The sequence below is a fragment of the Thermobacillus xylanilyticus genome (genome assembly GCF_907165215.1).
Taxonomy (GTDB): domain Bacteria; phylum Bacillota; class Bacilli; order Paenibacillales; family Paenibacillaceae; genus Thermobacillus; species Thermobacillus xylanilyticus.
This window is the reverse complement of the sequence record NZ_CAJRAY010000038.1, coordinates 75,796-121,496: the sequence shown is the minus strand read 5'-3', so window position 1 is coordinate 121,496 and position 45,701 is coordinate 75,796. Positions and strand designations below refer to the sequence as shown.

At 64.5% G+C, this 45,701-nt stretch carries 44 protein-coding genes and 1 riboswitch (1 of these 45 running past the window's edge); of the genes, 42 read left to right on the top strand and 2 right to left on the bottom strand.

The window, feature by feature from the left end:
* From KJQ12_RS08260 to KJQ12_RS08230, 7 genes are all read left to right on the top strand, one after another.
* Window positions 1–1,788: alpha/beta hydrolase family protein (locus tag KJQ12_RS08260; protein ID WP_213484238.1), on the top strand; the 1,788-nt coding region annotated here is incomplete at its 5' end.
* A 52-nt stretch (window positions 1,789–1,840) separates the two neighbouring features.
* A complete protein-coding gene (locus KJQ12_RS08255; RefSeq protein ID WP_408646073.1) occupies window positions 1,841–2,095 on the top strand; it encodes a DUF7667 family protein in 255 nt (84 codons plus the stop codon).
* Between the two features lie 134 nt (window positions 2,096–2,229).
* On the top strand, window positions 2,230–2,862 hold the full coding sequence (locus tag KJQ12_RS08250; protein WP_015254446.1) for a spore coat protein: 633 nt from the start codon (window positions 2,230–2,232) through the stop codon (window positions 2,860–2,862).
* Window positions 2,863–2,946: 84 nt separating this feature from the next.
* Window positions 2,947–3,321 carry a hypothetical protein gene (locus tag KJQ12_RS08245; RefSeq protein WP_015254447.1) on the top strand — a complete coding sequence of 125 codons (375 nt, stop codon included), beginning with the start codon at window positions 2,947–2,949 and terminating at the stop codon, window positions 3,319–3,321.
* A 62-nt stretch (window positions 3,322–3,383) separates the two neighbouring features.
* Window positions 3,384–4,136 carry an oxygen-insensitive NADPH nitroreductase gene (gene nfsA, locus KJQ12_RS08240; protein ID WP_213484237.1) on the top strand — a complete coding sequence of 251 codons (753 nt, stop codon included), beginning with the start codon at window positions 3,384–3,386 and terminating at the stop codon, window positions 4,134–4,136.
* 206 nt (window positions 4,137–4,342) lie between these two features.
* Window positions 4,343–6,703, top strand: coding sequence for an RNA polymerase recycling motor HelD (gene helD, locus KJQ12_RS08235; RefSeq protein ID WP_213484235.1), 2,361 nt, complete (start codon window positions 4,343–4,345; stop codon window positions 6,701–6,703).
* Complete coding sequence (locus KJQ12_RS08230; protein WP_213484233.1) at window positions 6,700–6,981, top strand: DUF1294 domain-containing protein; 282 nt, start codon at window positions 6,700–6,702, stop codon at window positions 6,979–6,981. Before helD ends, KJQ12_RS08230 begins: the two co-directional genes overlap by 4 nt.
* A gap of 19 nt (window positions 6,982–7,000) precedes the next feature.
* On the opposite strand, the gene KJQ12_RS08225 is transcribed toward KJQ12_RS08230, so the two are convergent.
* Window positions 7,001–8,212, bottom strand: coding sequence for an MFS transporter (locus KJQ12_RS08225; protein WP_213484232.1), 1,212 nt, complete (start codon window positions 8,210–8,212; stop codon window positions 7,001–7,003).
* Window positions 8,213–8,353: 141 nt separating this feature from the next.
* On the opposite strand from KJQ12_RS08225, the gene KJQ12_RS08220 reads away from it, so the two are divergent.
* The 34 genes from KJQ12_RS08220 to KJQ12_RS08055 all read left to right on the top strand — a co-directional run bounded on the left by KJQ12_RS08220 (window position 8,354) and on the right by KJQ12_RS08055 (window position 44,276).
* A complete protein-coding gene (locus KJQ12_RS08220) occupies window positions 8,354–9,355 on the top strand; it encodes a DUF4184 family protein (RefSeq protein WP_015254452.1) in 1,002 nt (333 codons plus the stop codon).
* A gap of 85 nt (window positions 9,356–9,440) precedes the next feature.
* A complete protein-coding gene (locus KJQ12_RS08215) occupies window positions 9,441–10,244 on the top strand; it encodes an undecaprenyl-diphosphate phosphatase (RefSeq protein ID WP_213484231.1) in 804 nt (267 codons plus the stop codon).
* Window positions 10,245–10,310: 66 nt separating this feature from the next.
* Entirely contained in the window at window positions 10,311–10,622 is a 312-nt protein-coding gene (locus tag KJQ12_RS08210) for a YbjQ family protein (RefSeq protein WP_015254454.1), read from the top strand.
* Between the two features lie 133 nt (window positions 10,623–10,755).
* Window positions 10,756–13,158 carry an acyltransferase gene (locus tag KJQ12_RS08205; RefSeq protein ID WP_213484230.1) on the top strand — a complete coding sequence of 801 codons (2,403 nt, stop codon included), beginning with the start codon at window positions 10,756–10,758 and terminating at the stop codon, window positions 13,156–13,158.
* A gap of 77 nt (window positions 13,159–13,235) precedes the next feature.
* A complete protein-coding gene (locus KJQ12_RS08200) occupies window positions 13,236–14,168 on the top strand; it encodes an ABC transporter ATP-binding protein (protein ID WP_213484265.1) in 933 nt (310 codons plus the stop codon).
* Complete coding sequence (locus tag KJQ12_RS08195; RefSeq protein ID WP_213484229.1) at window positions 14,165–15,106, top strand: ABC transporter permease; 942 nt, start codon at window positions 14,165–14,167, stop codon at window positions 15,104–15,106. The genes KJQ12_RS08200 and KJQ12_RS08195 overlap by 4 nt, the downstream gene beginning before the upstream one ends.
* A 117-nt stretch (window positions 15,107–15,223) precedes the next feature.
* Window positions 15,224–16,984, top strand: coding sequence for a hypothetical protein (locus tag KJQ12_RS08190; protein ID WP_213484227.1), 1,761 nt, complete (start codon window positions 15,224–15,226; stop codon window positions 16,982–16,984).
* Window positions 16,985–17,007: 23 nt separating this feature from the next.
* On the top strand, window positions 17,008–18,000 hold the full coding sequence (locus KJQ12_RS08185) for an AAA family ATPase (protein ID WP_213484226.1): 993 nt from the start codon (window positions 17,008–17,010) through the stop codon (window positions 17,998–18,000).
* The gene (locus tag KJQ12_RS08180; protein ID WP_213484225.1) at window positions 17,997–18,983 is read left to right on the top strand and encodes a DUF58 domain-containing protein; all 987 of its coding nucleotides are present in this window, start codon (window positions 17,997–17,999) and stop codon (window positions 18,981–18,983) included. Before KJQ12_RS08185 ends, KJQ12_RS08180 begins: the two co-directional genes overlap by 4 nt.
* A gap of 39 nt (window positions 18,984–19,022) precedes the next feature.
* Window positions 19,023–20,990: a vWA domain-containing protein gene (locus KJQ12_RS08175; protein WP_213484224.1), complete on the top strand. Its 1,968-nt coding sequence runs from the start codon at window positions 19,023–19,025 to the stop codon at window positions 20,988–20,990.
* Window positions 20,974–23,871 (top strand): VWA domain-containing protein, encoded by a 2,898-nt coding sequence (locus KJQ12_RS08170; protein ID WP_213484223.1) that lies wholly within the window; start codon window positions 20,974–20,976, stop codon window positions 23,869–23,871. Before KJQ12_RS08175 ends, KJQ12_RS08170 begins: the two co-directional genes overlap by 17 nt.
* A 106-nt stretch (window positions 23,872–23,977) precedes the next feature.
* A complete protein-coding gene (locus tag KJQ12_RS08165; protein WP_213484222.1) occupies window positions 23,978–24,361 on the top strand; it encodes a DnaJ family domain-containing protein in 384 nt (127 codons plus the stop codon).
* Window positions 24,358–24,675 (top strand): rhodanese-like domain-containing protein, encoded by a 318-nt coding sequence (locus KJQ12_RS08160; RefSeq protein ID WP_015254464.1) that lies wholly within the window; start codon window positions 24,358–24,360, stop codon window positions 24,673–24,675. Before KJQ12_RS08165 ends, KJQ12_RS08160 begins: the two co-directional genes overlap by 4 nt.
* 52 nt (window positions 24,676–24,727) lie before the next feature.
* Window positions 24,728–24,945, top strand: a riboswitch (cobalamin riboswitch).
* Window positions 24,946–25,143: 198 nt separating this feature from the next.
* A complete protein-coding gene (locus KJQ12_RS08155; protein ID WP_213484221.1) occupies window positions 25,144–26,199 on the top strand; it encodes an ABC transporter substrate-binding protein in 1,056 nt (351 codons plus the stop codon).
* A 7-nt stretch (window positions 26,200–26,206) separates the two neighbouring features.
* Window positions 26,207–27,253, top strand: coding sequence for a FecCD family ABC transporter permease (locus tag KJQ12_RS08150; protein WP_041853850.1), 1,047 nt, complete (start codon window positions 26,207–26,209; stop codon window positions 27,251–27,253).
* Entirely contained in the window at window positions 27,250–28,119 is an 870-nt protein-coding gene (locus KJQ12_RS08145; protein WP_244860511.1) for a heme ABC transporter ATP-binding protein, read from the top strand. The genes KJQ12_RS08150 and KJQ12_RS08145 overlap by 4 nt, the downstream gene beginning before the upstream one ends.
* Window positions 28,109–29,176: a nicotinate-nucleotide--dimethylbenzimidazole phosphoribosyltransferase gene (gene cobT / locus KJQ12_RS08140; RefSeq protein ID WP_213484219.1), complete on the top strand. Its 1,068-nt coding sequence runs from the start codon at window positions 28,109–28,111 to the stop codon at window positions 29,174–29,176. Before KJQ12_RS08145 ends, cobT begins: the two co-directional genes overlap by 11 nt.
* A 3-nt stretch (window positions 29,177–29,179) precedes the next feature.
* Window positions 29,180–29,770, top strand: a complete 591-nt coding sequence (gene cobU / locus KJQ12_RS08135) for a bifunctional adenosylcobinamide kinase/adenosylcobinamide-phosphate guanylyltransferase (RefSeq protein ID WP_015254469.1) — start codon at window positions 29,180–29,182, stop codon at window positions 29,768–29,770.
* A gap of 185 nt (window positions 29,771–29,955) precedes the next feature.
* A complete protein-coding gene (gene cobS, locus KJQ12_RS08130; protein WP_213484217.1) occupies window positions 29,956–30,783 on the top strand; it encodes an adenosylcobinamide-GDP ribazoletransferase in 828 nt (275 codons plus the stop codon).
* A 142-nt stretch (window positions 30,784–30,925) separates the two neighbouring features.
* Entirely contained in the window at window positions 30,926–33,436 is a 2,511-nt protein-coding gene (hrpB, locus tag KJQ12_RS08125; protein WP_213484215.1) for an ATP-dependent helicase HrpB, read from the top strand.
* Window positions 33,437–33,438: 2 nt separating this feature from the next.
* Window positions 33,439–33,738: a hypothetical protein gene (locus KJQ12_RS08120; protein ID WP_015254472.1), complete on the top strand. Its 300-nt coding sequence runs from the start codon at window positions 33,439–33,441 to the stop codon at window positions 33,736–33,738.
* 60 nt (window positions 33,739–33,798) lie between these two features.
* Window positions 33,799–34,158 carry a Lin0512 family protein gene (locus tag KJQ12_RS08115; protein WP_213484213.1) on the top strand — a complete coding sequence of 120 codons (360 nt, stop codon included), beginning with the start codon at window positions 33,799–33,801 and terminating at the stop codon, window positions 34,156–34,158.
* Window positions 34,159–34,233: 75 nt separating this feature from the next.
* Window positions 34,234–34,803 carry a hypothetical protein gene (locus KJQ12_RS08110; protein WP_213484212.1) on the top strand — a complete coding sequence of 190 codons (570 nt, stop codon included), beginning with the start codon at window positions 34,234–34,236 and terminating at the stop codon, window positions 34,801–34,803.
* The gene (locus KJQ12_RS08105; protein WP_213484211.1) at window positions 34,803–35,384 is read left to right on the top strand and encodes a hypothetical protein; all 582 of its coding nucleotides are present in this window, start codon (window positions 34,803–34,805) and stop codon (window positions 35,382–35,384) included. The genes KJQ12_RS08110 and KJQ12_RS08105 overlap by 1 nt, the downstream gene beginning before the upstream one ends.
* Window positions 35,384–35,950, top strand: coding sequence for a hypothetical protein (locus KJQ12_RS08100; protein ID WP_213484210.1), 567 nt, complete (start codon window positions 35,384–35,386; stop codon window positions 35,948–35,950). Before KJQ12_RS08105 ends, KJQ12_RS08100 begins: the two co-directional genes overlap by 1 nt.
* 24 nt (window positions 35,951–35,974) lie before the next feature.
* The gene (locus KJQ12_RS08095; RefSeq protein WP_015254477.1) at window positions 35,975–36,712 is read left to right on the top strand and encodes a metallophosphoesterase family protein; all 738 of its coding nucleotides are present in this window, start codon (window positions 35,975–35,977) and stop codon (window positions 36,710–36,712) included.
* A complete protein-coding gene (locus KJQ12_RS08090) occupies window positions 36,709–36,957 on the top strand; it encodes a hypothetical protein (RefSeq protein ID WP_213484209.1) in 249 nt (82 codons plus the stop codon). The genes KJQ12_RS08095 and KJQ12_RS08090 overlap by 4 nt, the downstream gene beginning before the upstream one ends.
* Before the next feature lie 154 nt (window positions 36,958–37,111).
* Window positions 37,112–38,101 (top strand): Gfo/Idh/MocA family protein, encoded by a 990-nt coding sequence (locus KJQ12_RS08085; RefSeq protein WP_213484208.1) that lies wholly within the window; start codon window positions 37,112–37,114, stop codon window positions 38,099–38,101.
* A gap of 224 nt (window positions 38,102–38,325) precedes the next feature.
* Window positions 38,326–39,252 (top strand): AraC family transcriptional regulator, encoded by a 927-nt coding sequence (locus KJQ12_RS08080; protein ID WP_015254480.1) that lies wholly within the window; start codon window positions 38,326–38,328, stop codon window positions 39,250–39,252.
* Between the two features lie 45 nt (window positions 39,253–39,297).
* On the top strand, window positions 39,298–40,353 hold the full coding sequence (locus KJQ12_RS08075) for an oxidoreductase (RefSeq protein WP_015254481.1): 1,056 nt from the start codon (window positions 39,298–39,300) through the stop codon (window positions 40,351–40,353).
* 36 nt (window positions 40,354–40,389) lie between these two features.
* A complete protein-coding gene (locus KJQ12_RS08070) occupies window positions 40,390–41,253 on the top strand; it encodes a sugar phosphate isomerase/epimerase family protein (RefSeq protein WP_213484207.1) in 864 nt (287 codons plus the stop codon).
* Complete coding sequence (locus tag KJQ12_RS08065; RefSeq protein WP_015254483.1) at window positions 41,250–42,638, top strand: MATE family efflux transporter; 1,389 nt, start codon at window positions 41,250–41,252, stop codon at window positions 42,636–42,638. The genes KJQ12_RS08070 and KJQ12_RS08065 overlap by 4 nt, the downstream gene beginning before the upstream one ends.
* Window positions 42,639–42,785: 147 nt before the next feature.
* Window positions 42,786–43,691 carry a DMT family transporter gene (locus tag KJQ12_RS08060; RefSeq protein ID WP_213484264.1) on the top strand — a complete coding sequence of 302 codons (906 nt, stop codon included), beginning with the start codon at window positions 42,786–42,788 and terminating at the stop codon, window positions 43,689–43,691.
* A 42-nt stretch (window positions 43,692–43,733) separates the two neighbouring features.
* On the top strand, window positions 43,734–44,276 hold the full coding sequence (locus KJQ12_RS08055; protein ID WP_213484206.1) for a GNAT family N-acetyltransferase: 543 nt from the start codon (window positions 43,734–43,736) through the stop codon (window positions 44,274–44,276).
* A 34-nt stretch (window positions 44,277–44,310) separates the two neighbouring features.
* On the opposite strand, the gene gluQRS is transcribed toward KJQ12_RS08055, so the two are convergent.
* Window positions 44,311–45,291: a tRNA glutamyl-Q(34) synthetase GluQRS gene (gene gluQRS, locus KJQ12_RS08050; RefSeq protein WP_213484204.1), complete on the bottom strand. Its 981-nt coding sequence runs from the start codon at window positions 45,289–45,291 to the stop codon at window positions 44,311–44,313.
* A 170-nt stretch (window positions 45,292–45,461) separates the two neighbouring features.
* On the opposite strand from gluQRS, the gene KJQ12_RS08045 reads away from it, so the two are divergent.
* On the top strand, window positions 45,462–45,701 hold the start of the coding sequence (locus KJQ12_RS08045) for a DinB family protein (RefSeq protein ID WP_213484202.1). It continues 255 nt past the right edge of the window; 240 of the gene's 495 nt are visible here — the first part of the coding sequence; its start codon is at window positions 45,462–45,464; its stop codon lies beyond the right edge, outside the window.

The window sequence follows — 45,701 nt, the reverse complement described above, 5'->3', positions numbered from 1 at the left end:
TGTTCCGCGGCAGCGGCCGCCGCCGCCGTCGCGGCCGCCGTCGTGCTCACGGCCGGCATGCCGTTGGCGCCGGCCGGCGAACCGGTTCTGCTGACGGCGGATGACCGGATCGTCGAGATCGACGACGCAGCTTCCGTACGCGATCTTGAAGCCGGACCCGGGCCTTACGGGTTCACGCATTTCACCTATGGCAGCGGCACGGACCGGCACCGTGCCGAATATGGCGATGAAGCCGGCGTCATCACCCGGACGGTCAACGCCGCGTCCATCCACCCGAAATGGTCGCCGATCCGCTCCCGGTTCTGGGGATTCGGCACGGACCGGCTTCCGCTCAACGGCCGGGTGTGGATGCCGGAAGGGGACGGACCGTTTCCGCTGGTGCTGATCGTGCACGGCAACCATCTGATGGAGGATTTCTCGGACGAAGGTTACCGCTATCTTGGCGAACGGCTCGCGAGCCGCGGCTTCATCGCCGTGTCGGTGGATGAAAATTTTCTGAACTATTCCGTCTGGAGCGGTATTCCGAAGCCGGACATGAAGCTCAGAAGCTGGCTGCTCCTTCAGCATCTGCGCGAGATCGCCGAACTGAGCCGGACGCCGGGCAATCCGTTCGAAGGCCGCGTCGATCTCGGAAAGGTCGGCCTGATCGGCCATTCGCGGGGCGGGCAGGCGGCGGCCATGGCGGCTGACCATGCCCGCTGGTTCGCGGACGATCCGTCGCTGGAAGGCATCGGCGAGGAGATCCGGATCGTCTCGGTAGCCGCCATCGCGCCGACGGACATGCTGGTCGACCGGAAACAGGCGCAGCTGCGAAATGTCAACTACTTGACGATCCACGGCTCCCGGGACGCCGATCTGCAAAATTTCTACGGCGATCAGCAATATGTGCGGACGGCGCTGGACGGACGGGAAGATCTGTTCAAGGCGGAAATCTACCTCGAAGGCGCGAATCACGGTCAATTCAACACGACATGGGGGCGATTCGACCTCTCCATGCCCGGCGGCATGCTGCTCAACACCCGCGGCCTGATGGACGGCGAGGCGCAGCGCGAAGCGGCGGCAAGCTACATCGCGGCTTTCATGGAAGCGACGCTTGCCGGCCGAAGCGAGTACCGGCGCGTCTTCTCCGATCCGGACATCCGGCAGTCCTATGCTTCCGGTTCCGTCGTCTTCGTCCGGTACGAAGGCGGCGGCTACCAGGCGGTCAGCCGGTTCGAGCAATCGGGTGTCCGTTCGCTCCAGATCGGTGTCACGGCCGATGCGGAAGGCGTGAAGGAGTGGAAGCATGCGGCGGCGCTGAACCGCGACGGAAGGAGCAGGGGGTACAAAGGTCTCGTGCTGGCGTGGGATGACGAAGCGCGGTACAGGCTCTCTTTTGACAAGCGGTACTGGCTCATGGTCGGGCAGGAGGGGGCGGCCGCGATCGCGTTTTCCCTGGCGGATCTGTCCCATGAATTGCCCGAAAGCGGCGCCTATTCGGTCGAGATCGAGGTCGAGGGGGCAAGCGGCCTGTCCGCGCGGCTGCCGCTGGAGCGGTTCGGCACGCTGAAATCGCCGCCCCGCGTCACCTATACGATCCACCGGTTTTTGGAAAGGCGGTTCGAGAACGGGAAATTCAAAGCGGATGTCGAGCCGGTGTTCGAGACGTTCATCGTGTCGCTGGATGCGTTTGAGGAGGAGCGGCCGGGCCTCGCGAAAGACGGCATCCGTTCGGTCACGCTGCATATATCGGGCGGACCCGGAAAGCTCATGATGGATGATTTCGGTTTCTATCCGGACAGGCGTTGACTGCCTGTCCTTTTTTCGTGCGCAGGTTTCGCGGCAGGAGGGAACGGCCATAATGTTGACATGGAAAGGAGGGGGACGGATGCCGATCCTGCCCGTACATGAGCGCCTGGCCGAGCTGTGGGTGATCCGGAGCCGGCGTCCGCTGACGGAAGCCGAGGAGAAGGATCTGGAGCATTGCCTGGCGTTGAACGCTTCCTACTGCCGGCAGCTTGCCCACCTGAAAAATCTTTCGCTCCTGGCGGCCATGACGAACGATACGGAATGGCAGCACGAGATTTGCCGGCAGATCGAGAAGATGACGCGCTGATCGGCGGATCTCCGCGCGGACGTTTTCAGCCCGGAGGGAAATTTTGCGCGCATATCCGGAAAAGGGCCGGACATACTACATCTGGCCGGCCAAAACCGGCGACAAAAATTGATTCATCAAGGAGGCAGTACATAATGGCTGCGAATCTTGGCGCACACGAAGTGATGGAAATTCACGAAGTGCTGAACGGCACGGTCGATGCGATCAACCAGCTGCAGTTGCTGCGTCCGCGCGTGCGGGATCAGCGCCTGGCCCAAATTCTCGATCATCAACTGCAGTTCACCGTGACCGGCTACAACGCGATGGTGGACCTGCTGCATCGCCAGGGTGCGGGTCATGCGGCGCCTTACCGCGCGGTCAACAACGCGTTCCAGCCGACCTACGGCCTTGACCATCCGGGCACGGTCAGCCCGAACACGTCGCCCGACCAGCTCGACGACCGGGACATCGCCAGCATCGTGCTCGGACTGCACAAAGCGTCCGCGTCGAAGAAGATGCTCGCCGCGCTCGAATGCGCAAATCCGGACATCCGCCGCGCCATGCAGCAGGGTGCGATCAATTGCGCGGAGCAAGCGTATGAAATCTGGCAATACATGAACGAACAGGGTTATTACCAAGTGCCGACGATGAAAGATGTGACGACGCAGACGATGTCGAACATCTATCAGCCCGCCGGCACGCCGCAGAATGTGCCGACGAGCCCGAGCGGCGTGCAATGGCAACAGCAGCAGTCGCAGCCGCAGCAAATCCTGAACACGCTGCAATAAGAACGATTGTGGGAGAACGACCCGCTTGCCGGGTCGTTTTCGCGCATCGGCGGAATGGACACCGACAGAAAGGAGTTTCGGGCAATGGCGGAACGAAATGTGCTGGCCTATTTCAAGAGCGAGTCGGAAGCGGAAGCGGCGCTGGACCGGATGGCCCATCTGCGCATCAGCGACAGATCGATCCGGCGAATCGACCGGTATCCGGGCGGCGGGATGCACGACATCATGAATCCGATCAACGGGGATTTTCCCGGTCTCGGCTTCATGGTGCTCGGCAGCGACTTTACGAACAGCAGCGCGGGCATTCTCGCCGCCGCCGATGTCAGCGCCAGCGGCCTCAGCACGGGCGGACCGGACAACCGGGTAACCGGCCGGGACGTGCTGCTGACAGTCGTCGTTGACGAGCAGGATTATGAAGAGGCGGTTCGTATCGCCAAGGAAGGCGGCGCCATGGTCTAGGACGAAGCGGCGCTTTCGCCGGACCGCGGGATGGGATATGATGGTTCATGAGGTGAATTTTCATGCATGATGCCCGGTACGAATCAGCAGTGCTGGATCTGCTCATGAGCCATCGGTCGATCCGCGCGTTTCGGGACGAGCCCGTGCCGGCCGGGGCGCTGCGCGAAATTCTGCGGGCGGCACAGCAGGCTTCGACTTCGTCCAACATGCAGGCGTACAGCGTCATCCGCGTAACGGATCGGAATCTGAGGTCCGAACTGGCGGCCGTTGCCGGTCAGCAGCAATATGTGGTGACCTGTCCCGAATTTCTCGTCTGGTGCGCCGACATGGAGCGTCTCCGGATCGCGGCGGGACTTGAACCGTCCGACATGTCGTGCAATGCCGAAGCGTTTACGATCGCCGCGATCGATGCGGCGCTTGCCGCGCAGAACGCGGCGGTCGCCGCGGAATCGCTCGGCTTCGGCATCTGCTACATCGGCGCCATCCGGAACGACATTGCGAAGACTGCCGCATTGCTCGGCTTGCCGCCGCGCGTCGCGCCGCTCTTCGGCATGTGCATCGGGCGGCCGGACCAGGCGCCGCTCATGCGTCCGCGGCTGCCGGTCCAAGCGGTTCTGCACGAGAACCGGTACGACGCATCCGCATACGCCGACGCGGTCGCGGACTACGATAACGCGCATGCCGCTTATTTGAAGGAGCGCAGCGGCGGCCGCCAGTCCGCCGGATGGTCGGAGCAGATGCGGGAGAGGCTGACCCGGCCGCCCCGCAGAATCGGCCGATTTCTGAAGGAGCAGGGGTTCGAATTGACGGATTGAATGCGACGAAGGCCGGAAACAACAAAACCTCCCGTCCGCAAGGACGGGAGGTTGAATGTTTCGGGGTGATCTGATAAAATAAAAAAATGGAACTCTTGCTGAAATTGAGCAAAGTAGTTCTCATTATAATTATAACGGGTTAAACCGTTTGTGTCAACACTTTTTTATTTTCTCAAATTCGCAAGCGAGAGGAGTGTCGGATCAGGATGGACCAAGCGGATCCGCAGTGGAAGGAAGAGCAGGCTCGCGCAGACCGCGTCACCGAAAGCATCAAACGGACCATCGGCCGGCTGGAGAACGAGATCGGCGCCGTTCGGTCCGAGGCCCACGAAATCCGCAAACATTTCTGGGACGAGGTCACGGTCAACTTCAGCACGTTCGATGACATCCAGGAAACGTACTTCAGCATGAAGCAGCAGGCGGACCTGCTGGCGGAACGCGAACGGACCGAGCGGCACTCGGCCGAATATGTCGACAAGCTGAAGCGTCTCGCAGACTCGCCCTACTTCGGCCGCATCGATTTCCGCGAGCAGGGCGAGCGCAAGGCCGAATCGATTTATCTGGGGATCGCCTCCTACCGAGAAGAGGGAAGCGACGAGTTTCTCGTCTACGACTGGCGCGCGCCCGTCTCCAGCCTGTATTACGACTATCCGCCCGGGCCGGCCGAATACGAGACGCCTTCCGGCGTCGTCTCCGGCGAACTGGAACTGAAGCGACAATTCATCATCAAGGGCGGCCGGATCCGCTACATGTTCGACACCGGCGTGACGATCGGCGACGAATTGCTGCAGCAGGTGCTCAGCCGCACGTCGGATTCGGCGATGCGGAGCATCGTGGCGACGATCCAGCGCGAACAGAACCGGATCATCCGCAATGACCGGAGCCGCATGCTCATCGTCCAGGGAGCGGCCGGCAGCGGCAAGACGTCCGCCGCCCTGCAGCGGGTCGCGTATCTCCTCTACCGGTATCGCGGCACGCTCAGCTCAGACCAGATGGTGCTGTTCTCCCCGAACCCGATGTTCAACAGCTACGTCTCGTCCGTGCTGCCGGAACTCGGCGAAGCGAACATGATCCAGACGACGTTCCAGGACTATCTGGAGCTGCGCCTCGGCAAGCAGTTTCGGGTCGAGGATGCGTACGACCAGCTCGAATACGTCCTGACGCGCGAGGGCGACGCCTGCTACAAGACGCGGCTGGCCGCCATCCGCTTCAAGTCTTCTTCCGGTTATCTCGCCCTGATTCAGGCGTACCTCCGCAGTCTGGAAACGTCCGGCATGATGTTCCGCCCGGTCAAATTCAGGGGCCGGACGATCGTGTCCGCTTCCGCCATCGCCGAGAAATTTTACGGCCTGGACCGCTCGATCCGGCTGGCCAACCGGATCGAGCTCGTCAAGGAATGGCTGCTCGAGCAGGTGAAGGCGTTCGAACAGGCGCAGAAGTCCGAAGCCTGGGTGGAAGAAGAAATGCAGTACATGAACCGGACGGACTATCAGCGCGCCTATGCGAAACTGCGGGCGAAGCGGAGGCACCTGACGCGCGCCACCTTCGACGATGCCGAAGCAGAGCGGGATCTGCTGGCGGAGGCGATCGTAAACACCGAGCTGAAGCCGGTCCGCGCGCGCATCCGGGTGCTCCGGTTCGTCGACGCGAAGGGACTCTACCGCCGGCTTCACGCGGATCCGGATCTGGCGGCTTCGCTCGCGCAGGATGCGCCGCTGCCGGAGGAATGGCCGGCGATCGCCGAACTGACGGTGCGCATGATCGACGAGGGCCGGCTGCTGTACGAAGACGCGACGCCTTTTCTTTATTTGAACGAACGGTTGAAAGGGTTCCGTGTGAATACGAATGTCCGCCATGTCTTGATCGACGAAGTGCAGGATTACACGCCGTTCCAGCTCGAGTTTCTGAAATGGCTGTTCCCGCGCGCCCGCATGACGGCGCTCGGCGACATGAACCAGTCGATCCACGCGCAGGATTCGGTGCTGGAGGAAGGGGACCCGCTCACCCGTCTGTACGGTCCCGAGCAGACGGAATGGATCCGGCTCACCCGCAGCTACCGCTCGACGCGGGAAATCGTCGAGTTCACCCGCGCCATGATTGAAGGCGGAAGCGAGATCGAGCCGTTCAATCGGAGCGGCGAGAAGCCGTCCGTCCTGATCGTCCACGACAAGGAGACGCTGCACCGGCGCATCGGGGAATCGCTGGAGCGGTTCATGCGGGAAGGGTACGAATCCGCGGCCGTCATCTGCCGCACCGCCGCCGAGAGCGAAGAAGCGTACGCGGCACTGGCGGACAAACTGCCGGTCCGCCTTGTGACGAAACATACGCCGCAGTTCGAGAAAGGCATCTGCGTCATTCCGGCGTATCTGGCCAAAGGCGTCGAATTCGACGCGGTGCTGATCTACAACGCCTCCGAGGATGTGTATGCGCGGGAGAGCGAGCGGCGGTTGTTCTACACGGCGTGCACGCGGGCGATGCACGCGCTGCATGTCTTCGCCGTCGGCCGGCCGTGCCGGTTCCTTGCGGAAGTGCCGGCGGAGACGTACCGGCTGGAGCAGTTCGTATGACGGAAGCCGCCGTCTGGCTGTCCGCGTACGTCGCGGTAATGAGCATCGCGCTCATGGGGATGATGGGTGCGGACAAACGCCGCGCCCGGCTGGGCCGCCGTCGGATTTCCGAACGGCGGCTGCTTTTGTGGGCGCTGCTCGGCGGCGCCGCGGGAGGATGGATCGGGATGCGCCTGTTCCGCCACAAGACGAAGCACCGGATGTTCGCGGTCGGCCTGCCGGTCATGACCGTGCTGCATGCCGTCTTGCTTGCCGCGGCCTTTCGGATGGCGGGCTGAAGAAGACCGGTCTGCGGCATCAGTCCGTCCGTTTCCGCCACAGGAAGGACAGGACCGCGGCGATGAAGGCGAACGCGGCGCCGCAGTAAAACCCGCTGTCGATGCCGTACCAGTCGTTCAGGAAGCCCGCGAGATAGGGGCCTCCGAACATGCCTGCCGAGTACACGGCCTGATAGAAGCCCATCGCGGTCGCGCGCTTCGGTCCCGGCACGTCCTGGATGGCCGCCCCGAGCAGGAGGGGCAGGTACAGCCCCTGGGCCAGTCCGTTCAGCGCCTGCGTCGCCATCAGCACCGGCAGCGACGGCGTCCATGCGATGGCCGCGGTGCATGCGCCGCTCAGCACGAATCCGAGGATCAGCGTATTCCAGACGCCGATGTTCGGCGCGACCCATTTCCCGCTGTACAGCGACGCGAAGGCGTGCGGGATCATGAACGCGAAGACGATCCAGGTCAGTTCGGCGTTCGAGGCGTTCAGATCGTTCACGGCCTTGAGCGGCGTGAAACCGAACATCGTGATGAACAGCACGCAGTGGCCGAGTATGGAAAGCAGCGACACCTTGATCAGCATCGGTTCGCGCACGACGGCGCCGACATCGGCGAACGTCATCGGCGTGCGGGCGACGCCGCCTTTCGGCTCCCGAATGAAGCAGGCGGCGATAAGTCCGATGGCGGCGATGGCCGCGCCTGCGATGAAGGGCGCGTTCCAGTCGGCAACATCCGCCAGCCATCCGCTGAAGCCCATGCCGATGAGCTGACCGGCCACGATCATGAAGCTGATGTTGCTCATCGCCCGGACGGCGCGGTCCTCGGCGTAGTAGCCGGCGTAGAGCACCGTGAACGCCACCCATGTCGAGGCGCAGATGCCGGACACCGCCCGCCCGGCCAGCGTCCACAGCCACGAATCCGGAAGCAGGAACAGCAGGCAGCTGAGGGCGCCGCTCGCCATCCCGAGCAGGATGAACGGCTTGCGCCGCCGAAGCCGGTCGGACCAGATGCCGAGCGGGAACCGGCACAGGAGCTGAACGAAGCCGTAGCTGCCCAGCACCAGTCCGATTGCCTGCAGGCTCAGGCCCCGATACTCGAGGTACGGGGTCAGAATCGGGACATAGATGTACATGGTCGTCCAGTATAATAAGGTGACGGCGACGAACAGGACATGATCCGCCTGCCGGGCCGCAATCAGCGGTTGTCCCGCTTGAATGGTTTCCGTTTTTGCGATTTGAGGCTGCATATTTCACGTCTCCCGGAGATGTCCTGTGGTATGATGCGTTCCCTATCCACTCTACTCCCGTTTGCTTCCATTGTCACTAGAAAAAAATGATCGGACGCGCTATGATGAAACGGTACGCTGAAACGGAAAGGACGAATCGCCATGCCGCATACGTTCGCCCATCCGTTCTTCGCGGCGCCGCTCAAGCGGCTGATGCCGCACACATTGCGCACATCGGGGCTGGTGCTCGGCAGCATGGCGCCGGACTTCGAATATTTCGCCGCGATGGAGCCGTACCGGACGATCGGCCATACGTTTGCGGGATTCTTCTTCATCCATCTGCCGTTGTGCTCGGCCGCCGCGCTCGTCATGGGGCGGCTGCTGCTGCCGACCTTGCCGCTTTTGCTGCCGTCCTGCGGCGGGCTTGACCGGTTCGCCGAACGGCTGTCGATGCGGCCGCTGCGGACGGCAGGCGATTGGCTGGCGTTCATCGCGTCGCTATTCATCGGGTTTCTGACCCATCTGTTCATGGACGGCTGGACGCATGGCCATACGGTCTTCACCAACCGGTTCGCGTGGCTGCATGCGCCGGGCATCGGCCGGTTCGTCGTCTATGAGTCGCTGCAATTCGTCCTCTCCGCCCTTGGTGCCGCCGCGATCGCGCTGTATGTGTTCTTGCGCTGGCGCGCTTTCCGGTCGGCGGAATCCGGCGGAAGCCGATCGCCCGCGCATCCGCCGGCCGACAAGCGCCGTTTCCGTCTGATCGCCGCCGTGGTCATGGCCGTCGTGCTGGCGGCGAAGGTCGTGATCGATCCGCCCGTTAATCTGCCCGGCGCAATCAATGTGGCCCCGTTCACGGCGCTCGTCACGGGCTGGATGATTGCGGCGCTGACGCGCCATCGCCCGGGAGCGGCATGGACGGCGCTGGCGGCTCTGCTGATCGTCATGGCCGGATACAACCTGGCCGAGGCGGTATTGCCGAAGCTGCTCGATATGGCATCCGCCGGGCGGATGCGCGAGCCGGCGCTGACGGCCTGCTGGATTGCTTCATTGTGGTGCGTCAGTCTGATCGCCGCGGGATGCGCGGCCGCCGCACGCTCCTCGCCGCCGGGCAGTGGCGGCGTGAAGCCGGGCGTTCCGCGGGACTGGACCTCGGCCGGTTGACCGGCGCATGCGGGCGGTATAGAGTGGACAAGGCGGGGTGCGTTTTCGCAGATAAGATTGGAACAACGTCAGGAGTGTGTGAAGATTGGAAGATCTGTTCAAAGTCATCATTCTCGGAATCGTCGAAGGCCTGACGGAATTTCTGCCCGTATCGTCGACCGGACACATGATTCTGGCGGGGAATCTGCTCGGGTATGAAGGCGGGTCGGCGGACACGTTCAAGATTGTCGTCCAGCTCGGCGCCGTATTGGCGGTATTCGTGCTCTATTTTCGCCGTTATATGGATATTCTAAAGGATATGGTCCGCCTGAAGCTGAACGTGCCGAACAAACTGAACGTCATCCACATGATTCTGGCCATGCTGCCCGCACTCATCGTGTATCTGCTGTTCAAGGATCTTATCAAGAACGTTCTGTTCGGCCCCGGTCCGGTGCTGATCAGCCTTGTCGCGGGCGGGATCCTGATGATCGCGGCGGAGCTGGCAAAGCGCAGGGTGACGAGCGAAAATACCGACGACATTACATACAAGCAAGCGCTCGGCATCGGCATCTTCCAATGTCTCGCGCTCTGGCCGGGCTTCTCCCGCTCGGGTTCGACCATCTCGGGCGGCATGCTGCTCGGCACGAGCCGGAAGGCGGCGGCGGATTTCACCTTCATCATCTCCGTGCCGGTCATGTTCGGCGCCACCGTGCTCGACCTGTACGACAGCCGCGACCTGCTGACGAAGGACGATTTCGTGCTGTTTCTGATCGGCGGCGCCGCGTCGTTCATCGTCGCGATGCTGGCCGTCGTGACATTCCTGAACCTGATCAAGCGGCTGAGGCTGACCTGGTTCGCGTTGTACCGTTTCGTCGTTGCGGGGCTATTCTATTGGCTGGTGATGTCGTGACTTCCCTGAAACGGCGCGCCCGCTGATCCGTATAGGAGAGCAAAACCGTTTGAGGAGATGAAGCCCGTGTATCTTTCGACCACCCCTACGCTTGAAGGCAGACCGATTCTGGATTACATCGGCATCGTCACCGGTGAAGCGATCATGGGCGCGAACATCGTGCGCGACTTCCTCGCATCGATCACCGACGTCGTGGGGGGACGTTCCGGCGCCTACGAGAACAAGCTCAAGGATGCCCGCGACATCGCGATCGGCGAGATGGTCGAGCAGGCGCGGCGGATGGGCGCGAACGCCATCGTCGGCATCGACATCGACTACGAAGTGGTGCGGGAAGGCATGCTGATGGTCGCCGTGAGCGGCACGGCGGTCCGCGTGTAAGACATCATGAGACCACAATTCGGCTTGCAGCTCCGACGTCGTTCGGAGCTGTCTTGCATTAGTGCAACTTTAAATCCCGCCACGGCGTCAAATATAAAACAGATTCAGACTGCGTACGGGGGGTAGACCTCACTTGGCAGACGTTCTCGGCCGATGGATCAAGGTTTGGCTGCCTGCCGCATTGGCCGCGCTGCTGGCATTGCTGCTGCTGTGGCCCGATCAGCCGGCCGCCGCAGCGGAGACGGAGGCCGGCATCGAGATGCGGTGGGAACTCGGTTTTCAGTCCGTCTATAAAGAGGGGAAATATACGCGGCTCAGACTGACGCTCACGAACCGCACGGGCCGCGATTTGCGCGGCGATGTCGTGTTCGCGTATGACGACGGGTTTCCGAAGGAGATCGCCGTTCCCGCCGAATTGCCCGCGGACACGCCGATGATCGTCGAGATGACCGTGCCGGGCATGGTGTACAACAAGGACAACAACCGAATCCGGTTCGATGAAGGCGGAGCGGGGTCCGGACGGCAGGTTCCGGTTGTGTCCGGCCAACCTTACCTGCAGGGTTCGGGCGACAATTCGACAACTGTCGGCGTCGTGGCGCGCGACCCGGATACGATGAATGTTCTCGCGCTGCTCATGACGCGCGGCTACAACTTCCGGACGATCGTGCTGAAGGAGGACGATCTGCCGGCGGATTCGCTGCAGCTCGGCGCACTGGACATGCTGGTGCTCAACGACGTGCCGACCGGAAACTGGCCGCAGGAACGGATTGACGCGATCCGGGGCTGGGTGATCCGCGGCGGCCGGCTGGTCGTATCCGGCGGAGCCGGCTATGCGAAGACCGCCGCCGCGTTCGCTGATCTTGTGCCCGTCGCGCCCGGCGGAACGGCCGAGCTCGAGTCGGCCCGGATCCTGGAAGCGATCGGCGAAGAGTCGCTGCCGGCCGGAATGCCGATGACGGTATCGACCGGGGATCTGCAAGCCGGCATCGTCACACTGGCGGACGGCGTTCCTATTTCAGCTGTCCGCGCGTACGGGTCGGGCAGCGTCCTGTATGTGGCGTTCGACCCGTCTGTCGAGCCGCTTGCGAGCTGGGAAGGAGGCCTCAAGCTGTGGGAACGGATGCTGACCGGCATCGGGCTGTATCCGGTCATGACAGGTGTGCGTTACGGGTACAGCTACGATTTCTGGCATTATGATTCGATTCTGAGCTACTTTCCTTCCCTGAAGCCGCCGAAAATCGGCCATTTGTCGCTCTTCTTCATCATCTATGTGCTGCTTGCAGCGCCGATCCTGTACCTGCTGTTGAAAAAATTCGACCGCCGCGAATGGATGTGGTGGCTCATTCCCGTACTGTCCGTGATCTGCAGCGTCGTCATCTTCACTGTCGGTTCCGCGGACAAGCGGACCGTTAAAGCGCACAGCGTCCGCGCCGTGCAACTTTCGGGCGACGGTTGGGCGGACCGGTCCGCGGGTGCGGCCGTGTTCGTGCCGTCCGGCGGAAAGGTCGGCGTATCATTCGAGGGAGCCGACTTTGCGGTTCCGCTGCGGGATGAAGATCTCGTGCAGAGCGGCGTCTCCGGACTCTCGGGCGGCAAGCTCACCCGGATGACCGACGGGGGCGCGGCGGCCGAATGGCGGGACGTGCCGTACTGGTCCATCCGCAAGGCATGGGTTCATTTCGGCGCTTCGCCCGGGTACGGCCAATTCGACACGGCGATCGCGTATAACGGCAGCTACCTCGATATTGAAGTGACGAATCAAACCGCGGCCGATCTGAAGCATGTCAGCGTGCTGATGAACGGCGCGGCCTATCGCATCGGCGACCTGGCGCGCGGAGAATCGGGCACGGTCAATATCCCGTACGCCGGCGGCCCGTCGATTGTTGCCGGTATCGGTTACGCATCGTACGGCAGTCTGCTGTTCCCTTATCCAAGCGGGAAAGATTCTTATGCCCGCGAGCGCGGCTTGCTGGACGCTTATTTGAATGAAAGCCGAAACGCCAAGATCAACGGGGCGGTGGACGGGGAAGTTCCGCTGATCGTCGGATTCAGCTCCGACGGCGAAGGCTGGTTCGAAGTGAACGGTTCGGCGGTGCCGTCCGACAACGTGACGCTGTGGGCGCAGCCCCTGGACTTGACGGTTGCCGACGTCGAAGGCGGCGTACCCGGCATCGTGCAGCCCGTGATTACCCGGAACGCCATGCTAGAATTCGGCAATATCCATGACGATCTTCTGGAAATGGCCGACGGGACGCTCAACTTCGAATATCCGCTGCCCTGGCGGGATGAGCCGTACCATTCCTTCATCATCCGTCAGCATGAACCGATGGCGTTCAACAAAGCGACGCTGTCCGTGTGGAACGATGCGTCCGGCGAATGGGAGCCGGTCCAGATGAATGCCGATTCGTACATGCTGCCCGGACCGGCGGAATCGTACGTGACGGATCAGCATACGGTGCGGATGCAGCTTGAGGCGAGCGGCAGAATCCGTTATCGTCTGCCTGTTCTGGAACTGGGAGGAGGGACGGCCGAATGACGGAGCGAACCGAACAAGCTGCGCTGCCGGCGGAAAACTCGCGGCAGGCGGATTCCGCCGGCGGTTCCGACCGGCTCATGGTCGAGATCCGGGGACTCACGAAACGGTTCGGCAATTTTCAGGCGCTCAAGTCGATTGACCTGACGATCCGGCGCGGGACCGTGTTCGGATTCATCGGACCGAACGGCGCCGGCAAGTCGACGACGATGGCGATTCTGGCGACGCTGCTTGCGCCGGACGACGGCATCGTCCGGGTGGACGGCATCGACGTGACCGAAGATCCGAAGGAAGTGCGCCGGCGAATCGGATATATGCCGGACTTCTTCGGCGTCTACGATCAATTCCGGACGACGGAATATCTGCATTTCTACGGCGCGAGCTGCGGCATTCCGCGGGCGGAGCGCGAAGCGCTCATCCCGCAGCTTCTCGAACTCGTCAACCTGTCAGACAAGAAGGATGCCTATGTCGACACGCTGTCCCGCGGCATGAAACAGCGGCTCTGCCTGGCGCGCTGCCTCGTTCATGACCCGGACCTGCTCATCCTTGACGAGCCGGCATCCGGTCTCGATCCCCGCGCAAGGATTGAAATGCGGGAGATTATGAAAGAACTGAAAGCGATGGGCAAGACCATCATCATCTCCTCCCATATCCTGCCCGAACTGGCGGAGATGGTGGATGAGATCGGCGTCATCGAACAGGGGAGAATGATCGCCCAGGGCAGCGTCGCCGAGATTCAACACCGGCTGCAGGCGGGGCGCATCCTCGAACTTCGGCTGGCCGGAGGAGCGGAAGAAGCGGTCGTCCTGCTGGAAGGCGAGCCGCATGTGGGACGTGTCATGCGGGACGGGCAGCTCGTAAGATTCCAATTTGCCGGCGGCGACGAAGAACAGGCGGAACTGCTCGTCCGGCTCGTCGAACGCGGCGTCCGGCCGATCGCTTTCAGCGAGGCGCAGACGAATCTGGAAGACGTCTTCCTCGAAATGACCAAAGGAATCGGGGTGAAGACATGAGCGGACAGTCGGCTGCCAAGCGCCGGTTGCCGGACTTGCGGACGAGGCTCATCAATCCGGTGCTCGGCAAGGAATTCACGCTCCGCATGCGGACGCCTCGTTCCATGTGGGCGCTGCTGTTCTATCTGACGGCCATCGGCATTCTGGCGTTCGGGTTTATGTACATTTTCCGCATGGATTACGGGCTCGGAGCGGCGTCTTTCGATCCCGGCCGGAGCCGGACGATGTTCCTGTTCATCAGCCTCGCGCAGCTCGGATTGATCGCGTTCATGACGCCCGGGCTTACCGCCGGCGTCGTCAGCAGCGAACGGGAGAAACAGACGCTGAATCTGCTGCTTACAACGCAGCAGAGCTCGACGAGCATCATCTTGAGCAAACTGGTTTCCTCGCTCAGTTTCATGACCTTGCTTGTCATTTCGACCATGCCGATATTCAGCATCGTCTTCCTGTACGGCGGCATTTCGCCGGGACAGGTCGGGACGGTGTTCGCTTTCTATCTGTTCACAATGCTGGCGTTCGGGTCGTTCGGCGTCCTGTTCTCCACATGGATGAAACGCACGATGCTGTCCGTCATCACATCGTACGGTTTGACGCTGTTCATGTACGGCGGCACCGCGTTCCTGTACCTGATCCTGCATCTGATGATCGACAGCATGACTTCGGGTCAACCGAATCCGCCCGGCTATTCCAACTGGCTCGGCTTCTTGATGGGACTGAATCCGGCGGCAGCGCTCGTCAGCATCTTTGAACCCGAGCTGTCGCGCAGCGTATTTCGCGGCGGTTGGTTCGGCCCGTCGTCTGCCGAAGCCCCGATCGAGCTGTGGCAGGAATATTTCATCGTCTACTCGATTCTGACCGTCATCGCGATTCCGCTCAGCATCCGGCACATCCGACCCGTGCTGAAACGGAAACGGAAGAAGGCGGCGGGCCGAGGCTGATTGCCATCCGCACAGACAACCACATGAAATGTTAATGTGCTTGATTATTAATGGTATTAAATAATAGCGCAGGTCCATCCCGGAATCCATTCCTGCCGGACCGGAAGGAGGGGGAGCATGTCCCGATCAACGCATCAACCGCAGCTTCTGCAATTGCTGAAACCGGTGCGCCGGCGCCTCATGGCTGTCCGGCTCGTGCGGCGCGCAGCAGCCGGGCTTCTGGCCGGGAGCTGCGCGGGGGTGCTGCTGCTTGCGGCGGCCCGCTTTCTGCCGATCGCGGACGCGCCGATCATCGCGGCGGCGCTCGCCGCCCTGGGGATCGCCGCCGGTGCGGCGGCTTCCTTCCGGCCTCGCATCGACGAACGCGCGGCGGCCCGCGAGATGGATCGCGCCGGCACCCGCGATGCCGTCGTCACGGCGCTCGACCTGCTGCACCTGAATACGCCGATCGCGCGCCTGCAGCGCGCCGACGCCGAAGCGGCGGCAGCCCGTTTCGCGTCCGGGCTGAGCGAACGGATTCCGTGGCCGCGCGGACGGGAGCGGCGGCGATACCTGCTTGGTCTTGCCGCCGTCTGGTGTGCCGCGGTGATTCTGCTGCTCCTGCCGAACCCGATGGATGAGCGGCTGTCCGCCCGCGCGGCGCTGAGCGGCGAGATCGTCAGCGTCGAACAGGCGTTGGACGAACTTGGGCAATCCGGCGGCCTGTCGGAACAAGAGCGCAAGGCATTGACCGAGCCGTTGAACCGGCTGCGGGAGCAGACGCTGCGGACGGAGCCGGACGCGCTACGCGCCCAATGGGAGGCAGCCGAGCGGGAGATTGCGCGTCTCGCCGCCGAACTGAAGCAGGAGTTGCAGGCGACTCGCGCTTTGGCGCAAGAACTGCAGCGGACACCCGAATTCGGTGAACTCGGACAGGCGTTGGAACGCGGCGACAGGCGCGGGGTGGCCGAAGCGGCTGAGCGCCTGGGAAGCTCGTTTGCGCGGCTCGGACCCGAACAGCGGAAAGCGCTTGCGGATAGGCTGCGGGAACTCGCCGGCCAGTCGCCGGAAGCCGGAGAAGATGCGCTGCGTGAAGCGCTTGAACGCGCTGCGGACGCTCTGGAAAACGGCGAGCCGGAAGCCGCAGCGGAAGCGATCGGACAGGCGATGGAAGGCGCGTTGTCCGCGGAGATGCTGCAAGCATTGGCCGAGCAGGCGGCATCCGCGCTGGCGGCGGCCGGTTCGCGGCTTGGTCTGGATGCCGCGGGGAGTTCGGGCAGCAGCGGCTGGGACGGCATCGCGGATGCCGGCGCAGACGGCGGCGGTGGAGGAACGGATTCACCGGACGGCGGGCAGCCGGGTTCGGAGGGATCGCAGCCAGGCAGCGGTCAATCCGGCGGCGGGTCGGGACAAAACGGTTCTTCCGGCGGCTCTGCGGGCGGCGGATCCGAAGGCTCCGGTTCGGAAAGCCCGTCCGGCGGCGGTTCGGGCGGAAGCGGCACGGGAAGTTCTGACGGCAAAGGTTCGGGAAGCTCTGCCGGAAGCGGCGCTGGAGGCGGACCGGGAAACGGCGCCGGGCGCGGCTCCGGCATCGGCAATGGCCGGGGCAGCGGTACCGGCGGCGGAGCCGGTCTTGGCAGCGGCGGACGGAAGCTCGTCACGACGCCCCGCATCCACGAGGGAGAAGGCGACGTGACGACCGACGGCGGCCCCGCGTCCGGCGGCGCCGTAACCGAAGGCGGCAGCTCGCCGGTCGTCGACGGCGGCGTTCGCAGTTACGAAGAAGTGTACGCGTCCTACGAAGCGGACGCCCGTCGCGCATTGTCGGCCGGCACGCTGCCGCCTTCGCTGAAGGAGCGCGTCAAGAACTATTTCGATGAGATACAGCCGGATCGGTGAACGATTCGGAACGGGAGGATGCCATGATCGAATCGAAAGCGGACATCGCGGAAGCCGTCGAGCGGATCCACGCCGTTCGGCGCGAGATCGCGAAGGTGATCGTCGGACAGGAGACGGTCGTCGAACAACTGCTGTGGTGCCTGATTGCCGGAGGCCACGCGCTGCTGGAAAGCGTGCCGGGACTGGGCAAGACGATGCTCATCCGCACGGCGGCGGACGCGCTGGATCTGACGTTCTCGCGCATCCAGTTCACCCCCGACCTGATGCCTTCCGACATTACGGGAACGCGCATCGTCGAATTCGGCGCCGCCGGCGAGCCGGCCGCATTCCGGTTCCAGCCCGGGCCGATCTTCGGGAACCTCATCCTGGCGGACGAGATCAACAGGGCGACGCCGAAAACGCAGAGCGCCCTGCTCGAGGCGATGCAGGAGCGCACGGTGACCGCGGGCGGCGAGACGCATCCGCTGCCGCGGCCGTTCTTCGTGCTGGCGACGCAGAATCCGCTGGAGCAGGAGGGAACCTACCCGCTTCCCGAAGCGCAGCTCGACCGCTTCCTGCTCAAGATTGACGTCGCCTATCCGAGCCGCGCCGAACTGAAGGAGATTGTCGCGCGAACCACTTCCGCACACGAAGCGAAGGCGGAGAAGGCCGCGGGAGCTGAAGATCTGCACCGCATCCAGCGGTACGCGAAGGAAGTGCTCGTCTCCGACGATATGTTGGATCTGGCGGTCCAGATCGTCATGCTGACCCACGCGGGCGAGCCGGACGTTCCGGACGCCGTTCGGCGGTATGTCCGCTACGGCGCCGGTCCGCGCGGCGTGCAGGCGCTCGTCGGCATCGCGAAGGTGCGCGCGCTGCTCGACGGCCGCCTGCACGTCTCGCGCGCCGACCTTGCCGCGGCGGCCGCGCCCGTGCTCCGGCACCGGATCGTGCTCGGCTACGAAGCGCTTGCATCCGGCATCCGGCCGGATGAGCTGGTCGCGGAAGTGCTCGCGGCGGCGGGGGTTTCGCCGTGAGCGCGGCGGACCGAGCCGGTCATTCCGCCCCGGAGGGAAACAAAGGCAAGCTGGTTCGGCCCGGAGAATCGCTGCTGAGGGGCGTCGAACGGCTGGCCGTTGCGGCTTCCGGGCGGACGCGCGGCACGCAGCAGGGTAAACGGCGTTCCGGCGCGCTCGGCAGTTCGCTCGAATTCGCGGACTACCGGGCATATGTGCCGGGCGACGATATCCGGCGGCTGGACTGGAACGTCTACGGCCGCACAGGGCGGGCTTATATCCGGCAATATTGGGACGAACAGGAGACGGATGTCACGTTCTATCTGGATGTATCCCGGTCCATGCGTTTCGAGCCCGGAAAACCGGAGACGAATCCGGACACATGGTCGGACACGAACAAGCTGCTTTATGCCGCCCGGATTGCGGCGTGCGCCGGCTATGCCGCCCTTTGCGGCGACGACCGCGCCGCGGCCGTCCGCTTTGCCGGCAGCGTCGAAGGCCGTCTTCATCCGGCCAGGGGACGCGGCGCGGCGCACCGCTTGTTCGAATTCCTTGAACAGTCGCTTGGCCCTGCCGCCGATCCCGGCGCCGAGGATCTCCGGGTCCCGCTTGCTGCGCCCGGCGCGCTGCCGCCGTGGCCCGGCGTCAGCTGGCTGCTGACGGACGGGCTGTATGCCTCGGGGATTGAGGAGACGCTCAAGGCGTTCGCCTCGGCGCGACAGCATCTTGTCTTCGTGCATGTGCTCGCGCCGGACGAGTGGCGGCCGGCGCTGCGCGGCGAGCTTCGGCTCATTGACGCCGAGACGGAAGCGGCGAAGGATGTGGCCGTTCACGAGAACGCGCTGCGCGCCTATGATGAAGCGCTGAAGGAACACGTCCGGGCCATTCGAAGAAGATGCATGGAGCTCGGCTTCGTCTATTTCGCCGTCGATACGTCCGTGCCGCTCGAGGAGACGGTGCTCGTCCGCATGGCGCGGCACGGATTGCTGCAGCGGCCGCGTTGATCGGATCGGTGCCGAACTTGAACGCGAAGGAGGGAGAACATGCTGTTTCAGTCCGCCGCTTCGGCCGTTTTCGCGCTGGCGCTGCCGGCCATTCTGCTGATGTATCTGCTGAGACGCCGGTACCCGGAGACCGAGATCGCAAGCCATCTGCTGTGGCGGCGGGCGCTGCGCGAGCAGGAAGCGAACCGGCCCTGGCAGCGGCTGCGCCGCACCCTGCTGCTGCTTCTGCAGCTCATCGCGGCGGCGTGCCTCGTCTTTGCGCTGATGCGTCCGCACGTCATGGGGCAGGCCTCGTCCGCTGCGCCGGTCGTCATCGTCGTCGACCGTTCGGCCAGCATGACGGCGGCCGCGTCTCGCGGAAGCGGCGAAGCCGACGCCTTGGGCGAGGCGCTGCAAGCCGTCGCGGCCGCGGCGGAGGAGCTGCCGTCCTCCCGTCCGGTGACCCTGATCGCGGCGGGCGGCGAGCCGGAGTTGATCCTGCAGGACGAGACCGATCGGCGCAAGATCCGCCGCGCGTTGGAAGCGATCGGTCCGCACTACGGGCGCACGGACGAGGAAGCGGCGCTCACGCTGGCCGATGCGCTGGTCCGGAACAAGGAAGGCGCCGAGCTGTGGCTGGCGACGGACGGCCGGATCCGCGCGGGCGGCGCAACGGTCGAGGCGTCCGCCATCCGCCTGTTCGCGGCGGGCAGGGACGGCGCCAATACGTCCGTCGCCGCATTCGGCCTGCAAGCCGGAGCGGAATCGCATGCGGCTGCCGTGACGCTCATCCATTACGGTGCGCGCCCGGCGGAAGGCACGCTCGCGCTTGTGCCCGCCGGCGGCAAGGCGCCGGCGGCGGAGCGGACGTTCCGGCTGGAGCCCGGCGAGCAGCGCGTATTCTCCTTCGAAGGTTTGCCGGCGGCGGACTACTACCGCGCCGATCTGCGCACGGCAGACGATTACGCAGCGGACAACGCGGCCTTCGCGTTCCCGGCTGCGGCTTCAGCGAGCCGGGTGCTGCTCGTCGGCGAACGCAGCCTGTTCCTCACCGCCGCGCTCGAATTGGCGGGCGTCGACATCGTGCAGGCCGATCCGGACCGCTTCGAACCCGACGATGAATCGGCGGCCGGCATCGACTGGATCGTGCTGTACGGAGCGGACGAACGAAAGCTGGACTCGGCCGCCTGGCGCAGCCTGCTCGCTTCCAGGCCGGTATGGCGCATCTGGACCGCTTCATCGCCGCCCCGGGGCGGAACGGCAACCGAACCGGCGGACAACCGGGTCGACATCCGGCCGCATCCCGTCACGGCCCATATCACGTTGGCCGATACGCACATCGCGCGGATCGTGCAGGCCGATCCCGGCCCCGGCATGGAGCCGGTCGCCGTGTACGGCGGCGTGCCGGTGCTCTATGCCGGGGCTGCGGACGGCCGCCCGCAGCTCGTTCTGGCGTTCGATCCCGCCGATTCCGATCTGCCGCTGCGGCCCGATTTCCCGATTCTCGCCGCACAGGCGGCCGAATGGCTCGGCGGCGCCGCGGGCGGACACCTCGGCCGGGCGGAAGCGGGCAGCCGGATCGAGATCGGCATAAGGAGCGGCACGGTGCGGGCGGTCTGGGAGACGCTGGAGACGGCGCCCGTCCGGACGGCATCCGCATCCGCCGCAGTTGAAGCGGAACGAAACGCGGACGGCGCGGTGTCCGCCGTACAGACGGTGCCCGGCGTCCCCGGCCTTTACCGTTTTGTCGAATACGATGCGGCCGACCGGGTGCTGGGCGCCCGGCTGCTCGCCGTCCACGCGGCGGAAGCGGAAGGGATGTGGACGGACGAGCCGCTCTCCGGAACCGGCCTTCCGGGAACCGGCAGGGAGACGGGCGATGCGGCGTCGGGAACGCCGGACGGCGCGGAAGAAGCGGCATCGGGTCAGTCGGATGCCTGGATCGACCTCGTGCCGTACATCGCCGTTCTGCTGTTGCTGCTTCTGGCGGCGGAATGGGAGGTGTACCGGCGTGGGGCTGCATTTTGACCAGCCGTGGCTGCTGCTGCTCATCATCCCGGCTGCCGCGTGGCTGTTTTGGGCATGGAAGCGTACGCTTCGGCTGTCGGGGCCGCGCAAAGCCGCCGCATTTACGCTGCGCGCCGTCATCCTGCTGCTGCTCATCTCTGTCGCATCGGGCTTTGCACCGACGTTTCGCGATGATTACCGGGCGGTGGTCTTCGTCGCCGACCGCTCGGCAAGCGTCGCGGACGATGCAAGCATCGCCGGCTGGATCGGCGAGGCGCTCGACGGCAAGGAAGACGGCGATCGGGCCGGCATCGTCTCGTTCGGCCGAACCGCGGCAGTGGAGCGGCCGCTGACGACGGAAGGCGGTGCGCCCGCGCTGCGTGCGGGCATCGATCCCGTGTATTCGAACATAACCGACGGCCTGCGGCTCGCGGCGAGCCTGCTCCCGGAAGGCGGAAGGATCGTCCTGCTCTCGGACGGCCGAGGCAACGTGGGCGATGCCATTCGCCAGAGCCGGCTGCTCAGGTCGCAGGGCATCGCTGTCGATGTCGTGCCGCTCGCCTCCCGAGCCGCGGACGACGCGGCGATCGAGTCGCTCCAGACGCCGGCTTCGGTCAGGCTCGGCGAGCGGTTCACGATCGAGCTGGAAGTCGCCAGCACCGCGGAGCGCGAGGCCGAGCTGAGGCTGTTCGAGAACGAGCGCGAGATCGCCCGCGAGACGGTGCGGCTGTCGTCCGGCGTCAACCGCTATCTGTTTCAAAACATCGCCGGGTCCGCCGGGTTCAACCGCTATCGCGCCGAAATCTACATGCCGGGGGACGAACGGGCGCAGAACGACACGGCTTACGGATTCAGCCGGGTCGAAGGGCCGCCGCGCGTGCTCGTCGTCGAAGGCGAGCCGGGCACGTCGGCCAACATCGTGTCGGCGCTTGAGGCGTCGCTCATTCCGTACGATCTGCTGCCGCCTGAACAGTTGTCCGTGGAACTTGCCGATTACGCCCGATATGACGCGGTCGTGCTGAACAATGTGCCGGCAACGCGGTTGTCCGGTACGGTAATGGAGCGGCTGGCATCCGCCGTCGGCGATCTCGGCATCGGGCTCGTTGCCGCCGGAGGCGCGGACAGCTACGGCCTCGGCGGCTATTTCGAGACGCCGCTCGAACGCGCGCTGCCGGTCTACATGGATCTGAAAGGGCGGCGGCAGATGCCGTCCCTCGGCCTCATCCTGGTCATCGACCGGTCGGGCAGCATGGACGGCGGCAAGCTGGAACTGGCGAAAGAAGCGGCGCTGCGCGCGATCGGACTGCTGCGCGACTCGGACACGGTCGGCGTCGTCGCGTTCGACGATTCTCCGTGGTGGGTCGTCGAACCGGCGAAGCTGGCGGATCGCGATGCGGTCGCGGAAGCGGTGCAGGGAATACAGCCTGCGGGCGGCACCGACATCCATCCGGCCGTTGCCGCCGCGCTCGACCGGATGCTGGAGATAGAAGCCCAGCGCCGGCACATCATTCTGCTCACGGACGGCATGTCGGCGGGAAACAACGATTATAACGCATTGACGGCCGCGATGAACGAAGCGGGCATTACGATGTCGACGGTCGCCGTCGGCATGGACGCGGATACGGAGCTGCTGAAGCGGCTGGCCGACGCGGCGAAGGGACGGTATTATTACACCGCCGATCAAAGCACGATCCCGGCCATTTTCAGCCGGGAGACGGCGATGATGGCACGGACCTACATCGTGGAGAACCGGTTCGTCCCCGCGATCGGGCAGGCCGGCGGCTGGCTCCCGCTGTTCTCTGCGGGCGTTCCCGCCGTTGACGCGTATGTGGCGACAACGCCCAAAGAGACGGCCGAGACGGTGCTCCTGTCTCCGGAAGGCGATCCGCTGCTGGCGCGCTGGTCGTTCGGAGCCGGCCGTTCGGTCGCCTGGACGAGCGATCTGACAGGCAAATGGTCGGCGGATTGGACGTCCTGGCCGCAATTTCCCGACATGCTGGCCGCATGGGTGAAATGGACGTTCCCGCAATTTTCGACCGACCCCTGGCTTGTGAAGGCAAGGCTGGAAGGCGGAGACGCGGAATTGACCATCACCGCCCAGGGCGCAGCCGGCACAGGCAATCTGACGGCATCGCTGGCGGGAGAAGACGGCGTTACGGAAACGGTTCGACCCGTTCCGGTTGCGCCCGGGGAATATGCCGTGCGGCTCCAAAACGTCCGGCCGGGCGCGTATTTCATGCGGATCAGCGAAAGCGGGGATGCGGACGGCGCGCCTTCCGGCGGCTCGCTGGCGGGTTTCGTCATCCCGTATTCGCCCGAATTCCGGCTTGCCGGCGAAGAAGACGGGCGGGCGCTGCTTGAGGAAATCGCACAGATGACGGGCGGGCGCATGCTGTCGCCGGAACACCCCGACGAGGTGTTCCGCATCGAACGGATTGCGGCGCGCGGGAAAGTCGATCTGACGCGGGGTTTGCTCATCGCTGCGCTGCTGCTGTGGCTCGCCGACATCGCCGTGCGTCGGCTGTCGCTGCCGTGGAACAGGATCGCCGCCGCCCTGGCCGGCAGATTTGCCGTCCGGCAGAGGCCGGGCGCGGATGCGGCGGGTGCCGCCGCATGGTCGCGGCTCAAGGAACGGACCCGGAGCACCGGCGAATTCTATGCGGGCGGCGGGATCAGGCCGCGGGACCGGAAGCCGCGGATGGCCGAAGACGACCCGCCGAATGTCCGCGCCGGGGAGACCGGCGGCACGGATGCTGCCCGTGCCGGTCCAAGTGCAACCGGATCGACCCCTTCCAACGGTTCGCATTCCGTTCTCCCGGACGCCGGCAGCCCGGATTCCGGGGGCGCAGCCGGGTCTCCGATGGAGCGTCTGCTCGCAGCAAAGCGGCGCGGAAGCAGATAATGCCCGGCGGCGCGGCCGGACGTCCGTTCCCGGCGCTGGACAACGGCTTCCCGGAGACGTACAATGCTTGGAGCGGCAGGATTCGATGCGGGGGAGGCGGAAGGCGATGGATTGGGTGAGCCGCATTGCGGAAGAGCGCATCCAGGAAGCGATCGAACGGGGTGAGCTCCGCAATCTGCCGGGCGAAGGCAAGCCGGTCAAGATTGAAGATCTGTCGCATGTGCCGGAGGAACTCCGCACGGCCTGGCTGATGCTGCGAAACGCCGGCGTCGTGCCGGAGGAAGTGCAGCTCGCGAAAGAGACGGTCACGCTCGCGGATCTGCTCCGCATGTGCCGGACGGACGAAGAGCGCGCCGCCATCCGGAAGAAACTGAACGAGCGGCGGCTCAGGCTCCGCCTGCTCATGGAGCAGCGCGGCTGGTACGGAGCCGCGGCATGGGACACGTACGGCGAACGGATCGAGAAGCGGCTCGGAGGTGACGAAGCATGAGCATTGAAGTATGGACGGCCGAAGAATTGGCCGAACGGCTCGCCAAGGGAGAGCCGGTCAACCTGATCGACGTCCGGGAGCGGGAGGAATGGCAGGCCGGCCATATCGCCGAAGCGCGGCTGATCCCGCTGTCCGAATTTCTGGACCGGATGGATGAACTCGAGCCGGAACGCGAAGGCCCGCTCGTCTTCATCTGCAAGGGCGGCGTGCGGAGCGCGCGCGTGTGCGAATATCTCGCGCAGTTCGGCTACGATGTCGTCAACGTGGAAGACGGCATGGCCGCCTGGCCGGGCGAAGTGGTCACCGGCGACTGATGCGCCGCTATGGACAACCTTACCGGTTCATGCTATAGTCGGAAACGGACAATTGCATATTGCGGATACGGGTGCCAGGCCGCCGCGCCCTGAGCGGAGGCCGGCTTAATAGGGAAGACCGGTGAGAATCCGGCACGGACCCGCCACTGTGAGAAGCGCGCAAGCCCAAATCGCCTTGCGCAAGCGAACGCCATCCATGTCACTGGGAAACCGGGAAGACGGCGTTCGTGCACTTCGAGTCAGGAGACCTGCCCGCTATCCTTGCCAGACGCTGCCTACGTGGTCTTAGGAGGTGTTGGATGATGGATCGAAGCCGCCTTTTGTCGGGTTTGCCGCCCGATCAGCCGGACGGCTTCGAACAGTCGACGCTTGCATGAGCATTTCCGGGAACGTCAGGCCGGGGATGCTTTTTTTGTTTGCTGAAGGCCTCTAGCATCACATTCTTTTCGGACAGGAGCAATGAACGACATGACACGAAATGCGGACATTCATCACAATTGGACAAAATATGCGGCATGGTTCGCGGCGCTACTGCTGTTCGCGATGCTGCTTGCATCTTGCGGTTCAAACGACGGCACGAACAGCGGCTCAAGCGGCGGTGACAATGCCGGTCAGCAAACGGCGGATGACGGCGGCAGCCCGGCAAATGCGGACGCGGCCGGAAGCGAAGCCGATTCCGGGGAACACGCGGCGGCGGATGCCGGCAAAGAGACGGTCTATCCGCTCACCGTCACCGACAAGACGGGCACCGCGATTACGCTGGAGCGGGCGCCGGAGCGCGTCGTCATGCTCGGGCCGAGCGATACGGAAATCGTCTTCGCGATCGGTGCGGGGAGCCTTGCGGTCGGCGCGGACGAGTACAGCAATTATCCGCCCGAAGCTGCCGAGTTGCCGCGCGTCGGCGACATGAACACGAACATCGAAGCAGTGGCGTCGCTGAATCCGGATCTGGTGCTCGGCAGCGCGAGCATGAACGCGGCCGCGGTCGACGCGCTGCGGCAGCTCGGCATCACCGTGTACGCATCCGATCCGCAGACGCTGGAGGAGACGATCGCGCATATCGAACAAGTCGGCGTCCTGCTGAACCATCAGGCCGGAGCGGAAGCCGTCGCCGCCGAGATGCGCGCGGCCATCCAATACGTTGCGGACAAAGTCAAAGATGCGGAGCCGCTCAGCGTCTATCTCGAGTTTTCGCCGGGGTGGACCGTCGGTTCCGGAACGTTTCTCGACGAACTCGTAAAGCTGGCCGGCGGCGTCAATATCTCTGCCGATCAATCGGGATGGTTCGAGGTCGATTCGGAAGCGGTCATCCAGCGGAATCCCGAAGTCATCATTTATCCGGAAATCGAAGGCGTGGACATTCTCGGCGAGATCCTGTCCCGTCCGGGCTGGGATCAGATCGAAGCGGTGAAGAACGACCGCGTGCATGCGGTGACGAACGATCCGCTCGTGCGCGTCGGCCCGCGGCTGACGGACGGCCTGAAAGAAATCGCCGCCGCGATTCATCCGGACCTGTTCCCGTGATGAAGCCATGAAACTTCCGCTGCGCGTTGCGGCATGGTCAGGGGCGGCGCTCATGCTCCTGACGGTTTCCGTTGTATGGTCGCTTTCCATCGGCTCGGCGGGCATGCCGGTCGCCAAGGTGTGGTCGATTCTCATCCATCAGCTGCCGTTTTTCAGAAGTTCCGAACCGGACTGGACGCCGCTGGAGGAAGCGATCGTGACGCAGGTCCGGCTGTCCCGCATCGTCCTGGCGGTGCTTGTCGGCGCATGTCTCGGCATGGCGGGAGCGGGGTTTCAGGGCGTGCTCCGCAATCCGCTGGCCGATCCTTATACGCTCGGCGTCGCCTCCGGTAGCTCGGTCGGCGCGGCGCTCGTCATGACGTTCGGGCTGCAGGCGATGATCGGCATGTGGACGGTTCCGGCCGCCGCGTTCGCTTCCGGACTGCTCACCGTGCTGATGGTGTTCGTGTTTGCGCGTTCGAACGGACAGATGGCGGTGGAAACGCTCATTTTGACGGGCGTCATCTTTCAGGCATTTCTCGGCGCGTTCGTCTCGCTCATGATCTCGATGTCCGACGACGAAGTGAACCAGATCCTGTTCTGGGTGCTCGGCAGCCTGTCGAAAAGAACGTGGGACCACGCGCTTCTCGTCCTGCCGTTCGCGGCCGCGGGACTGCCGGTCATCGCCGCCTTCGCTTCGGCGATGAACCTGATGACGCTCGGCGAGCGGCATGCCGCCCATCTCGGCGTGAATGTCGAGCGGACGAAACTGTTCGTCCTGCTCGCCTCGACGCTCGTGACCGCCGCCGCCGTCTCGGTAAGCGGCGTCGTCGGCTTCGTCGGGCTCGTCGTGCCGCATCTGATCCGGCTGCTCGTCGGACCGGACTACCGGCTCATCGTGCCGCTCTCCGTCATCGGCGGCGGCATCTATGTCGTATGGGCCGACACGCTGGCGCGCACGGCGCTCAGTCCGAAGGAAATCCCGCTCGGCGTGCTCACCGCGCTGGTCGGCGCTCCGTTCTTCGCCTGGTTGCTGAAGCGTCGCAAAGCCGGATTGGGGAGGGGTGACGCATGATCGAAGTGGACGGCCTGACGATCGCCGCCGGCGGGCGGCGCATACTGGACAACATCGGATTTCGGCTGGAAGCGGGCGGGCTGTACGGCATCATCGGCCCGAACGGCGCCGGCAAGTCTTCGCTGCTTGCCGCGATTTCCGGCGTCAGACGAATCGACGCCGGCTCCGTGCGGCTGTTCGGCCGTCCCGTCTCATCCTGGCCGCGCAGGACGCTGGCCCGCCGCCTTGCCGTCTTGCAGCAGGAACCGCTGCCCAGGACGGCGTTCACCGTGCGCGAAGTGGTCTCGATGGGGCGCTATCCTTACCAGAACTGGTTCGGCGGCCGGGACGAAGAAGGCGAAGCTCTGGTCGACCGCGTGCTCGAAACGCTCGGGCTGTCGGCTTATGCGGGCCGCCGGATGGATGCCCTGAGCGGCGGAGAGCGGCAGCGGGTCGCGCTGGCGAAGGTGATGGCGCAGGATCCGGAACTGCTTCTGCTGGATGAGCCGACGACGTATCTTGACATCGGATACCAGATTCAACTGCTCGATCTTGTGCGGACATGGCAGCGGTCCGGGGGCCGGACGGTCGTGGCGGTGCTGCACGATCTGAATTTGGCCGCGCAATATTGCGACCGGCTGCTCGTCATGCACGAAGGACGGCTGGCGGGGGACGGCCCGCCTTCCGCCGTGCTCACGCCCGAAATGATTCGGCGCGTGTTCGGCGTCGAGCCGGTCTTGCTGCCGCACCCGGAGAGCGGCGTGCCCCAGCTGCTGCTGCAGCCCGGAAGCCGGGAGATGGAGCCGGCGGGATTCGGGCATGCGGCGCCGTCCGGGACCGCCCGTCCGGAGCCGGAGAAGGAAAGGACGATCGCAAATGAACGTTGAAGAACAGCTTGCCCGTGTCATCGCGAATATCGGCCCGCTGCACGAGGACGCGATGATGCAGGCCGCCGACCGGCTCGACCGGCTGACGAAACCGCAGGGCAGCCTCGGCCGGCTGGAGCAGCTCGCGGTGCAGCTGGCCGGCATCCGCGGCGAGCCGCTGCCGCGCTTTCCGCGCAAGGCGGCGGTCGTCATGGCGGGCGATCACGGCGTCTGCGAAGAAGGCGTGAGCGCCTACCCGGCCGAGGTGACGCCGCAGATGGTGCTGAACATGCTGAGCGGCGGCGCGGCGATCAACGTGCTGGCCAGACAGGCGGGCGCGGATGTCTTCTGCGTCGACGTCGGCATAAGCGGAGATGTGCGCCACCCGGATCTGATCGAGCGCAAAGTGCGCAGAGGCACGGCCAACATGTGCGCGGGGCCGGCCATGACGCGGGAGGAGGCGCTGCGCAGCCTGGCCGTCGGGATGGAAGTGGCCGGCCTGCTGGCCGGCCGGGGCGTGACGCTGGTCGCGGCGGGCGAGATGGGCATCGGAAACACGACGCCGAGCGCCGCCATTGCCGCCGTGCTCGCCGGCGTTCCGGTGGAGACGGTTGTCGGCAGAGGAACGGGGCTGGACGATGAAGGGCTTGCGGTCAAGCGCGAGGCGGTGCGCCGCGCGATCGCCGTGAACCGCCCGGATTCCGACGATCCGGTCGACGTGCTGGCGAAAGTCGGCGGGCTCGAAATCGCCGCGCTCGCCGGTCTGATGCTGGGCGCTGCGACGCGCCGGATTCCGGTCGTCATTGACGGGTTCATTTCCTCCGCGGCCGCGCTTGCCGCAGTCCGGCTCTGCCCGGCTGTGCTGTCCTATCTGATCGCTTCGCATCTGTCGGAGGAGCGGGGGCATGCCGTCGTCCTGGACGCGCTCGGCCTTGCGCCGCCGATCCGTCTGGACATGCGGCTCGGCGAAGGCTCGGGCGCGGTGCTCGGCTTACACCTCGTCGAGGCGGCGTCGCGCCTGATCGGCGAGATGGCGACCTTCGACAGCGCCGGCGTCTCGCGGCGCAGGGAGGACTGAGCCGTGGCGGTGCTCGTCACCGGCGGCGCGCGCAGCGGGAAGAGCCGCTTCGCCGAGTCGTATGCCGCTCGTCTCGCGTCCCGCGGCATCTATGTCGCGACGGCGCAGCCTTTGGATGATGAAATGGAGCGGCGCGTACGGGCGCATCGCGAGGAACGGAGACTGTCCGGATTCGCGTGGGAGACGGTCGAGGAACCGCTCGATCTTGTCGGGCTGCTGGATCGGCTCGCCGCCCCCGGGGCGCAAGCCGGCCGCCCGGTCGTTCTGGTCGATTGCCTGACGCTCTGGCTGTCCAACCATCTGCTTGCGGTCTGTCCGGACGGCGGTGCGGACCGGGCGCGGGTCGAGCGCGAGATGGACGGCAGGATCGAGGCGCTGGCCGGCGCCGTGCGGCGCTTTCCGCTTCCGCTCGTGCTGGTGACGAACGAAGTCGGCGCCGGCATCGTGCCCGAGACGGCGCTCGGCCGTATGTTCCGGGACGCCGCCGGCCGGATGAACCAGCGGCTGGCCGGCGTCTGCGATCGGCTGTTCCTCGTCGTTTCCGGCATTCCGGTCGATCTGAAATCGATCGCATTTCGGATGGATGAACTTTGACGGAAGACCGTCCTGACGAAACTGAGACGCGTTATTTGCCATTTCGAAGGGATGTTCAGCTCGTTTCGGGTGAATAGCGTGTCTCCGTTTCGTTTTCCTGCCGGAACCTCGTGTTTTGACACAAATAAGTCGTCTCTGTTTCGCAAGGACTGCGCTGCAACTGACCCACACCAGGGGGTGATCGCATGTTCCGGCTGCTCGTCCGTTCAGGCCGCGGGTTCGCGGCCGCCATGCAGCTGCTCACCCGGATTCCGGTGCCGCTCGAGGTGCCGTATGACCAAGGCACGATGAGGGCAAGCGCCGTCTCGTTTCCGCTGGCCGGCGCTGCCGTCGGGCTGGTGACGGCCGCTTCAGCGGCGGCGCTCCTGCTTCTGCTGCCCGCATGGCCCGCAGCGGCGTTGACGCTGGCGGTGTGGACGGCGGTCACCGGCGGGCTGCATCTGGACGGCTGGATCGACACGGCTGACGGCACGCTCAGCAACCGGCCGCGGGAGCGGATGCTCGAAATCATGAAGGACAGCCGGGTCGGCGCGATGGGTGCGATGGCCGGCGTCTTGCTGCTCATCGTCAAATTCGCCGCGCTCGCGTCGCTGCTCGAGAGCGCCGGGCCGGCATGCTGGGCGATGCTCGCCGCCATCCCGGTGTGGAGCCGCTGGTGGATGACCGCGGCAATGGCCGCGTGGCCGAACGCCCGCGGCGAGGGCGGCATGGGCGCGCTGTTCCGCGGCGTCCGCGCCGTGCACGCGGGAGGCGCAGCCGCCGCCGGGCTGGCGGTGACCTTCGCGCTGCTGTGCGCAGGCGGCGCCGCGCCGATTGAATGGGGCGGCTTGCCGGCGCCCGGCGCTGCCGCGCTTGCGGCGGCGGCGTTTCCGGCCTTGGCCGCCGCGTTCGGCTGGCCGCTCGGCCGATGGCTGGCGCGCCGGCTCGGCGGCCAGACCGGCGACACGTACGGCGCCATGAACGAATGGACGGAAGCCTGGCTGCTGCTCGCCCTGTCGGCCCTCTATGCCTGAATCCCCGCCCAACCTTCCGTTGTGAAACCCGGCCTGCCTCGATTACAATGGCACTATGAAGTCCAACCATCATTCCAATCTCATCAACACCGGTACATCATCTGAAATTCAACGCGCGCTCGTCCGCCTGGACGAGTTGCCGATGCCCGTCGATTCAGCCGTGCCCCGGCTGCTCGAAGCGCTGCGCGAGCACGGCGGTGCGGTGCTCACGGCCGCACCGGGCGCGGGCAAGACGACGCGCGTGCCGCTCCGGCTGCTGGGCGAGCCGTGGCTTGACGGCCGGCGCATCCTGATGCTCGAGCCGCGCCGGATGGCGGCCCGCAGCGCGGCCGCCTACATGGCGTCGCTGCTCGGCGAGCGCCTCGGCCGGACGGTCGGGTACCGGATCCGGATGGAAAGCCGGGTCAGTCCCGACACGCGGATTGAAGTCGTGACCGAAGGCGTGCTCACCCGCATGCTGCAGTCGGATCCGTCGCTGGAAGGATACGGCGTCGTCATATTCGACGAATTCCATGAGCGGAGCCTGCATGCCGATCTCGGCCTGGCGCTGTGCCTCGAGGCGAAGCAGGTGCTGCGGGACGATCTCCGCCTCCTCGTCATGTCCGCGACGCTGGACAGCGGGCCGGTCGCGGAACTGATGGGCGGCGTGCCGGTCGTCGCGAGCGAAGGCCGGCAATATCCGGTCGAAACCCGCTATATGCCGAAACCGGCGGATGTGCCGCTGGAGGAGCATGTCGTCCGGGCGATCCGCCGCGCCTTGGCGGAGGAGACGGGCGGCCTGCTCGTCTTCCTGCCCGGCGAGCGGGAGATTCGCCGCACCGCCGCACTGCTCGGCGCGCCGGAAGGGACGGCCGTGCTGCCGCTGTACGGCGCGCTCCCGCAGCAGGAGCAGGACCGGGCGCTGGCCGATCCCGAGCCCGGCATCCGCAAAATCGTCCTGGCAACGACGATCGCCGAAACGAGCCTTACCGTCAGCGGCATCCGCGTCGTCATCGATTCCGGCCTGAAGCGCGTGCCGAAATTTTCACCGCGCACCGGGATGACGCGGCTCGCGACGACGCCCGTTTCGCTCGATTCCGCCGAGCAGCGCCGCGGCCGCGCCGGCCGGCTCGAACCCGGCGTCTGCTACCGGCTGTGGTCGGAGGAGCAGGAGCGGGCGATGCCGAAGGCGATCGTGCCGGAGATGCTGGAAGCGGACCTGGCGCCGCTCCTGCTCGAACTTGACGCGTGGGGCGCGTCGGACCCGCGGGCGCTGCCGTTTCTCGACCCGCCGCCCGAAGCCGCGCTTGCGCAGGCGGCGGAGCTGCTCGAGCAGCTTGGCGCGCGGAATGCCGACGGCAAGCTGACGCCGCACGGCCGCCGCATGGCGGAGACGGGGCTGCATCCCCGTCTCGCGCACATGGCGATCAAGGCGCTCGAGCTGGGTCAAGGCGCGCTGGCGTGCGAGCTGGCGGCGCTGCTCGAAGAGCGCGACGTGCTGCTGAACCAGGGACCGGAAGGCCCCGACGTCCAGGTGCAGCCGCGCCTTCAGACGCTCCGGGCGGCCGCCGCGGGCCGCATCCCGTCCGGCGTCCACGAGAGCGCAGCCCGCCGCGCCGCGGCGGAAGCGGCCCATCTGAAGCGGCAATTCGGCGTCCCGGAGCACGAACGTCCGGACGACCGGTTCGCCGGCCTTCTGCTCGGCTTCGCCTATCCGGACCGGATCGGCATGCGGCGAAACTCCGGAACGCCGGGAAGCGGAGCGGCCTTCACCCTCGCCGTCGGCCGGGGCGCGGCGCTGCCCGCCGGTTCACCGCTCGCATCGGAACCGTTCATCGTTGCGGCCGAGCTGGATGATGCCGGCGCCGACTCCCGCATCCGGCTGGCCGCTCCGTTTGACGCTTCGTGGTTCGAGGCTCATTTTGCCGACAAGGTCCGGGAAGAGAAGTCCGTCGCCTGGGACCGGCAGTCCGGCACGGTGCGGGCGAGGCGGCTCGTCCGCTTCGGCGCGCTCGTCCTGAAGGAGACGGCGCTTGACAAACCGGAGCCGGAGGAGATCGCGAAGGCGCTGCTCGACGCGCTGCGCGCGGAAGGGCTCGACCGCCTGCCGTGGACAAAACAGGCCCGCCAGCTGCGGGGGCGGCTGGCGGCGCTGCACCGGCTCGATCCGTCGTGGCCCGACGTGTCGGACGAGGCGCTCCTGGCAAGCCTGGAAGAATGGCTGCTGCCATACGTCATCGGCATGAAATCGCTCGACGACCTGAAGCGGCTCGATCTCGCGGCCGCGCTCGAATTGATGCTCGACTGGAACCGCCGGCGCGAGCTGGACGAGGAAGCGCCGACCCACTATCGCGTGCCGAGCGGCTCGCGCATCGCGATCGACTACTCGGACCCGTCGGCGCCGGTGCTGGCGGCGCGGCTGCAGGAACTGTTCGGCATGAGCCGGACGCCGGTCATCGGCTACGGCCGGCTGTCGCTGACGCTGCACATTCTGTCGCCGGCGATGCGTCCCGTCCAGGTGACGCAGGATTTGGAAGGCTTCTGGAAGAATGGTTATTTCGAAGTGAAGAAAGAGCTGAAAGGCCGCTACCCGAAGCACTATTGGCCGGACGACCCGGCCACGGCGACGGCGACAAGCCGCGTGCGGCCGCAGCCGCGAGAAGGGCGGGAGTAAGGATGGCGTTCGGCATCAGCCGCGCGGAGCTCGACGCATGGAAAGCGGAAGTCGCATCCGGCCGCATCGCCTACCTGACCCATTACTGGCTTGACCCGCGCTTTCCGGGCGTGACGACGGTAACGAAGGTCGGGTGCGCCGATCTGGACCTGCTTGCGGCGTGGTGCAGGCGATGGGGGCTGAACCCCGCCTACATTCACCGGCGCGGCGCATATCCGCATTTCGACCTGATCGGCCCGCGGCAGAAGGCGATTCTGGCCGCGGAAGGGCTCTGGTCGCACATCCGGCGGTTCAATCTGTAAGACGGTAAAAATCATTCCGCGTGATGCGGCACGTCAATCGATGAATGGAGGGATGACGGAATGGAGCAGCTGCTGTTCATTCAGCTCGGTATGGGGGCCGACCTTCACGGCCAGAATGTGACGACCGCGGCGGTGCGCGCCGTGCGCGACGCGATCCACCGCAATTCGATGCCGGGCATCCGGAGCATGCTGCCGGGCGGCTCGCTGGACAATATGAAAGTGAAGGTGAAGCTGGCCGTCCCTTGCGATCATGACAAGCTGGACATCGACGCCGTGACGGCGGAGCTGCCTTTCGGCGAGGTGACCGTTGAAGTGATGAACGGCGGCATGGCGACGACGAGCGGCATCGTGATTCCCGAGAAGGGCGATGTGAATGATCTGATGTACGTCGTCATCGCATCGGTGGAAGTCGGAAGGTAGCCTGCGGCTGTAACTTTTTCCCGGGTATCGGCGTCTAAAGGGAAAACCGCCTTGTGTGGACGGGAGGGTGAAGGCGTGGCGTTACGCGCACGTTTGTTCCTCCCCGTGATCCTGCTGTCCTTCGCCGGCTGGCTGTTCGCCCTGCATCCGGCGCCGGTCCACGCCTGTTCCTGTCTGCAGCCGCCTCCCCCGGACGAAGCGCTGCGGCAGGCGGACGCGGTGTTCGCGGGCGAGGTGACGGATTTCCGGAAAGCGGAACCGGGCAACGGGGAGACTTTATCCGATCTGTACGAAGCGGTGTTCCGCGTGACGGCGATGTGGAAAGGCCCTGACGCGGACCGGATCAAAGTCTTGACGGCAGATCCGTCGCAATTGATGTGCGGCTACCGGTTCGAACCGGGCGTCCGCTATCTGGTCTATGCCTACGAGACGACCGAGGGATTGGATACGAGCATCTGCACGCGCACAACCGTTCTCGACACGGCCGATTACGATCTGTCCGTGCTGGGTGAAGGAACGCCTCCGCCGTCGACGAGGCGGAACGATTGGCTGATCGGGAGCGGCATCGTTTTCGCCTTGGCTGCGGCGAGCCTGACCGTATATGTACAGGTTCGTCGGCGTCGGCGGGAACAGGGGGAGAGATGATGCGCCGAAGACGGGGCGTGCTCTTGATGTTGCTGCTGCTTGTCGGGTGGGGGCTCGCCTCGGGTCCGACACCCGCGCATGCTTGTTCCTGCGTGGAAATCCCATCCCCGGAGATCGCGCTGCAGAGAAGCGCTGCCGTGTTCGCCGGCGAAGTGTTGTCGGTCAGGCAAAAGGGACCGAATCTGTTCGGAGGAGGATACGCCGAGCATCCGATCCGGGCGACATTCCGCGTCACGGAAACCTGGAAAGGCGTAGAGGCGGACCGGCTGACGGTGCATACGTCGATGTCCACCTGCGGCTTCGATTTCGATGAAGGCATGCGGTACATCGTGTATGCCTACGAGACGTCGGAAGGTCTGGCGACCTGGCTGTGCACGCGCACGGCCGAACTGGCGAAAGCGTCGGACGATTTGGCGGCGCTGGGCAAAGGCAAGGTGCCGCCGTCGCCGGAGCCGGATAAGCGCGGCCTGTACCTGTTCCCGACGGGTACGGTGCTGGCCTGCTTTTCGGCTGTTGTCCTCGTGATCCGGCTTCTGCGACTGCGGCGCCGGCATTGGACGAGACAGAGGGGGAAGCGGTAATGCGCATCAGACTTGTCATGCTCGCCATCGTGCTGCTGATCGGCGGGGGAATATTCGGCACAAATCCGGCACCCGCCCATGCCTCATGCGCGGAAATTCCTTCTCCCGAAACCGCGTTGCAGCAAAGCGACGCCGTGTTCTCCGGCATTGTGCTGTCGGTGAAGGCGTTGAACCGGTCCAAATGGGGATCCTCCGCCGATCCGGTCGAGGTGGCATTCCGTGTGACGGAGGCCTGGAAAGGCGTCGATTCGGACAGGGTGACGGTTCGCATGGCGGCGTCTGTTGCGAACCGTTTTGTCGAGGGCATGCCGTACATGGTCTATGCCAGGAAGACGTTGACCGGTCTCAGAATCGATTCGTGCACGCGCACGGCCGAACTGGCGAAGGCGTCGGACGATTTGGCGGCGCTGGGCAAGGGCAAGGTGCCGCCGCCGTCGCCGGAACTGGAAAGCGCCATCCGCTCAAATCCGGCCGGCAAGTACCTGTTCTGGTCCGGAACGGCGTTCGCCGCTCTTGCGGCCATCGTCTTCGTGCTGCTGATCCTGCGTCTGCGGCGCCGGCATTGAACATCTACGTCTGGAGGATCCGATTTGGACAAAATCGCGGTTATTTCGGATATTCACGGCAATCTGCCGGCGCTGGAAGCGGTGCTGGAGGACATCGCGGCGCGCGGCGTTGAGACGATCTATTGTCTGGGCGACCTGATCGGCAAGGGGCCGTCCGGCGATGCGGCCATCGACCTCGTCCGGCGCCATTGCAAAGCCGTGATCCGGGGGAACTGGGACGATTTCGTGCCGCGGGAGTCCGATCCCGAATCCGAAGTTGTGCGCTGGCATCAATCCGTTATCGGCGAGGAGCGGATGGATTACCTGCGCTCGCTGCCTTTCATGATCGAGTTTGTTCTGAGCGGCAAGCGGGTCCGGTTGTTTCACGCCTCACCCCGGAGCGTCTATGAGCGCATCCAGCCGTGGGACCCGGATGAACGCCGCTTGACAATGTTCGAGCCGTCGCCGCATTGCACGGAGCCCGTGACGGCGGACATTGTCGGATATGGCGACATCCATAACGCCTATGTCCAGCATCTGGCGGGCCGCACGCTGTTCAATGCGGGCAGCGTCGGCAATCCGCTGGATTTGCCGGCCGCTTCCTATGCGCTGCTGGAAGGGGAGCTCGGCGGCGAAGCGCCGGCGCCGTGGTCGATCCAGCTGCTGCGGGTCCCTTACGATGTCGAGCGGGCAATCCGCGAGGCGAAGGCGGCGGGCATGCCGGAATTCGCCGAATATGAACGGGAATTGCGCACGGCGCGCTATCGGAGGCTGGACGGTTGAAGAAGGAAACTCCGGTGCGGAAGCCGGGATCGGAAAGGCGGGTGTGCACGATGAATACCGATGAGCTAATCGTGATCATTTTGATGGCCGGGGTACTTCACTTGTTGGTGTTGACGATGGTGATCCGGAACGCCATCAACCAATCGAAGCTGACGGATCGGCTGGCGGAGCTGACGGACGAAGTCCGGATGCTGCGCCGTGAACTGGCCAGGGAGAAGGCGCAAATCATCGACAAGCGCGTCTGAAGCGGGAAGACGCCCCCGGTATGTTCCATACATAAGATACGTGCAAGTTTTTGCGAATGGAAATCCATTGCCTGCTTTTGTGAACGCGTGTTATGATGGAAGCCACGGTATCAAATTGATACAGCAGATTACCGGAATACGGGAGGCGGGTTACATGGCAGAACGGACGATCAAATGGGGCATTATGGGGCCTGGCGGCATTTCGAGGACATTCGCGACGGATCTGAAACGGGTCGAAGGCGCCGAACTGGTGGCGGTCGGTTCGCGCTCGAAGGAGCGGGCCGAGGCGTTCGCGGCGGAGTTCGGGGCGAAACGCGCATACGGCAGCTGCGAGGAGCTGGCCGCGGATCCCGAAGTGGACATCGTTTATGTCGGCACGGTGCATCCGGCCCACAGGGACAACATGCTGACCCTGATCCGCGGCGGCAAGGCCGTGCTGTGCGAGAAGCCGTTCACGATGAACGCGAAGCAGGCCGAGGAAGTGATCCGGGAAGCCCGGGAGCGCGGCGTCTTCCTGATGGAAGCGATGTGGACGCGCTATCTGCCGCCGATCGTGAAAGTTCGGGAGTGGCTGCGCGAAGGGAAGATCGGCGAAGTGCTCCTGATGACCGCCGATTTCGGCTTCGATATCGGCTGGCAGCCCGAAGGACGGCTGCTGAACAAGGAACTCGGCGGCGGCGCGCTGCTTGACGCGGGCATCTATCCAGTTTCTTTCGCCTCTATGGTGTTCGGCACGCAGCCGAAACGCATTTCGTCGACCGCCCGGATCGGCAAGACGGAAGTGGACGAGCAGTTCGCCGCGCTGTTCGAGTACGAAGACGGGCGCGCAGCCCAGGTCGCCGCGGCGGTGCGGCTCAGAACGTCGAATGAAGCCATCCTGTACGGCACGAAAGGACAGATCCGCATCCCGAATTTCCTGTTCGGCAAATCGGCAACGCTGCTCGTGCACGGCGAAGAACCGGTGACGTTCACCGACAACCGGGAAGCGAAAGGCTACAACTTCGAGGCGGAGGAAGCGATGCGCTGCCTGCGGGAAGGCAAGAAGGAGAGCGACGTCATGCCGCTCGACGAGACGCTGGCCATCATGCGGACGCTCGATGCGCTCCGCGCGCAATGGAATTTGACTTATCCGTACGCAGACTGATTCGATGTAACGACCGCCTGGCGGACTTGCGCCGTCCAGGCGTCGTTTGCATCCGGCAAAGAAATACCATCCATTGGGAATATCAAATATGTCCAGTTTTTCTTTCATCTGCTCTATTGTTTCGCCTCGTCCGAACATCGATAATGGGGGCAGACTCGGCAAACATTTGCGGGAATCGGACCCGTCATACCCGTCATACCTGTTGAGCAAGGAGTGGAATCGTCATGGACCGCAGCGGCAACGTGCAGCTTCGTCCGCCGCATGAATGTCTTCCCGCCATCCGGGTTGCGGGCGATATCGTGAAACGCGCCGGCACCGGTCTCGGGCCGCGGCAGATCGAAGACTACGAACTGCTCTATTTTCCCGACGGCACCAAAAGCATCTACCGCGTAGGCGAAATGGCGTACACGCTCAGCGAACCGTGTTTCATCGTGACGAGACCGGGCGAGACGCATCAGTACGAGTACGATCCGGTGCAGCCGTCCCGCCACTTGTTCATCCATTTCGGCTATTTCCACCGAAACGGGGAGGCGCCGCCGCTTGCGATCCTGCAGCCGGACGGTCCGTCCGTCATCCCGGCGGAAGACGAATTGCTCGTCGGCATGATGAAGCAGATCATGAACATCGCGTATCTGTATCCCGACAAGCTGCAGCAGCGGGGCAGCGCCTTGCTGGCCGCCTTGCTCGAGGAGATCAACGGCCTGATCGTCGATCAGCCGGTCACGCGGGACAAAAACCGCATTCCGCCGCAGATTCTGAAAGCGCTTGACTACATCGACAAGCATCTCGACGAACCGCTTTCGATTGATCGGCTGGCGCAGAGTGTCGGCTGGACGCATGAGCATTTCTCGCGCTCCTTCGTCCGCTACACGGGCCGCACGCCGCGGGAGATGATTATCCAGCGCCGGATCGAGCGGGCATGCCAGCTGCTGCTCTACGAGGAACGGAGCGTGAAGAACGTCGCCTATGCGGTCGGGTTCACGGACGAGAACTATTTCTGCCGGGTGTTCAAGAACGTGAAAGGGATTACCGCCACCAAATATCGAAAAAAATACTACGATCCGCGGTACAGCGAGCTGCATCCGGTCAGCGAGAGCGATTCTCCCTATCCGCCGAATCGCATCCTGTACAACGCGGGCTCAAGCTACTGATGCCGGACTCATGCTTATCTTTTCGGGGAAAGGATGGTCGAACGAATGAAGGATACGCTGAACGTCGGTCTGATCGGGTACGGATTCGCCGGCAAGACGTTCCACGCGCCGGTCATCACGTGCGTGCCGGGACTCAAGCTCGCGAAAGTCGTCGAACGCCGGACGGATCGCGCAAAGCAGGATTACCCGCAGGTCGAGATCGTGCGCGACGTGAACGATCTGTATGCAGATCCGGAACTCGACATCGTCGTTGTCACGACGCCGAGCACCGACCATTTCACCTTCGCCCGCGACGCGCTGCTCGCCGGCAAGCATGTCATCGTCGAGAAGCCGTTCACGGTGACGTCTGCCGAAGCGGATGAGCTGATCGCGCTCGCGAAGGCGCGCGGCCTTGTGCTCAGCGTCTTCCACAACCGCAGGTGGGACGGCGATTTTCAAACCGTGCGCGAGATTGTGCGCGGCGGAAAGCTTGGCCGGATCGTGTCCGCCGAGTTTCGCTGGGATCGCTACAATCCGTATCCCGCTCCGGGCAGATGGCGCGACAGCGCGGCGCCGGGAGCCGGCGTCTGGTACGATCTCGGCGTCCATTTCCTCGATCAGGCGCTGCAGCTGTTCGGCACGCCGAAGACGATCCGGGCGGACATCCGGACGCAGCGGGAGGGCGTCGCCGCCGATGACGCCTTCGATGTGACGCTCGGCTACGAGAACGGACTGAGCGTCAGACTGTATTCTTCGCTCATTGTCCGCACGCCCGGCCCGCGCTACCGGCTGAACGGAACGAACGGATCGTTCGTGAAGTACGGCGAAGACCCGCAGGAGAACGCCCTCAAGGCGGGCGGGAAGCCGTCCGATCCCGGCTGGGGCCGCGATCCCGAAGCGAATTGGGGCACGCTGGACATCATGCAGGACGGCCTCCGGTTCACCGGCAAGGTCGAGACGCTGCCCGGCGCGTACCAGAACTATTTCGCGAATGTGCGGGATGCGGTGAACGGCGCCGGCGAACTCGCCGTGAAACCCGAGGAGGCGCGCGCGGCAATCCGCCTGATCGAGCTCGGCTTGCAGAGCAGCCGGGAAGGACGGACGATCGAAGTTTCACTGTAATCGACATTATCGATTTTTGCGGGAGGCGGCCTGAGCATGGGCGATGCACTTTTTCCGTTTCAAACCTGTCTGAACGCATCCACGCTGTTCCCGTACAAATTGGACATCCGGGAGCAGCTTCGGGTCGCCGCCGAGGCCGGCTATGACGGCATTGAAATCTGGATGCGCGATCTCGAAGCTTACGCCGCATCCGGAGGATCGATCGCGGAGCTTAAGGATTACGCCGCTTCACTCGGCATCGCGATCCCGAATGCGATCGCCTTCTTCCGCTGGGCGGATATGAGTGAAACGGCGAGGCACGACGGTTTCGCGCAAGCCGAGCGGGAGATGAGGATGCTCGCCGAGCTGGGCTGCCCGGCCGTCGCCGCGCCGCCGTACGGCGACGTCGACGGCGCGGGTCCGGAACATTTCGCCGCGCATTTCGCGGAACTCGTGAGGCTCGGCCGCTCCATGGGCGTCGAGCCGTATCTCGAATTCTGGGGGCGGGCGAAGCGGCTCAATCGGCTGGAAGACGCGGTTGCCGTCCTTGACCTGAGCGGCATCGGCGATGCGAAGCTGCTGCTTGACCCGTTCCATATGTACGTCGGGGGAAGCCGGTTCGAGAGCGTCGGCTCGTTAAGCGGCGATCGGATCGGCATCGTTCACGCGAACGATTACCCGGCCGAGCCGCCGCGGGAGACGATCGCCGACCGTGACCGCGTCTTTCCGGGCGAAGGCATTGCGCCGCTCGGAAGGCTCGCCCGCCTGCTGTGCGATTCGGGTTACGACGGCTACTTGTCCCTGGAGCTGTTCATTGAAAATTTCGGAGGGCGTACAGCGCCGGACACGGCCCGATACGGCCTGGATTGCCTGAGAAAAGCTTTCTCGGTCGATCACATCGAAGGAGCAAGATCAACGTGAACCCAAAGGACGGAGGCGGCGGATCGGCAGGCAAGACGGTCAAGCTGTCTCTGCTGGCCATCACCTGGCCGATCTTCATTGAATCCGCCCTGCAAACCCTCATTCGGATGACGGACACGTTCATGCTCAGCAAGGTGTCGGACGAGGCGGTGGCCGCCGTCGGCGTGTCCAACCAGATTCTCATGTTCGGCATGCTGCTGTTCAACTTTGTGGCGATGGGATCCGCCGTCGTTGTCTCGCAGTATCTCGGCGCCGGGCTTAGGCGGGACGTCGGACGGCTCACCGGATCTTCGCTGGCGCTCAACCTGCTGTTCGGGCTGTTCGTCAGCGCGATGGTCGTCCTGTTCTGCGGCGATCTGCTCCGCCTGTTCGGTCTTGAACCGGAGCTGCACGCGATCGCGCAACGCTACCTGCTTATCGCCGGCGGCGGGCTGTTCGTGCAGGCCGTCATGTCCGCGGCGGTCGCGATCATCCAGTCGCACGGCCTGACCCGCCAGACGATGTTCGTCGCGCTCGGCATGAACATCATTCACATCTTCGGCAACTATCTCGTGATCTTCGGCCCGTTCGGCTTCCCGAAGCTGGGCGTGACCGGGGTCGCGATCTCGACGGTTGTCAGCCAGGTTATCGGCATGATCGTCAACCTGTACCTGCTGCGCCGGGCTGTCGAATTGCCGTTCACGCCAAGGCATTTGATCCGGTGGAAATTGGACGACGTGGTCCGGGTGCTTCGCGTCGGCGTTCCGGCGTCGCTCAACAATTTGTCCTATAATGTGAATCAGCTCGTCACGACCGCCATGATTGCCAGCCTCGGCTCGGTCATGCTGACGACGCGCATCTATACGATGAACATCAATTTCATCATCGTGATTTTGTGCATCTCTCTTGGACGGGGCATGCAGATCATCGTCGGCCATCTCGTCGGGGCCGGGGAGCAGGACGAGGCGTACCGGCAGGTGCTGCGCAATTACGGCCGCAGCGTTCTGATCACGCTGGCCGGGGCTGCGGTCATCTGCCTGCTCCGGGTGCCGCTGCTCGATCTGTTCACCGATTCGGAGGAAATCATCCGGATCGGTTCAAATCTGCTTCTGCTCAGCTTCCTGCTGGAGCCGGGCCGCAACCTGAACATCATGTTCGAGCGATGCCTGCAAGCCGCCGGCGACGCCCGCTTCACCGCGCTGTCGTCCGTGCTCATCATGTGGCTGTTCAGCGTGCCGCTGACTTATCTGCTCGGCATCCATCTGGGATACGGGCTGTATGGCATCTGGGCCGCATTCATCGCGGATGAGTGGGTGCGCGGCATCGCGCTGTTCCTGAGGTGGAAGAGCAAGGCGTGGAAGTCAAAAGCGATCGTCTCCCGCGCGGCGGAGACGGCCGCCGGCTGAGACCGGAATCCGGGATCGAAATTCCCTCATTCCCGCAAGGGCCGTGTCTGTTCCTGATGTCGGACGGACGCGGCCTCTCGCTTTTGCTGTTGAGAACCATCGGTCGATCCGCTATCCTTGTCTTGTGGGGTGAAGGGATTGGGCTACGTGCTGCTGCTGCTGGCCACCCTCGGATGGAGTTTTGTCGGCATTCTGGTCAAGATCGCATCCGGCATGGCGGACAGCATGATGATTACATTCGCGAGGTTCGGCTTCGGAGTGCTGTTTCTCGGAGGCTGGCTGCTGCTCAAAGACGGCAGGATCCGGCTGTCCGCCGCGCTGCCCTGGATCTGGATCGGCGCCGCCGGCAAAAGCCTCAACTATTTCTTCGAGAACATGGCGCTCAAATGGGGCTATTCTTACGGCAACATCGTGATTCCGCCCGTCCAGATGATCACGCTGCTGTTCGTCTCGGCATTGTTCCTGAAGGAGCGCATCGGTCCCAAAGGCTGGACGGCGGCAGCGCTTTCCCTGGCGGGCATCCTGATCATCGGCTGGGGCAATGCGGGCGGGGAGATAGCGGAGGGCGCGGACGGACTCACGACGCTGTGCTTCGCGCTCGCCGGCGTGGGCGCCGCGATTCACGTCCTCAGCCAGAAGTCGCTGGTCAAGGAGATGGATGCGGCGACGATGAATTTCGTCGTCTTCTTCTGGGCCGCGGTCTTGACGGCGGTTCCGCTGCCGTTCGCGGGCGATCCGCTGCCGGGCGGTTTTTCGATCGCGGCATGGGCCGCGATGATCGCCTTGGGCCTCATTACCGGGCTCAGCTTCCTCTGCTTCGGGGAAGCGATCAAGCGCGTGCCGTTCCCCGCCGTCATCATCGTCAGCAATTGTCAGGTGCTGTTCCAGCTCATCTGGTCGGCCGCGTTGTTTCGCGAACCGATTACGCTGTGGATCATCGCGGGAGCGTTCCTGTTCACGGCGGGCATTGTGCTGCTGAACATGCCGCTGAAGAAGCGCGTGGTGATCCGGGACGGCGGAGCGGCTGCCGCGACGCGGCACGCGGAAGGGTAGAATATGAAAGACGAAGCTGCCGCGGGAAAAGGAGGGTATGCCATGAACATCATCCATCACGGCGGCCATCAGATACTGCTGCTGACGGCGGGCACGGGAGACAAGCCGCTGCTCCGGAATCTCATGCAGCTCTATCTGCATGAGATCAGCGAGTATACCGGCGCCGACCCCGATGATCACGGCATATTCGATTATCCCGAGTTCGATCATTATTTCACGGCGGAAGGCCGGCAGGAGGGGCGGCTGCCGATCTTGATCCGGATCGACGGCACCGCGGCCGGCTTCGCGATGATCAACGGATTCAGTCTGGTCGCGCCGCGCACACCTTCGACGCGGCATCTGTCGGACTTCCTCATTCTGCGCAAATGGCGCCGCCGTTCCATCGGCAAAGCCGTCGTGCGCGAAATTTTCGAGTCATACCCCGGCTTGTGGGAGATCAAGCAGCGCCGGGAGCATGAAGGCGCGCAGCGCTTCTGGCGCAATGTCATCCGCGAGTACACGGCGGGCGGGTACAAGGAGACCGAACTCAACGACGACCGGTGGGACGGCTTCGTCCAGACGTTCGACAACAGCAGCCGGCTGTGAGCGGGAACTTGCGGACGGACAAGCCCGGGTGAAGTCACGGCGCGGGCGGCGCTTCGCCGGCCAGCCGGCTGATCCATTGTTCATCCACGATGACCGGTTCCCCGGGCACGTCCTCAAGACGGAAGCGGCCGATCAGTTCATGCGCGGCGATCGGCTCGACGCGGTCGTGGAGGCCGCTGACCGACGCGATTGCGCCGATGATCGTCTCCGCCCGGACGCCCCGTTCGCGCAGCGCGCGGATCGAGAGCGCGCCGTGCCGTTTGGCCAGCCGCTTGCCGTCCGGTCCGCACAGGAGCGGCACATGCGCGTAGCGCGGGGCTTCTACGCCGAGCGCTTCGAACAGGAGCAGCTGCCTGGGCGTCGAATCGAGCAGATCCGCGCCGCGCACGACATCGGTGATGCCCATCGCGGCGTCGTCAACGACGACCGCGAGCTGATAGCTGACAATGCCGTCCGCCCGGCGGACGACGAAATCGCCGCCCGCGCCCGGTTCGAACCGCTGCGGTCCGGCCGCGCCGTCCTCGAACGCCGCGGCGCGGTCCGGCAGGCGGAACCGGAGCGACGGGCTTTTTCGGCTTTCCCGTTCCCGGCGCTCTTCCTCGGTCAGCTTTCGGCATGTCCCCGGATAGGCGGGGCCTTCGCTGCCGAGACCGTGCGGCGCGCTGGCGACGGCCATCAGTTCGGCGCGGCTGCAATAGCAAGGGTAGAGCAGATGCTGCTCCTCGAGCCGCTTCAAGGCCCGCTCGTAATCTCCGAGCCGCAAGGACTGGACATAAGGTCCGAACGGACCGCCGATGTCCGGCCCCTCGTCCCAGTCGATGCCGAGCCAGCGGAGATCCTCCATCAGCAGATCATAATATTGCGGCTTGCAGCGCGGCTTGTCGATATCTTCAATGCGGAGAATGAATTGACCGCCCCGGCTCCGCGCGTCGAGCCAGGCCAGCAGGGCGGTCCTGGCGTTGCCGACATGCATTTCGCCGGACGGCGTCGGAGCGAAACGTCCGCGATACGTCATCGGTTCACCTCCCGGGCGGGAACGCATCTTACGCCGGTCATGATAGCACGGCTCGGGCGGACGCGCAATGATGAAGCGGACAAATCACCGGGACCGGCAACCATAAGGACGATGGCAGGGAACGCGGGATCAGACGCGGATAAGACGGACAACCGGAAGGAGATGGGATGATGATCGAGCTGTTCAGATTGAACTGGAAAATGCGGGACGAATGGTTCCGCTGGTGCCTGGACGTGCCGCAGGTCGAACTCGACGCGCCGCGGCTCGACGGGGAGGGATCCATCCTCCGCACGCTGTTCCATATCATCGATGTCGAGCAATATTGGATCCGGCGTTTTGCCTACGGAACGGAACATCGGTACGAATATGCGGAATATGCGGATCTCGACGCGCTGCACGCTTTGTCCAGA

What these genes read in the sequence shown, in the direction of transcription:
- KJQ12_RS08255 (WP_408646073.1), top strand. Translation starts at nt 1,841, where the DNA reads ATGTTGACATGGAAAGGAGGGGGACGGATGCCGATCCTGCCCGTACAT.
- KJQ12_RS08250 (WP_015254446.1), top strand. Translation starts at nt 2,230, where the DNA reads ATGGCTGCGAATCTTGGCGCACACGAAGTGATGGAAATTCACGAAGTG.
- KJQ12_RS08245 (WP_015254447.1), top strand. Translation starts at nt 2,947, where the DNA reads ATGGCGGAACGAAATGTGCTGGCCTATTTCAAGAGCGAGTCGGAAGCG.
- nfsA (WP_213484237.1), top strand. Translation starts at nt 3,384, where the DNA reads ATGCATGATGCCCGGTACGAATCAGCAGTGCTGGATCTGCTCATGAGC.
- helD (WP_213484235.1), top strand. Translation starts at nt 4,343, where the DNA reads ATGGACCAAGCGGATCCGCAGTGGAAGGAAGAGCAGGCTCGCGCAGAC.
- KJQ12_RS08230 (WP_213484233.1), top strand. Translation starts at nt 6,700, where the DNA reads ATGACGGAAGCCGCCGTCTGGCTGTCCGCGTACGTCGCGGTAATGAGC.
- KJQ12_RS08225 (WP_213484232.1), bottom strand. Translation starts at nt 8,212, where the DNA reads ATGCAGCCTCAAATCGCAAAAACGGAAACCATTCAAGCGGGACAACCG.
- KJQ12_RS08220 (WP_015254452.1), top strand. Translation starts at nt 8,354, where the DNA reads ATGCCGCATACGTTCGCCCATCCGTTCTTCGCGGCGCCGCTCAAGCGG.
- KJQ12_RS08200 (WP_213484265.1), top strand. Translation starts at nt 13,236, where the DNA reads ATGGTCGAGATCCGGGGACTCACGAAACGGTTCGGCAATTTTCAGGCG.
- KJQ12_RS08195 (WP_213484229.1), top strand. Translation starts at nt 14,165, where the DNA reads ATGAGCGGACAGTCGGCTGCCAAGCGCCGGTTGCCGGACTTGCGGACG.
- KJQ12_RS08190 (WP_213484227.1), top strand. Translation starts at nt 15,224, where the DNA reads ATGTCCCGATCAACGCATCAACCGCAGCTTCTGCAATTGCTGAAACCG.
- KJQ12_RS08185 (WP_213484226.1), top strand. Translation starts at nt 17,008, where the DNA reads ATGATCGAATCGAAAGCGGACATCGCGGAAGCCGTCGAGCGGATCCAC.
- KJQ12_RS08175 (WP_213484224.1), top strand. Translation starts at nt 19,023, where the DNA reads ATGCTGTTTCAGTCCGCCGCTTCGGCCGTTTTCGCGCTGGCGCTGCCG.
- KJQ12_RS08165 (WP_213484222.1), top strand. Translation starts at nt 23,978, where the DNA reads ATGGATTGGGTGAGCCGCATTGCGGAAGAGCGCATCCAGGAAGCGATC.
- KJQ12_RS08160 (WP_015254464.1), top strand. Translation starts at nt 24,358, where the DNA reads ATGAGCATTGAAGTATGGACGGCCGAAGAATTGGCCGAACGGCTCGCC.
- KJQ12_RS08155 (WP_213484221.1), top strand. Translation starts at nt 25,144, where the DNA reads ATGACACGAAATGCGGACATTCATCACAATTGGACAAAATATGCGGCA.
- KJQ12_RS08150 (WP_041853850.1), top strand. Translation starts at nt 26,207, where the DNA reads ATGAAACTTCCGCTGCGCGTTGCGGCATGGTCAGGGGCGGCGCTCATG.
- KJQ12_RS08145 (WP_244860511.1), top strand. Translation starts at nt 27,250, where the DNA reads ATGATCGAAGTGGACGGCCTGACGATCGCCGCCGGCGGGCGGCGCATA.
- cobT (WP_213484219.1), top strand. Translation starts at nt 28,109, where the DNA reads ATGAACGTTGAAGAACAGCTTGCCCGTGTCATCGCGAATATCGGCCCG.
- cobS (WP_213484217.1), top strand. Translation starts at nt 29,956, where the DNA reads ATGTTCCGGCTGCTCGTCCGTTCAGGCCGCGGGTTCGCGGCCGCCATG.
- hrpB (WP_213484215.1), top strand. Translation starts at nt 30,926, where the DNA reads ATGCCCGTCGATTCAGCCGTGCCCCGGCTGCTCGAAGCGCTGCGCGAG.
- KJQ12_RS08120 (WP_015254472.1), top strand. Translation starts at nt 33,439, where the DNA reads ATGGCGTTCGGCATCAGCCGCGCGGAGCTCGACGCATGGAAAGCGGAA.
- KJQ12_RS08115 (WP_213484213.1), top strand. Translation starts at nt 33,799, where the DNA reads ATGGAGCAGCTGCTGTTCATTCAGCTCGGTATGGGGGCCGACCTTCAC.
- KJQ12_RS08105 (WP_213484211.1), top strand. Translation starts at nt 34,803, where the DNA reads ATGCGCCGAAGACGGGGCGTGCTCTTGATGTTGCTGCTGCTTGTCGGG.
- KJQ12_RS08100 (WP_213484210.1), top strand. Translation starts at nt 35,384, where the DNA reads ATGCGCATCAGACTTGTCATGCTCGCCATCGTGCTGCTGATCGGCGGG.
- KJQ12_RS08085 (WP_213484208.1), top strand. Translation starts at nt 37,112, where the DNA reads ATGGCAGAACGGACGATCAAATGGGGCATTATGGGGCCTGGCGGCATT.
- KJQ12_RS08080 (WP_015254480.1), top strand. Translation starts at nt 38,326, where the DNA reads ATGGACCGCAGCGGCAACGTGCAGCTTCGTCCGCCGCATGAATGTCTT.
- KJQ12_RS08075 (WP_015254481.1), top strand. Translation starts at nt 39,298, where the DNA reads ATGAAGGATACGCTGAACGTCGGTCTGATCGGGTACGGATTCGCCGGC.
- KJQ12_RS08070 (WP_213484207.1), top strand. Translation starts at nt 40,390, where the DNA reads ATGGGCGATGCACTTTTTCCGTTTCAAACCTGTCTGAACGCATCCACG.
- KJQ12_RS08055 (WP_213484206.1), top strand. Translation starts at nt 43,734, where the DNA reads ATGAACATCATCCATCACGGCGGCCATCAGATACTGCTGCTGACGGCG.
- gluQRS (WP_213484204.1), bottom strand. Translation starts at nt 45,291, where the DNA reads ATGACGTATCGCGGACGTTTCGCTCCGACGCCGTCCGGCGAAATGCAT.